This window comes from Streptomyces atroolivaceus, assembly GCF_000717025.1.
Lineage (GTDB): Bacteria > Actinomycetota > Actinomycetes > Streptomycetales > Streptomycetaceae > Streptomyces > Streptomyces atroolivaceus.
Genome location: NZ_JNXG01000015.1, coordinates 230687 through 287656 on the forward strand (window position 1 = coordinate 230687; position 56970 = coordinate 287656).

The 56970-nt window shown below is 70.9% G+C and carries 51 protein-coding genes and 3 pseudogenes (2 of these 54 only partly in view); 19 read left to right on the forward strand and 35 right to left on the reverse strand.

Features of this window, described 5'->3' with window-relative positions; all coding sequences use genetic code 11:
- The 3 genes and pseudogenes from OO67_RS25915 to OO67_RS25925 form a co-directional block, all read left to right on the forward strand.
- A pseudogene (locus OO67_RS25915) lies at positions 1-423 on the forward strand (ammonium transporter); its annotated part reaches 191 nt to the left of the window's first position; the annotation flags it as partial.
- A gap of 31 nt (positions 424-454) precedes the next feature.
- Positions 455-793, forward strand: a complete 339-nt coding sequence (locus OO67_RS25920) for a P-II family nitrogen regulator (RefSeq protein WP_033303875.1) — start codon at positions 455-457, stop codon at positions 791-793.
- A gap of 203 nt (positions 794-996) precedes the next feature.
- The gene (locus OO67_RS25925) at positions 997-1692 is read left to right on the forward strand and encodes a Type 1 glutamine amidotransferase-like domain-containing protein (RefSeq protein ID WP_033303970.1); all 696 of its coding nucleotides are present in this window, start codon (positions 997-999) and stop codon (positions 1690-1692) included.
- 151 nt (positions 1693-1843) lie between these two features.
- Here the strand turns inward: OO67_RS25925 and OO67_RS25930 are convergent, their stop codons facing one another.
- Positions 1844-3259, reverse strand: a complete 1416-nt coding sequence (locus tag OO67_RS25930; protein ID WP_033303876.1) for a phytoene desaturase family protein — start codon at positions 3257-3259, stop codon at positions 1844-1846.
- An 86-nt stretch (positions 3260-3345) separates the two neighbouring features.
- On the opposite strand from OO67_RS25930, the gene OO67_RS25935 reads away from it, so the two are divergent.
- Positions 3346-4182, forward strand: a complete 837-nt coding sequence (locus OO67_RS25935; protein WP_033303877.1) for a nucleotidyltransferase domain-containing protein — start codon at positions 3346-3348, stop codon at positions 4180-4182.
- Positions 4183-4227: 45 nt separating this feature from the next.
- Here OO67_RS25935 and OO67_RS25940 read toward each other — a convergent pair whose 3' ends face one another.
- The 7 genes from OO67_RS25940 to OO67_RS25970 all read right to left on the reverse strand — a co-directional run bounded on the left by OO67_RS25940 (position 4228) and on the right by OO67_RS25970 (position 12612).
- A complete protein-coding gene (locus OO67_RS25940) occupies positions 4228-5070 on the reverse strand; it encodes an inositol monophosphatase family protein (protein ID WP_033303878.1) in 843 nt (280 codons plus the stop codon).
- A gap of 45 nt (positions 5071-5115) precedes the next feature.
- Positions 5116-6981, reverse strand: coding sequence for a gamma-glutamyltransferase family protein (locus OO67_RS25945; RefSeq protein WP_033303881.1), 1866 nt, complete (start codon positions 6979-6981; stop codon positions 5116-5118).
- A 94-nt stretch (positions 6982-7075) separates the two neighbouring features.
- Positions 7076-8032, reverse strand: coding sequence for an ABC transporter ATP-binding protein (locus OO67_RS25950; protein WP_051709875.1), 957 nt, complete (start codon positions 8030-8032; stop codon positions 7076-7078).
- A 77-nt stretch (positions 8033-8109) separates the two neighbouring features.
- Positions 8110-9276, reverse strand: coding sequence for an ABC transporter ATP-binding protein (locus OO67_RS25955; protein ID WP_078598287.1), 1167 nt, complete (start codon positions 9274-9276; stop codon positions 8110-8112).
- Positions 9273-10160, reverse strand: a complete 888-nt coding sequence (locus tag OO67_RS25960) for an ABC transporter permease (RefSeq protein WP_033303882.1) — start codon at positions 10158-10160, stop codon at positions 9273-9275. The genes OO67_RS25955 and OO67_RS25960 overlap by 4 nt, the downstream gene beginning before the upstream one ends.
- A complete protein-coding gene (locus tag OO67_RS25965) occupies positions 10157-11110 on the reverse strand; it encodes an ABC transporter permease (RefSeq protein ID WP_033303883.1) in 954 nt (317 codons plus the stop codon). The genes OO67_RS25960 and OO67_RS25965 overlap by 4 nt, the downstream gene beginning before the upstream one ends.
- Complete coding sequence (locus OO67_RS25970) at positions 11107-12612, reverse strand: ABC transporter substrate-binding protein (RefSeq protein ID WP_106972827.1); 1506 nt, start codon at positions 12610-12612, stop codon at positions 11107-11109. The genes OO67_RS25965 and OO67_RS25970 overlap by 4 nt, the downstream gene beginning before the upstream one ends.
- A gap of 628 nt (positions 12613-13240) precedes the next feature.
- Here OO67_RS25970 and lplAB point away from each other — a divergent pair.
- Complete coding sequence (gene lplAB / locus OO67_RS25975) at positions 13241-14305, forward strand: lipoate-protein ligase LplAB (protein ID WP_033303887.1); 1065 nt, start codon at positions 13241-13243, stop codon at positions 14303-14305.
- 154 nt (positions 14306-14459) lie between these two features.
- Here lplAB and OO67_RS25980 read toward each other — a convergent pair whose 3' ends face one another.
- The 3 genes from OO67_RS25980 to OO67_RS25990 form a co-directional block, all read right to left on the reverse strand.
- The gene (locus OO67_RS25980; protein WP_033303888.1) at positions 14460-16682 is read right to left on the reverse strand and encodes an NADP-dependent isocitrate dehydrogenase; all 2223 of its coding nucleotides are present in this window, start codon (positions 16680-16682) and stop codon (positions 14460-14462) included.
- Positions 16683-16781: 99 nt separating this feature from the next.
- Positions 16782-17474 carry a response regulator transcription factor gene (locus OO67_RS25985; protein ID WP_033303890.1) on the reverse strand — a complete coding sequence of 231 codons (693 nt, stop codon included), beginning with the start codon at positions 17472-17474 and terminating at the stop codon, positions 16782-16784.
- A complete protein-coding gene (locus tag OO67_RS25990; protein WP_033303973.1) occupies positions 17471-18607 on the reverse strand; it encodes a sensor histidine kinase in 1137 nt (378 codons plus the stop codon). The genes OO67_RS25985 and OO67_RS25990 overlap by 4 nt, the downstream gene beginning before the upstream one ends.
- 168 nt (positions 18608-18775) lie before the next feature.
- Between OO67_RS25990 and OO67_RS25995 the strand changes: the two genes are divergently transcribed.
- Together OO67_RS25995 and OO67_RS26000 are read left to right on the forward strand one after the other, a co-directional pair.
- Positions 18776-19756, forward strand: coding sequence for a carboxymuconolactone decarboxylase family protein (locus OO67_RS25995; protein ID WP_033303892.1), 981 nt, complete (start codon positions 18776-18778; stop codon positions 19754-19756).
- The gene (locus OO67_RS26000) at positions 19753-20622 is read left to right on the forward strand and encodes a class I SAM-dependent methyltransferase (RefSeq protein ID WP_033303893.1); all 870 of its coding nucleotides are present in this window, start codon (positions 19753-19755) and stop codon (positions 20620-20622) included. Before OO67_RS25995 ends, OO67_RS26000 begins: the two co-directional genes overlap by 4 nt.
- Here OO67_RS26000 and OO67_RS26005 read toward each other — a convergent pair.
- Positions 20537-22018 (reverse strand): amidase, encoded by a 1482-nt coding sequence (locus OO67_RS26005; RefSeq protein ID WP_033303894.1) that lies wholly within the window; start codon positions 22016-22018, stop codon positions 20537-20539. The genes OO67_RS26000 and OO67_RS26005 overlap by 86 nt on opposite strands.
- Positions 22019-22199: 181 nt before the next feature.
- On the reverse strand, positions 22200-22559 hold the full coding sequence (locus tag OO67_RS26010; RefSeq protein WP_033303896.1) for a hypothetical protein: 360 nt from the start codon (positions 22557-22559) through the stop codon (positions 22200-22202).
- Between the two features lie 199 nt (positions 22560-22758).
- Here OO67_RS26010 and OO67_RS26015 point away from each other — a divergent pair, with 199 nt between their 5' ends.
- Complete coding sequence (locus tag OO67_RS26015) at positions 22759-23517, forward strand: hypothetical protein (protein WP_033303897.1); 759 nt, start codon at positions 22759-22761, stop codon at positions 23515-23517.
- Between the two features lie 113 nt (positions 23518-23630).
- Here OO67_RS26015 and OO67_RS26020 read toward each other — a convergent pair whose 3' ends face one another.
- Positions 23631-24632, reverse strand: a complete 1002-nt coding sequence (locus OO67_RS26020; RefSeq protein ID WP_033303898.1) for a TIGR03842 family LLM class F420-dependent oxidoreductase — start codon at positions 24630-24632, stop codon at positions 23631-23633.
- 747 nt (positions 24633-25379) lie between these two features.
- On the opposite strand from OO67_RS26020, the gene OO67_RS26025 reads away from it, so the two are divergent.
- Positions 25380-26210, forward strand: coding sequence for an alpha/beta fold hydrolase (locus OO67_RS26025; RefSeq protein ID WP_033303899.1), 831 nt, complete (start codon positions 25380-25382; stop codon positions 26208-26210).
- A gap of 109 nt (positions 26211-26319) precedes the next feature.
- Positions 26320-26706, forward strand: coding sequence for a hypothetical protein (locus tag OO67_RS26030; RefSeq protein ID WP_033303900.1), 387 nt, complete (start codon positions 26320-26322; stop codon positions 26704-26706).
- A gap of 74 nt (positions 26707-26780) precedes the next feature.
- Here OO67_RS26030 and OO67_RS26035 read toward each other — a convergent pair whose 3' ends face one another.
- On the reverse strand, positions 26781-27053 hold the full coding sequence (locus OO67_RS26035) for a DUF4873 domain-containing protein (RefSeq protein ID WP_157841734.1): 273 nt from the start codon (positions 27051-27053) through the stop codon (positions 26781-26783).
- Positions 27054-27255: 202 nt separating this feature from the next.
- On the opposite strand from OO67_RS26035, the gene OO67_RS26040 reads away from it, so the two are divergent.
- Both OO67_RS26040 and OO67_RS26045 read left to right on the forward strand, forming a co-directional pair.
- Positions 27256-27669, forward strand: a complete 414-nt coding sequence (locus OO67_RS26040) for an SRPBCC family protein (protein ID WP_033303902.1) — start codon at positions 27256-27258, stop codon at positions 27667-27669.
- A gap of 225 nt (positions 27670-27894) precedes the next feature.
- Complete coding sequence (locus OO67_RS26045; RefSeq protein WP_051709877.1) at positions 27895-28755, forward strand: Rieske (2Fe-2S) protein; 861 nt, start codon at positions 27895-27897, stop codon at positions 28753-28755.
- Positions 28756-29248: 493 nt separating this feature from the next.
- Here the strand turns inward: OO67_RS26045 and OO67_RS26050 are convergent.
- Positions 29249-29685, reverse strand: a pseudogene (locus OO67_RS26050) (Hsp20/alpha crystallin family protein).
- 126 nt (positions 29686-29811) lie between these two features.
- Here OO67_RS26050 and OO67_RS26055 point away from each other — a divergent pair.
- Positions 29812-30501, forward strand: coding sequence for a type III effector protein (locus OO67_RS26055; RefSeq protein ID WP_051709863.1), 690 nt, complete (start codon positions 29812-29814; stop codon positions 30499-30501).
- A 75-nt stretch (positions 30502-30576) separates the two neighbouring features.
- On the opposite strand, the gene OO67_RS26060 is transcribed toward OO67_RS26055, so the two are convergent.
- Positions 30577-31143: a hypothetical protein gene (locus OO67_RS26060; RefSeq protein WP_033303903.1), complete on the reverse strand. Its 567-nt coding sequence runs from the start codon at positions 31141-31143 to the stop codon at positions 30577-30579.
- Positions 31144-31537: 394 nt separating this feature from the next.
- Here OO67_RS26060 and OO67_RS26065 point away from each other — a divergent pair, with 394 nt between their 5' ends.
- From OO67_RS26065 to OO67_RS26075, 3 genes are all read left to right on the forward strand, one after another.
- A complete protein-coding gene (locus OO67_RS26065) occupies positions 31538-32830 on the forward strand; it encodes an APC family permease (protein WP_244300325.1) in 1293 nt (430 codons plus the stop codon).
- 265 nt (positions 32831-33095) lie between these two features.
- Entirely contained in the window at positions 33096-34397 is a 1302-nt protein-coding gene (locus OO67_RS26070) for a PP2C family protein-serine/threonine phosphatase (protein ID WP_078598290.1), read from the forward strand.
- 452 nt (positions 34398-34849) lie between these two features.
- Positions 34850-37168, forward strand: coding sequence for a rhamnogalacturonan lyase family protein (locus tag OO67_RS26075; RefSeq protein WP_157841735.1), 2319 nt, complete (start codon positions 34850-34852; stop codon positions 37166-37168).
- Between the two features lie 245 nt (positions 37169-37413).
- Here OO67_RS26075 and OO67_RS26080 read toward each other — a convergent pair whose 3' ends face one another.
- The 10 genes from OO67_RS26080 to OO67_RS26125 form a co-directional block, all read right to left on the reverse strand.
- A complete protein-coding gene (locus tag OO67_RS26080) occupies positions 37414-38598 on the reverse strand; it encodes an alcohol dehydrogenase catalytic domain-containing protein (RefSeq protein WP_033303905.1) in 1185 nt (394 codons plus the stop codon).
- A 254-nt stretch (positions 38599-38852) separates the two neighbouring features.
- A complete protein-coding gene (gene hydA / locus OO67_RS26085; protein ID WP_033303906.1) occupies positions 38853-40241 on the reverse strand; it encodes a dihydropyrimidinase in 1389 nt (462 codons plus the stop codon).
- A 249-nt stretch (positions 40242-40490) separates the two neighbouring features.
- Complete coding sequence (locus OO67_RS26090) at positions 40491-41774, reverse strand: aspartate aminotransferase family protein (RefSeq protein WP_033303907.1); 1284 nt, start codon at positions 41772-41774, stop codon at positions 40491-40493.
- On the reverse strand, positions 41771-42613 hold the full coding sequence (locus OO67_RS26095; protein ID WP_033303910.1) for a nitrilase-related carbon-nitrogen hydrolase: 843 nt from the start codon (positions 42611-42613) through the stop codon (positions 41771-41773). The genes OO67_RS26090 and OO67_RS26095 overlap by 4 nt, the downstream gene beginning before the upstream one ends.
- Before the next feature lie 137 nt (positions 42614-42750).
- The gene (locus tag OO67_RS26100) at positions 42751-43779 is read right to left on the reverse strand and encodes a serine hydrolase domain-containing protein (protein WP_033303978.1); all 1029 of its coding nucleotides are present in this window, start codon (positions 43777-43779) and stop codon (positions 42751-42753) included.
- Between the two features lie 4 nt (positions 43780-43783).
- A complete protein-coding gene (locus OO67_RS26105) occupies positions 43784-44704 on the reverse strand; it encodes a DUF6895 family protein (RefSeq protein WP_033303911.1) in 921 nt (306 codons plus the stop codon).
- Complete coding sequence (locus OO67_RS26110; RefSeq protein ID WP_033303913.1) at positions 44701-45429, reverse strand: hypothetical protein; 729 nt, start codon at positions 45427-45429, stop codon at positions 44701-44703. Before OO67_RS26110 ends, OO67_RS26105 begins: the two co-directional genes overlap by 4 nt.
- Positions 45426-45608, reverse strand: a complete 183-nt coding sequence (locus OO67_RS26115) for a hypothetical protein (protein ID WP_033303915.1) — start codon at positions 45606-45608, stop codon at positions 45426-45428. The genes OO67_RS26110 and OO67_RS26115 overlap by 4 nt, the downstream gene beginning before the upstream one ends.
- Positions 45609-46094: 486 nt before the next feature.
- Positions 46095-47492 (reverse strand): hypothetical protein, encoded by a 1398-nt coding sequence (locus OO67_RS26120; RefSeq protein WP_208861086.1) that lies wholly within the window; start codon positions 47490-47492, stop codon positions 46095-46097.
- 136 nt (positions 47493-47628) lie between these two features.
- Positions 47629-48009, reverse strand: a complete 381-nt coding sequence (locus OO67_RS26125; protein WP_033303918.1) for a PPOX class F420-dependent oxidoreductase — start codon at positions 48007-48009, stop codon at positions 47629-47631.
- Positions 48010-48269: 260 nt separating this feature from the next.
- On the opposite strand from OO67_RS26125, the pseudogene OO67_RS40915 reads away from it, so the two are divergent.
- Positions 48270-48398, forward strand: a pseudogene (locus OO67_RS40915) (type I methionyl aminopeptidase); the annotation flags it as partial.
- Positions 48399-48410: 12 nt separating this feature from the next.
- Here OO67_RS40915 and OO67_RS26130 read toward each other — a convergent pair.
- Both OO67_RS26130 and ggt read right to left on the reverse strand, forming a co-directional pair.
- Entirely contained in the window at positions 48411-49085 is a 675-nt protein-coding gene (locus OO67_RS26130; RefSeq protein WP_244300326.1) for a glycoside hydrolase family 75 protein, read from the reverse strand.
- Positions 49086-49245: 160 nt separating this feature from the next.
- Positions 49246-51051, reverse strand: coding sequence for a gamma-glutamyltransferase (gene ggt, locus OO67_RS26135; protein ID WP_033303922.1), 1806 nt, complete (start codon positions 51049-51051; stop codon positions 49246-49248).
- A gap of 105 nt (positions 51052-51156) precedes the next feature.
- Here ggt and OO67_RS26140 point away from each other — a divergent pair, with 105 nt between their 5' ends.
- Positions 51157-51903, forward strand: a complete 747-nt coding sequence (locus OO67_RS26140) for a hypothetical protein (protein ID WP_033303924.1) — start codon at positions 51157-51159, stop codon at positions 51901-51903.
- A gap of 42 nt (positions 51904-51945) precedes the next feature.
- Here the strand turns inward: OO67_RS26140 and OO67_RS38740 are convergent, their stop codons facing one another.
- The 6 genes from OO67_RS38740 to OO67_RS26165 all read right to left on the reverse strand — a co-directional run bounded on the left by OO67_RS38740 (position 51946) and on the right by OO67_RS26165 (position 56344).
- On the reverse strand, positions 51946-52278 hold the full coding sequence (locus OO67_RS38740) for a hypothetical protein (protein ID WP_157841736.1): 333 nt from the start codon (positions 52276-52278) through the stop codon (positions 51946-51948).
- A 305-nt stretch (positions 52279-52583) separates the two neighbouring features.
- Positions 52584-53456, reverse strand: coding sequence for an amino acid ABC transporter permease (locus tag OO67_RS26145; RefSeq protein WP_033303926.1), 873 nt, complete (start codon positions 53454-53456; stop codon positions 52584-52586).
- Positions 53453-54097: an amino acid ABC transporter permease gene (locus OO67_RS26150; RefSeq protein WP_033303928.1), complete on the reverse strand. Its 645-nt coding sequence runs from the start codon at positions 54095-54097 to the stop codon at positions 53453-53455. Before OO67_RS26150 ends, OO67_RS26145 begins: the two co-directional genes overlap by 4 nt.
- A gap of 16 nt (positions 54098-54113) precedes the next feature.
- A complete protein-coding gene (locus tag OO67_RS26155; protein ID WP_078598294.1) occupies positions 54114-55025 on the reverse strand; it encodes a glutamate ABC transporter substrate-binding protein in 912 nt (303 codons plus the stop codon).
- Between the two features lie 11 nt (positions 55026-55036).
- Positions 55037-55780, reverse strand: coding sequence for an amino acid ABC transporter ATP-binding protein (locus OO67_RS26160; protein ID WP_033303931.1), 744 nt, complete (start codon positions 55778-55780; stop codon positions 55037-55039).
- Between the two features lie 102 nt (positions 55781-55882).
- Positions 55883-56344: a DUF6278 family protein gene (locus OO67_RS26165; protein WP_033303932.1), complete on the reverse strand. Its 462-nt coding sequence runs from the start codon at positions 56342-56344 to the stop codon at positions 55883-55885.
- 107 nt (positions 56345-56451) lie between these two features.
- On the opposite strand from OO67_RS26165, the gene OO67_RS26170 reads away from it, so the two are divergent.
- Positions 56452-56970 carry the 5' portion of an SDR family NAD(P)-dependent oxidoreductase gene (locus OO67_RS26170; RefSeq protein WP_033303933.1) on the forward strand. 261 nt of this gene lie beyond the right edge of the window, so only the first 519 of its 780 coding nucleotides appear in the window; the start codon lies at positions 56452-56454; its stop codon lies beyond the right edge, outside the window.

A 56970-nucleotide genomic window follows, 5' to 3' on the forward strand; every position in this document is an offset into this window, starting at 1 on the left:
CGGTGTCCTGGGCGCCTCCGTCGTCGGACTCGTGGCCGGTGTCGTCTGCTCGTACGCGGTCGCGTGGAAGTTCAGGTTCGACTACGACGACTCCCTGGACGTGGTGGGCGTGTACTTCGTCGGTGGTGTCGTGGGCACGCTGCTCATAGGGCTGTTCGCGACGGCCACGATGACCGGTGGCGCGGAGGGTCTCCTCTACGGCGGCGGAGTGGACCAGCTCGTCCGGCAGGCCGTCGCCGTGCTCGCCGTGGCCGGCTACACCTTCCTGGTGACGTACCAAATCGGCAAGGCGATCGACCGGCTGATGGCGTGCGGGCCTCCGAGGAGGAGGAACTCGCGGGCCTGGACCAGACGGTGCACGCGGAGAGCGCCTACGATCACGGCGGCCTGGGTCATGCCGCCGCGCAGACCCCGGGCCGCTGAGCACCTCGATCCAGGACAGGAGCACCGCCCCATGAAGCTCATCACCGCGGTCGTGAAGCCGCACCGCCTCGACGAGGTGAAGACCGCCCTGCAGGACCTCGGCGTGAACGGCATGACGGTCACGGAGGCCAGCGGATACGGACGTCAGCACGGCCACACCGAGGTCTACCGGGGCGCCGAGTACCGAGTGGACCTGGTGCCCAAGATCCGGATGGAGGTCCTCGTCGAGGACGCGGACGCGGAGCCGGTCCTCGAAGCGGTGGTCCGCGCCGCCCGCACCGGCAAGATCGGCGACGGCAAGGTGTGGGCGGTGCCCGTGGAGACCGCCGTGCGGGTCCGCACGGGCGAGCGGGGACCGGAGGCCCTCTGAAGTCGCCCGGTCGCGGCCCGTGCGCGGGGTGCGGGCCAGGTCCGGTCCCGCTCGTGCATCCGGTGCGAGCCGGGCCGTACCTCTGCTCGGCGCGATCAATTCCCTTGCGGACGGACCCGTGGCCCGTCAGGGTTCGGAGCACCGTTTCCTGCCCGCCCGCCTGCTGAGGAGACACTCCTGTGGTCCTCGTTCCGGTTCCCCGTCTGGCACTCCTCGGGGGAGGGTTCTCCATGGACGACGACGGGCTGCTGGACGACTGGCTGCTGTCGCACGCGCGCGCCGCGCGGCCCAAGGTGTGCTTCGTCCCCACTGCGAGCGGGGACGCACCGGCGTACGTCGAGCGGTTCCGGGGCGCCTTCGGGTCACGCCGCTGTGACGCCTCCGTCCTGCCCTTGTTCCGGAGAGAGCTCGACGACGATGCCCTGCGGACGTTCCTGCTCTCCCAGGACGTGGTGTACGTCGGCGGCGGCAACACCGCGAACATGCTCGCGGTCTGGCGCGTACACGGGGTGGACCGTCTGCTGCGCGAGGCCGCAGGCCGGGGGACGCTGCTGTGCGGTGTCAGTGCCGGCGCCAACTGCTGGGCCGAGGGCTCACACACCGACTCCTTCGGTCCGCTGACCTTCCTGCGGGACGGTCTCGGCCTTCTGCCGGGGTCGGTGTGCCCCCACTACGACAGCGAACCCGGCCGCCGGCCCTCCTACCAGGACGCCGTGGCCGGGGGCATGCTCCCTGCGGGGTGGGCGTTGGACGACGGGGTGGGCGTCCTCTTCACGGACGGGCGCCACCAGGAGGCGGTGACCCGGGCCCCTGCTGCCCGTCTCTACCGCGTGGAGCGCGGCGAGGACGGCCGGGCGGGCGAGCGGGCGTTGCCGTGCCGCCTGCTCGGCCGCGCGTAGTCGAGGGCGGGGACGGCGCGCCGCCCAGGCCTCCGGGTGGGGGGCCGGGGCGTATTGACGCGGCTGGTCGGATCCGCCGCCACGAGCCCCGAGCGTCGTCGCGGCACACCGTACCCGGCGGCCATGGGGCACGGGCCGCCCCGCCCGCCCCTCAGGCTGCCCTCAGGCGCCGCCACACCGCCTTCGCCGCGTGGTGCCCCGACATGCCGTGCACACCGGGGCCGGGCGGGGTGGCCGACGAGCAGAGGAAGACCGCCGGGTGCGCGGTGGCGTACGGCACGCGGGCGAGCTTGGGCCGGAGCACCGTCTGCAGCCCGGTGAACGCCCCGGTGGCGATGTCGCCGCCGACGTAGTTGGCGTTCCGCACGGCGAGTCGGGGAGGTCCGGCGACCGCGCGGGCCAGGACCAGGTCGCGGAACCCGGGGGCGAACCGCTCCAGCTGGCGCTCGACGACCTCGGTGGCGTCGCCCTCCCAGCCTGCCGGGACATGCCCGTACGCCCAGAAGACATGGCGGCCTTCGGGGGCCCGGCTCGGGTCGACGAGGCTCGGCTGCGCGGTGATCAGGAACGGGACGCTCGGGGCGCGGCCCGCCACGGCGGCTCGCAGCGCGGCGTCGATCTCGGCGGCGGAGGGGCCGACGTGGACCGTGCCGGCGCGCCGGGCGTCCTCGGCCGTCCAGGGAACGGGCCCCGACATCGCGTAATCGATCTTGAAGCAGGACGGGCCGTAGCGATAGCGGTCGTAGGCACCGCCCAGCCCGGCGATCCGGGCGAGCGCGGTCGGTGAGGTGTCGAAGACGTACGCGCGGGCGGGCGGGAGTTCGTCCAGACGTTTGACTTCGAACCCCGTGCGGATGGTGCCCCCCTGTTCGCGCAGGAAGGAGGCGAGGGCGTCGGAGATGGCCTGCGAACCCCCGCGAGGCACCGGCCAGCCGTTCTCGTGCGCGGCCAGCGCGAAGAGCAGCGCGATTCCGCCGGTCGCGAGGCCGCGGGCGGGCGCGATGGCGTGTCCGGCGAGGCCCGCGATCAGGCCGCGCGCCTTCTCGCCCTGGAAGCGCCGGGACAGCAGCGTGGCCGGCTGGACCGCGTCCACTCCGAAGCGCGCCCAGCGGTAGGGATCCCGGGGCAGGCCGTCCCACGGGGTGCGCAGGAAGTCCTGGGCGAGGGTGTCCCAGTGGCCTGTGAAGGGTGCGACCAGCCTGCGGTAGGCACCGGCGTCCTCCGGGCCCAGTGACATGGCGGTCTGCCCGACGGACCCGGTGAGCACGGCGGCGGAACCGTCCGGGAACGGGTGGGCGAGCGACAGCGGCGCCTGCAGCCATTCGAGGCCGTGCCGTGCGAGCGGCATCGCCTTGAACGCCGGGGATCCGATGCCCAGGGGGTGCACGGCGGAACACGGGTCGTGGCGGAAGCCGGGAAGGGTCAGCTCCTCGGTGCGGGCGCCGCCGCCGACGGTCTCCCCCGCCTCGAACACCTGCACGGAAAAGCCGCGGCGGGCCAGCTCGACCGCGGCCGTCAGCCCGTTCGGGCCCGCGCCCACGACGACGGCATCCAGCATCGATGGCACCTTCGGACTCCTTTGTCAGCCGGCGGCCAGGGCACCCAGGATATTCGGGCGCACCGACAACGGGTCTCCGGGTAACGTCCCGCCCGATGAACAACGCGTGCGCACCTTCCCCGGCCGTCACCACGATGGCCTCCCGGCTCGCCCGGCTGTCCGGTATCGAGGCGGTCGTTCTGGGCGGGAGCCGGGCCCGCGGCACCCACCGCCCCGATTCCGACTGGGATCTGGGCGTCTACTACCGGGGCGCCCCTGACCTGGCCGCCCTCACCGCGGTGGCGTCCGAGATCCAGGGGACACCGGCCGACGTGGCGGGACCGGGCGGGTGGGGCCCCTGGGTGAACGGCGGAGCGTGGCTCACGGTGGACGGCGTCGCCGTCGACTGGATCCTGCGCGATCTCGACCGGGTCGAGACGGTGTGGTCGGACTGCCGGGCGGGACACTTCGAGGTTGGGGTCCAGCCCGGCCATCCGCTGGGTTTCTGGTCCCCCTGCTACGTCGGAGAGGTCGCCCTCGGCCGGGTGCTCGAGGACCCGGGCGGTGAGCTGACACGCCTCCAGCAGTCCATGCGCGCCTATCCGGAGCCGCTGCGCCGTGCGCTGACCGACGCGGCCTGGGAAGCGGACTTCTCCGTGGCCGCCGCCCGCAAGTCGGCCCCGGCCGGGGACACCCTCCACGTCGCCCTCTGCCTCTCGAGGGCCTTCGGGATCCTCGCCCAGGCCCTGCACGCCCACCACCGCGTCTGGTGCCTCAACGAGAAGGGAGCGCTCGCCTCCGCCGCCGCACTGCCCGATACCCCGGCGGACTTCACGCACCGGGTGTCCGCGGCCCTGCGCGGACTGGACACGGCAGCGGTCGAGACGGCGGCCGACGTCGTCCGTGACGTGCGGGCGGTGCTGGACGGCGGACCGCCGGCCGGCGGTGCCTGAGGTGTTCGGTGCGACGCCTGCGGGACGAAGTCCCACCTAGGCGGTCTAGCCCTGCCGGCCGGCGCGCAGCGCCTGAAGGACCCGCTCCGCCGTCGCCCTGTCCCTCGCCGCGGTGAACGGCAGGTCGTTCCCGCCGGTGATGCGGTACGGGGCGCCCGACAGCGTCGACTCGGCGCCTCCCGCCTCGGTGACCAGGAGCAGGCCCGCCGCGTGGTCCCACGCGAACTCCCAGTTGAAGGCGACCGCGTCCTGCGCTCCGCAGGCGACGGCGAGGTATTCCAGGCCCGCCGACCCGCACGCGCGGGCGTCGATGCCGTCGGTGCGCAGGCCGAGCAGGGCGCGCTTCTGGGCGTCGGAGGTGTAGTCGGGGTGGGACATGGCCACCTTGAGTACCGCGCCGGGCACGGGCGAACCGCTGTGCAGAGCGGTGCCGTTGAGCGTGGCACCCCTGCCCCGCACGGCGACGGCCATCTCGTCGAGCACCGGGGCGTACGTCCATGAGGCGTACACCTCTCCGTGCAGGGCCAGGGCCACCAGCGTGCAGAAGCCGGGCTCGCCGTGCACGAACTGGCGGGTGCCGTCGACGGGGTCGACGATCCACACGGGCGCGTCGCCGCCGAGCGCGTCGTTGACCGAGGGATCGGCGTGTACGGCCTCCTCGCCGACCACGACCGAACCGGGAAGCAGCCGGGTCAGGGCCGCGGTGAGGTGTTCCTCGGCGAGCCGGTCAGCGGCGGTGACCAGGTCGTGCGGGCCGCTCTTCTCGACGATCTCGTGCGCGGCCAGCTGTCGGTAGCGGGGCAGGATCTCGGCGGCGGCCGCCGCCCGGACAGCCGCCTCCACCTCGGCCGTCGGCCCGGCGGTCCCGTACAGGAAGTCATCGATCATGACTCCAGCTAAGCACGGCCCGCCGGGCGCACCCCGGGCAGGTGGTCAGCGGCCGACCGCGTATCCCTGCATCCCACGGGGATTGGCGGCGGCGGACAGGACGCCGGTCTCCGGATCCCTGGCGACGGCGCACATCCGGCCCTCGGACCACGGGTCGCCCACCGTGACGTCGTGGCCCCGCCGGCGCAGCTCCGCGACGACCTCCGGGTGCATGCCCTCCTCGACGGTGACGCTGCCGGGGCGCATCCCGCGCGGGAAGAACGAGCCCGGGAAGCTGTCGTTGTGCCAGTTCGGGGCGTCGATGGCGCCCTGGAGGTCGAGGCCGCCCCGGACCTCGGCGCGCAGCGCCACGGCGAGGAAGAAGTGCAGCTGCCACTGGTCCTGCTGGTCGCCGCCGGGGGTTCCGAAGGCCATGACGGGGACTCCGCCGCGCAGGGCGAGCGACGGGGTCAGCGTGGTGCGCGGACGGCGGCCGGGGGTCAGTGTGTTCGGCAGGCCCTCGTCGAGCCAGGCCATCTGCAGCCGGGTCCCGAGCGGGAAGCCCAGCTCGGGCACGACCGGGTTGGACTGGAGCCAGCCGCCGCTGGGCGTGGCGGCGACCATGTTCCCCCAGCGGTCCACGATGTCGAGGTGGCAGGTGTCGCCGCGGGTCGCGCCGTCCCTGGCCACCGTCGGCTCGCCGGCACGGTCCGCGGTGGCCGTCGGCTCGCCCGCGCCCTCCTTCGCGACCGTCGGCTCGCCCGCTCCGGCGACCGGGATGCCCATGGCGTCGAAGCCCGCCTCGCCGGAGGCGACGGCGTCGGCGTGCGCGCTGAGGACCGGGGTGCGGCCCCCGGGGCTGCCGGGGCGCAGTTCGAGGGACGCGGTGTCCTTGATCAGGGCGCGGCGTTCGTCGTTGTACGGCCCCGAGAGCAGCGTGTCGAGCGGGACGTCCGTGGCGTCGCCGTACCAGGCCTCGCGGTCGGCCATGGCGAGCTTGCAGCCCTCGATGAGGAGGTGGACGTAGTCGGCCGAACCGTACGCCGGGAGCTCGGCGGGGAGGAGGGCGAGCTGCTGGAGGAACGCGGGGCCCTGGCTCCAGCCGGCTGCCTTGGCCAGCGTCCAGCCGTTCCACTCGTAGGTGGCGGGCGCCTCGTACGTCGCGGACCAGCCCGCCAGGTCGGCGGCGGTGAGGGTGCCGGTGTGGCGGGCACCGCTGGTGTCCATGGTGGGGACGGCGGCCTGGCGGACCAGTGCCTCGGCGATGAATCCCGTGCGCCAGACGGCACGGGCGGCGTCGATCTGCGCGACGCGGTCCTCGCCGCCCTCCTCCTCGGCCTCCTCCACGAGGCGGCGCCAGGTGGCGGCCAGGGCCGGGTTGCGGAACAGCTTGCCGGGCTCGGGCGCCCTTCCGCCGGGGAGGTACACCTCGGCGGAGGACGGCCACTCGGTCTCGAACAGCTCGCGGACGGTCTCCACCGTCTGGCCGACGCGCTCGACGGGGGCGTGCCCGTCCTCGGCGTATCCGATCGCGTACCGCAGGACCTCGGCGAGGGTCTTGGTCCCGTGGTCACGCAGCAGCATCATCCAGGCGTCGAAGGCGCCCGGTACGGCTGCGGCGAGCGGACCCGTGCCGGGGACCAGGTCGAGTCCCAGCGAACGGTAGTGCGCGGCGGTGGCGCCCGCGGGGGCGGGGCCCTGGCCGCACAGGACCCGCACCTCGCCGTCCTTCGGCGCGAGGATCATCGGGACCTCGCCGGCCGGGCCGTTGAGGTGCGGTTCGACGACGTGGAGGACGAATCCGGCGGCGACGGCCGCGTCGTAGGCGTTGCCGCCGTCCTCCAGGACGGCCATCGCCGACTGCGAGGCGAGCCAGTGGGTGGAGGACACCATGCCGAAGGTGCCCTGGAGGGTGGGGCGGGTGGTGAACACGGGTGCGGCTCCTTGCTGCGGCGTGCTGATTTCTCTGGTTCCGTGGTGCGTTGCGGATCGTACGTACGGGAGACCTGTCCCGGACAGGGACGGGTCAGGCGGCCGCGTCCGGTGCGGTGCCGTCGTCGGTCACGAGGTGGCAGGAGACCTGGCGCCCGCCGGGGATGTCGCGCAGGGCGGGGACCTCCGTGCGGCACCGGTCGACGGCGAGCGGGCAGCGGGTGTGGAAGCGGCAACCGGCGGGCGGGTCGAGCGGGCTCGGCAGTTCGCCGTGCAGCACGATGCGTTCCCGGGAGCGCTGGACGACCGGGTCGGGAACCGGCGCGGCGGAGAGCAGGGCCTGGGTGTAGGGGTGCTTGGGGGCGGCGAACAGCTCGGCGGTCGGCGCCTGTTCGACGATCTGCCCGAGGTACATCACGGCGATCCGGTCGGCGAGGAACTCGACGGCCGCCAGGTCATGGGTGATGAAGAGGCAGCCGAAGCCGCGGTCGCGCTGGAGGTCGGCCAGGAGGTTGAGCACGGACGCCTGGACCGAGACGTCGAGCGCCGAGGTCGGTTCGTCGGCCACGACCAGATCGGGGTCGCAGGACAGGGCCCGCGCGATCGAGATGCGCTGGCGCTGCCCGCCCGACAGCTCATGAGGGTGCCGGTCGGCGTGCTCGGGGCGCAGACCGACCTGGCCCAGCAGCTGCTCGACCCGTTCGCGTACGGCCGCTCCGCGGGCACGGCGGTGCAGCCGGATGGGCTCGGCGATGATCTGGCCGACGGTCATCCGCGGGTCGAGCGAGGACGAGGGGTCCTGGAAGACCAGGTGGAAGTCCTTGCGCAGGGGGCGCAGCGCCCGGCGGGAGAGGTGGCTGACGTCGGTGCCGTTGATGTGGACGGTGCCGGCGGTGGGTTCGTCGAGGCGTACGGCGCACCGGCCGACGGTCGACTTGCCGCTGCCGGACTCGCCGACGAGGCCGACGACCTCACCACGGCCGATGGTGATCGAGACGCCGTCGACGGCCCGTACGGTGCCGCCGCCGGAGGCACCGAAGTGCCGTTCCATGCCGTTGATCTCGAGCACCGGCGGCTGCGGGGCGTCGGTGTCGTCCTCGCGCGGTGCGGGGACGGCCTGTGCGGTGGTCACTTTCCGGCCTCCTGGTCGGGTCGCGTTCCGGGGTCATCGGCCCGCGCGGGGGTTCGGGGGGCCTCGCGGCCGGCGGCGACCGGTGTCGGCTCACCGCTCACGGCCGCCTCGCCGTCCGCGTACGGGTCGGCCGTCTCGCCGTCCGCGTACGGGTGCCAGCAGGCGGCCCGGTGCGGGGCGTCCGCTCCGGCCTCCCGGTCGACGGCGCGGAACCCGGGCCGGCTGCCCGTGCACGTGTCGTCGGCGCGGGAGCAGCGGGGCGCGAACGTGCAGGCGTCGGGCTGGCTGTCCAGGCTCGGGACCAGGCCGGGGATCTCGGGAAGCCGCCGCTTGCCCTCGCCGCCGGGACGCAGCACGGCGCCGAGCAGTCCGCGGGTGTAGGGGTGGCGGCCGGAGGCGAACAGGTCGTACACCGGGGCCTGTTCGACGGCGCGGCCCGCGTACATCACCAGCACCCGGTCGGCGGCGTCGGCGACGACACCCAGGTCGTGCGTGACGAGGACGATGGCGGTGCCGAGGCGTTCGCGCAGGGACTGGAGGACCTCGAGGATGCCCGCCTGCACGGTGACGTCCAGTGCGGTCGTCGGCTCGTCGGCGATGAGGACGGCAGGGTCGCAGGCCACCGCGATGGCGATCATGACGCGCTGCCGCATTCCGCCGGAGAGCTGGTGCGGGTACTCGTCGACGCGGCGTGCCGGCGCCGGGATCCCGACGAGTTCGAGGAGCTCCACGGCGCGCGCCCTGGCCTCCTTACGGCTCAGTCCCTGGTGTCGTCGCAGCACCTCGCCGATCTGCCGGCCGATGGTGAGGACCGGGTTCAGGGAGGTCATGGGCTCCTGGAAGATCATCGCGATGTCCTTGCCGCGGACCTTCTGGAGCTCCTTCTCCGACGCGCCGACCAGCTCGCGTCCGGCGAGCCTGATCGAGCCGCCGATCCGGGCGGTCGGCGGCAGCAGCCCCATGGTGGCCATCGAGGTGACGGACTTGCCGCACCCCGACTCCCCCACCACGGCGAGGACCTCGCCGGGCGCCAGGTCGTAGGAGACCCCGTCGACCGCGTGCACGGTGCGGGTGTCGGAGCGGAAGGAGACCGACAGGTCGCGCACGCTGAGCACGGGTCCGGCCGGCGTCTTCCGCGCGGGTTCGGGAACGGTCTCGGTCATCGGGTTGCTCCTCGGGGGTCCAGGACGTCACGCAGCCCGTCGCCGAGCAGGTTGAAGGCGAGCGTCGCCGCGACGATCGCGAGGCCGGGGAAGACGGCGAGCCAGGGTGCGGGCGCCAGGAAGGACTGGGCGCCGGAGAGCATCACGCCGAGCGAGGGGTCCGGGGGCTGGACGCCGAGGCCGAGGAAGCTCAGCAGCGCCTCGCCGATGATCGCGGCGGGGATGCCCACGGTCGCCTGGACGATCAGGGCGGAGGTGGCGTTGGGCAGGATGTGCCGGAAGAGGACGGTGCCGTCCCCGCCGCCGTTGGCGACGGCCGCGGCGACGTAGTCGACGTGCTTGAGCCTCAGGGTCTCGGCCCGTGTGATCCGGATGACGGCGGGGATCTGCGAGATGCCGATGGCGATGGTCGCGTTGGTGAGCGACGGGCCGAGGATCGCGGCGAGTCCGACGGCGAGCACCAGGAACGGGAACGCCAGCATGGTGTCGGTGAGGCGGGACACCGCCGTGTCCGCGAACCGTCCGTAGTACCCGGCGAGCAGCCCCAGCGGTACGCCGACGAGGAAGGCCAGTACGACGGCGACGAGGCCGACCTGCATGGACGCGCGGGCGCCGTGGACGATGCGGGAGAGCTGGTCGCGGCCGAGGTCGTCCGTCCCGAGCCAGTGCGCGGCGCCGGGTTCGGCCAGTACGTTCCCGAAGTCCGGCTGCGACGGGTCGTACGGGGCGACGAGCGGGGCGAACAGGGCGGCCAGGACGAAGACCGCGGCGATGATCCCGCCGGTGAGCGCGAGCCGGTTCCTGCGCAGGGCGCGCAGCTTGCCGCCTGACTTCCGGATGCTCGCCTTGCGTGGGGTGGTGGGCACTGTGGTCGCGGTGGTCACCGGGCACCTCCGAGCCGGATGCGCGGGTCGATGACCGAATAGACCACGTCGACCAGCAGGTTGATGAGGATGTACGCGGCGGAGGTGCAGAGCACCACGGCCTGGAGTGTGGCGTAGTCGCGGGTGAAGACGGCGTCGATGGTGAGCTTGCCGAAGCCGGGGAGGACGAAGATCTGCTCCGTGACGACGGCGCCGGATATCAGGTGTCCGAGCTGGAGGCCGAGCACGGTCACCACCGTGACCAGCGAGTTGCGGAGCGCGTGCCCGCCGACGACGGAGCCCCGGGACAGTCCCTTGGCACGGGCGGTCCGCACGTAGTCGGCGGAGAGCGAGTCGAGCATCGCGGCCCGGGTCTGCCGCATCACGACGGCGGCGAGACCGGAGCCCAGCACGATCGCGGGCAGGACCATGCGGCGCAGGTTGTCGACGGGGTCGGTGCCGAAGGGTACGTAACCGCTGGCGGCGAACACCGGGACGGCGATGGCGAATCCGAGAACGAGCACGATGCCGAGCCAGAAGGTCGGGATGGAGAGGCCGATCAGCGCGATGGCGTTGGCGAGCCACTCCTCCGGCTTCCCGCGCCGCACCGCGGCGACCACGCCGGCGCCGATGCCGAGGACGATCGCCAGGAGCAGGGAGAGCGCGGCCAGTTCCAGCGTGACGGGCAGGGCCTGCGCGATCGCGTCGGCGACGGGGAGTCCGGTACGGGACGAGGTGCCGAGGTCACCGGTCAGGGCGTGCCCGATGAACCGCCCGTACTGGATGACGACGTTGTCGTCGAGGCCGTAGCTCTCCCGGACGGCGGCGAGCGCCTCGGGGCTCCGCTCCTCGCCGGCCAGTGCGAGCGCCGGGTCGCCGGGCAGCGCCCGGATGCCGGCGAAGACGACGACGCTGACGAGGAAGAGGGTGATGAGGGACTGACGCAGGCGCGTCAGCAGGTACTTCGTCATCGGGTGTACCCCGCATTCTTGACCCGGACCAGTCCGTCGCCGTAGACGCGGATGCCCGCGACGTCCTTGCCGGCGACGACGTAGTTCTTCTGCCGGTAGAGGTAGACCAGCGCGTGTGCGTCCTGGACGCGCCGGGTGAGTTCGTCGTAGATCCTGGTGCGCCGTGCGGGGTCGGCGACGCTGCGGCCCTCGGCGATCAGCTTGTCGATCTCCGGGTCCCCGAGACCGTAGGCGTTCATGGCGCCGGCGGTCTTGAGGAAGTTGGAGACGTTGCCGTCCGGGTCGAGCCGGCCGGACCAGCCGCTGGTGAAGACGTCGTAGTCACCGGCGTCGGTCTCCGCGAGCATGGTGGCGTACTCGGTGGGACGCAGCGACAGCTCGAAGCCCGCCTCCTTGACCATGGCCTGGAGCACCTGTCCGACACGCCCCTGCTCAGGGGTGGTGGAGGTCTTCAGCTCGATCTTCACCGGGGTCTTCACCCCGGCCTCCTCCAGCAGCTCCTTCGCCCGGTCGACGTCGCGCCGGGGGCAGTCCTCCGGCTTCACCCCGGGGGCGATGGCGGACTGCGGGGAGATGGGGCCGCAGGCGGGCTCGTACATGCCCTGGAAGACGACCTTGTTGAGCAGGTCGCGGTCGATGGCGAGCTCGAAGGCCTCCCGGACGCGGACGTCCCGGGCGATCGGGGTGTCGATCTTCCCGGGCTTCTGCCCGAGTCCCTTCACGTTGCCGACGTTGAGGCCGATGCCCTGGTATCCGAGCGAGGGTGAGTTGAACAGCTGGAGTTCCGGCTCGGTCAGGGCGCTCCGTACGTCGACGGGGGCCATCTGGTCGCCGACCTGGAGGTCACCGGACCGCAGGTTGGCGAGCCTGACGTTGCCGTCGGGTATGGGCTTGTAGACCACGCCGTCCAGGTGCACCTGGTCGGCGTCGTAGTAGTTCGGGTCCTTCCTGAGCACGATCCGGTCGCCGCCGACGCGCTCGACGTAGCGGAAGGGGCCGACGCAGGAGGGGTGGTTGGTGAAGTTCTTCCCGTACTTCTCCAGCGCTGTCGGTGACATCACCATCCCGGCCCGGTCGGCGAGCACGCCGGTGAGCGGGACGTAGGCGTGGTCGAGGGTCAGGCGGACCGTGAGCGGTCCGGTGGCCTCGGCCTCGCTGACCGGGGCCAGTTCGGTCCCGCGCGCGGATCCGGGGAGATCGCGGTGGCGAAGCAGTGAGGTGACGACCGCGTCGGCGTCCAGCGGGGTCCCGTCACTGAACTTCACCCCGGGCCGCACCTGGACGGTGACCGTACGGCCGTCCGCCGAGGTGGTGGGGAGCGACGCGGCGAGCTGCGGCACCACTGTGCCGTCCTCGTCGATGTCGTAGAGCTTCTCGCACATGCTCGCGAAGACCGTGCGGCCTACGAGGGTCTGCGCGAGGGTGGGGTCCAGTTTGTCCGGATCGGAGTTGAGAGCGACGGTGAGTGTCCCGCCGTCGCGTACGGACCGGTCATCGGTCATGCGCACACCACCGACTTCGGTCGCCGAGGACTGCAAGGACGCGCAGCCCGAGGTGAGGGACACCAACGCAACCGCCACCAGGGCAACCACTTTTCGGCGCACGGGGGCCTACCTCCCGCCAGGGGTGATCAAGGAATATCGCAGACCGTATTTCGCATACAGTCCGCAAGGCAAGGCCTCGGCCCACATAGCGGACAGGATTTACCTGACGATCGGATAACGGAGCACGCCCGGCCCGGCGCCCCGCCCGGGACGGCCGCCCTCCCGCCGGACACACGGCGGCCGCAGGGGTCCGTCGCGTCCCGCCTCTCACGGGCCCGCTGTCGTACACGAAAGCGGACCCGGCCACTCCGCCACCTCGGACCGGGCGCTCCGGAGCCGTGCCGGTCATCCTCGGCCGCGGGCAGGAGGTCCACCCGTCCGCTCCCGGCGGCCTCTGCTGCGAACGGAGCCGCTCCCGGTGGACGGCGGCCGGACGGGGCCGTCACCAGACAGCACCGGAAAGTGCTCGCGTTGATTTCACCGTTCCCCGAAATACTTTCTTCCGGCAGCCCGCCACGCCCCGGGAAGAGAACCCGGATCCCGCGCGCTAACGTTGAGGCGATTCACACCCAGCGGAGGCCAGACAATGCACGGCGAATACAAGGTTCCTGGCGGCAAACTCGTCGTGGTCGACCTGGAGAATCAGGGAGGCGTCCTGCGCGATGTGCGGGTGGCGGGCGATTTCTTCCTGGAACCCGACGAGGCGATCACCGCGATCGACGAGGCCCTGGAGGGCGCCCCCGCCGACACGGACGCCGCCGGGCTGACCGCCCGCATCGAAGCGATGCTGCCCGAGGGCACCGTGATGTACGGGATCACCGCCGAAGGAGTCGCGGTGGCGGTCCGGCGCGCGCTCGCGCAGGCCACCGACTGGACCGACTACGACTGGCAGTTCATCCACGAGGGTCCGCAGTCCCCCGCACTGCACATGGCGCTCGACGAGGTGCTCACCGCCGAGGTCGCCGCCGGACGCCGGCCCCCGACGCTCCGCGTGTGGGAGTGGGGCGCCCCCGCCGTCATCATCGGCAGCTTCCAGTCGCTCCGCAACGAGGTGGACGCCGAGGGGGCCGCCCGCCACGGTGTCACGGTCGTACGCCGCATCTCAGGCGGAGGAGCCATGTTCGTGGAGGCCGGCAACACCATTACGTATTCCCTTTCGGTCCCCTCGTCCCTCGTCTCCGGGCTTTCTTTCGCCGACTCCTACGCATATCTCGACGCATGGGTCCTGGACGCCCTCGGCGACATGGGAATCAAGGCGTGGTATCAGCCGCTCAACGACATCGCGACGGACGTCGGGAAAATCGCCGGAGCCGCCCAGAAGCGCATGATCGGCCCGGGCGGTGGGCCGGGCGCGATCCTCCATCACGTCACGATGTCCTACGACATCGACGCCGGGAAGATGCTGGAGGTCCTCCGCATCGGCAAGGAGAAGATGTCCGACAAGGGCACCGCGTCCGCCAAGAAGCGCGTCGATCCGCTGCGCCGTCAGACCGGCCTGCCCCGGGAGGCGGTCATCGACCGCATGGTGCGGTCCTTCCACGACCGCTACGGACTCGCTTCCGGCAGCGTGTCCGGCGAGGAGCTGGCGCGTGCCGAGGAGCTGGCCGCCACGAAGTTCAGCAGTGCGGAGTGGACGGCGCGGGTGCCGTAGGGCCGGGCCGGGGAGATTGACGCGTCGGACCGGGGAGACCGACGCGTCGGACCGGGAGAGGCAGGTGGGCTGCCGAGCACAGGCCCCGCGCACGACCGCCCCGGCGGGCGAAGTGCCTGCCGGGGCGGTCGTACGTGCGGTGTGCGGCCGGGGATCAGCCCAGGGTCGCGATGGCCTTGTTGAAGGTGGCCGACGGACGCATCACGGCCTCCGCCTTCGCGGGGTCGGGCTGGTAGTAGCCACCGATGTCGGCCGGCTTGCCCTGGACGGCGGCCAGCTCGTCGATGATGGTCTGCTCCTGCTCGGACAGCGTCCTGGCGAGCGGTCCGAACGCCTCGGCGAGCGCGGCGTCGTCGGTCTGCTGCGCCAGCTCCTGTGCCCAGTAGAGCGCCAGGTAGAAGTGGCTGCCGCGGTTGTCGATACCGCCGAGCTTGCGGCTCGGGGACTTGTCCTCGTTGAGGAAGGTACCCGTCGCCCGGTCCAGGGTGTCGGCGAGCACCTTGGCGCGCGCGTTGTCCGTGGTGGTGGCCAGGTGCTCGAAGCTGACCGCGAGGGCGAGGAACTCACCCAGGCTGTCCCAGCGCAGGTAGTCCTCCTTGACCAGCTGCTGGACGTGCTTGGGCGCGGAGCCGCCGGCGCCCGTCTCGAACAGTCCGCCGCCGTTCATGAGCGGGACGACGGAGAGCATCTTCGCGCTGGTACCCAGCTCGAGGATGGGGAACAGGTCGGTGAGGTAGTCACGCAGCACGTTGCCGGTGACCGAGATGGTGTCCTCGCCGCGGCGGATGCGCTCCAGGGAGAAGGCCGTGGCCTCCTCCGGCGTCCGGATGGAGATGTCCAGGCCGTCGGTGTCGTGCTCGGCCAGGTAGGTGTTGACCTTGGCGATGAGGTTGGCGTCGTGCGCGCGGCCCTCGTCCAGCCAGAACACGGCCGGGTTGCCGGTCGCACGGGCACGGGTGACGGCGAGCTTGACCCAGTCCTGGATCGGGAGGTCCTTGGTCTGGCACATCCGGAAGATGTCACCGGCGCCCACGGCCTGCTCCAGCACGACGTCGCCGTTGCCGTCGAGGACCCGCACCGTGCCGGTGGTGGGCACCTCGAAGGTCTTGTCGTGGCTGCCGTACTCCTCCGCCTTCTGCGCCATCAGACCGACGTTGGGTACGGAGCCCATGGTCGACGGGTCGAAGGCGCCGTTGGCGCGGCAGTCGTCGATGACGACCTGGTAGACGCCCGCGTAGCTGCTGTCGGGCAGGACCGCGATGGTGTCGGCCTCGTTGCCGTCCGGGCCCCACATGTGGCCGGACGTACGGATCATGGCCGGCATGGACGCGTCCACGATGACATCGCTGGGCACGTGGAGGTTGGTGATGCCCTTGTCGGAGTCGACCATCGCCAGGGCGGGGCCCTCGGCGAGCTCGGCCTCGAAGGACGCCTTGATCTCGGCGCCGACGTCCGGCAGGGAGTCGAGGCCCTTGAGGATGCCGCCGAGGCCGTCGTTCGGGGTCAGGCCGGCCGCCGCGAGCGCGTCACCGTACTTGGCGAAGGTGTTCGGGAAGAAGGCGCGGACCACGTGGCCGAAGATGATCGGGTCGGAGACCTTCATCATCGTGGCCTTGAGGTGCACGGAGAACAGCACGTCCTCGGCCTTGGCACGCGCGACCTGGGCGGTGAAGAACTCGCGCAGCGCGGCGACACGCATGACGGCCGCGTCCACGACCTCGCCCGCGAGGACGGGGACGGACTCGCGCAGCACGGTGGTGGTGCCGTCGTCGCCCGCGAGCTCGATGCGCAGGGAGCCGGCCTCGCCGATGACGACGGACTTCTCCGTCGAACGGAAGTCGTCGACGCCCATGGTGGCGACGTTCGTCTTCGAGTCGGCGCTCCAGGCGCCCATGCGGTGCGGGTGCGCCTTGGCGTAGTTCTTGACCGACGCGGGGGCGCGGCGGTCGGAGTTGCCCTCACGCAGGACGGGGTTCACCGCACTGCCCTTGACCTTGTCGTACCGCGCGCGGACGTCCTTGTCCTCGTCGGTCCGCGGGTCGTCCGGGTAGTCCGGGAGGTCGTAGCCCTGTTCCTGGAGCTCTGCGATCGCGGCCTTCAGCTGCGGGATCGAGGCCGAGATGTTGGGCAGCTTGATGATGTTCGCGCCGGGAGTCCTGGCCAGCTCGCCGAGCTCGGCGAGCGCGTCATCGATACGCTGATCGGCCTTGAGACGCTCCGGGAAGCCGGCGATGATGCGCCCCGCCAGGGAGATGTCGCGGCGCTCCACCGTGACACCCGCGGTCGAGGCGTAGGCCTCGACGACAGGCAGGAACGAGTACGTCGCCAGGGCAGGGGCCTCGTCGGTGTGCGTATAGATGATGGTCGAGTCAGTCACCGGGTGCTCCGCTCCACGTCTGCAACATTGCTTGACATCAAGATATCTCGTGACCGGCCCCCTCTCCACAGTGGCCCGCGCCGATCCCCCCGGAACCGGTCACTCCTGTGCGGCGGGGGGCCGGGCGCCGGGGAGTCTGCGTGCTTCGACCAGCCCGGACTCGTAGGCGAAGACGACCAGCTGGGCCCGGTCCCGGGCGCCCAGCTTGGTCATGGCCCGGCTGATGTGGGTCTTGGCCGTGAAGGGGCTGACCACCATGTGGACGGCGATCTCCTCGTTGGTCAGCCCCCGGGCCGCCAGGGCGGTCACCTGGCGTTCACGGCGGGTGAGCGTCTCCAGTCCCGGAGCGGTGGCACGGTCGGGGGGTCTGGAGACGAATTCACCGATCAGCCGGCGCGTGACGGCGGGCGAGAGCAGGGCTTCACCGCTCGCCGCGACCTCGATGGCCCGCAGGAGTTCCGCCGGTTCGGTGTCCTTGAGCAGGAAACCGGCGGCGCCGGCACGCAGGGCGTCGAAGACGTACTCGTCGAGCCCGTAGTTGGTGAGGATGACCACGTGCACCCCTCCGAGCGCCGGGTCGGAGGCGATCTCGCGCGTGGCCTCGATGCCGGTCATGAGGGGCATCTGAACGTCCATGAGCACCACGTCCGGCGTGTGCTCGCGGACCAGCTCCACGCCCGCGCGTCCGTCGGCGGCCTCCCCGATGACCTCGATGCCTTCCTCGGCGTCCAGCAGAGCACGGAAGCCGGCGCGCACCAGCGCCTGGTCGTCGACGATCACGACGCGGATCATGCTGTCGTCCTCCGGGGCGCCAGGGGGAGCTCGGCGCGGACCGAGAAGCCCCCTCGTGCTCGGGGCGCGGTCTCGAGGGTGCCGCCGAGCGCGGTGACACGCTCCCGCATGCCGGTCAGCCCGGTGCCGGGCGTGACACGGTCGCCGGGCAGGCAGGGGCCCTCGTCGTCGACGGACACGACGAGCGCCGTGTCCTCGTACGAGAGCCGCACGGAGGTGTCCGCCCGGTCCGCGTGCCGGGCGACATTGGTGAGGGCCTCCTGCACGATGCGGTAAGCCGCGCCGTCGACGTCGGCGGGGAGGGCCCTCACGTCCCCCTCCACGGCGACGGCCAGCGCCATGCCCGCGGCCCGGGCCCGCCCGGCGAGCTCGGCCATCCGGTCGAGGCCGGTGCCGGGGTCCACCACGTCCGTGCGGAGCACCTCCAGCGTCGAGCGGAGTTCCCGCATCGCTTCGCCGCTCGCCTCCTGGATGGCGAGGAGCGCGGGCTCCACCTCGGTGCCGCGCTTGCGCGCGAGATGGACGGCCACCCCTGCCTGGAGCTTCACGATCGAGATGGAGTGGGTGAGCGAGTCGTGCAGTTCACGGGCGATGCGCAGCCGTTCCTCGCCGGCCCGGCGCAGGGCCGTCTCCTCCCGGGTGCGTTCGGCGTCGAGCGCACGCTGCTCGGTCTGACGCAGATAGGCCTGCCAGTTCTTGTCGATGAGACCCGTGACCCCGGCGCACAGGAACCAGCCCAGCAGGAGCAGCATGCGCTCGACGGTGTCCTGGACGCCCGGCACGGAGACGAGCATCACCGCGGTGTAGCCGAGGAGGAACGCCGCCCCGGTACCGACCGCCTGCGCCCGGTGCCCGTTGCGCGCCACCGCGTGGACGGCCACCACCACGGGCAGCGCCACCCAGCTCCCCGGTCGCGCGTGGACGGCGTATCCGAACATGCAGAGCGTGGTCACGACGAGCACGGCGCGCGGTGCCCTGCGGTGCGCGGCGAGCGCGAGCGAGCCTGCCGCGACGAGCAGGACGTCGAGGACTCCCGGCGAGGAGGCGAGGTACGCCGCCGTGACGACGACGGCCCCGATGGCCGCCGCGGCCGCCGTGTCCAGCAGTGTCCGCCCGACGATGTACCCCCGCATGAGCGGCACACTAACTCCCGTACCCCGACGGGCGCGTCGTCCCGGAGGACGGGGTCTCCACTGCTCCCGGGGTAGTAGTGCGGATGTTTTCCCGTCGCCCCGGGGCAGCCACAACTGTCTTCCGCCGTACGACGACCCGGGCGGGCGGCGCGGGCGAGCATCGTCGCCATGACCGGACCTTTCCGATACACCTCGCCCGAACCTCCGAAGTCCGCCACCGGTGAGGTGGCGGACGTGTACGCGCAACTGGCCACCGACTTCGGCATCAAGGACGCCACGACCTTCGTCGTCCTGTCCGCCTCCCCCACCCTGCTCACGGCGACCTGGGCACTGATGCGGGAGTCCCTTCTCGCGGGGCGTGCGTCGCGCACAGGGAAGGAGCTGGTGGCGGCCGGGGTCTCCCTGGCCAACCGGTGTCCGTTCTGTGCGACCGCGCACGCGGTGCTGCTGCACGCCACCGGCGAACACCGGCTCGCCGAGACGGTCCTGCGGGGTGACGTGCCCGAGGACCCCGGCGACCGCCGCCTGCTCGCCTGGGGCAAGGACATGAGCGCGCCGCAGCCGTTCCCGGCTCACGAGGCCGACGAGTACGTGGGGACCGCGCTCGCCTTCCACTTCATCAACCGGGTGGTCTCCTCTCTGCTGTCCGAACAGATGCTGCCCGGCGGGGCGGAGAGGTACCGGCTCGTGCGGAGCACGGCGGGCCGTTCGCTGGCGGCCACCGTGCGCCGGGACCTGCGGCCCGGCGCCTCTCTGCCACTGCTCGGCACCACCGGTGAGGCACCACCGTGGGCGGCGGCCAGCCCGGTCGGTACGGCGTACGGCGCGCTGCGTACGGCCGCGTACCAGGGGGCGGGACTGCTGAGCGACGAGGACGCCGCGTCGGTGCGGGAGTCGGTGGCGGGGTGGGACGGTGTCACGCCGCTGCCCCTGGACGCACGGCTGCCGGACCGGGCGGACCGCCCGGGAGCCAGGCTCGCGTTGCTCGCCGCGCGGGCCCCGTACAGGATCACCGACGAGGACGTGGCTGCGTGGCGCGTTCCGCCGTTCACGGATCACTGCCTGGTCCATCTGATCGCCTTCGGCGCGATCTGCGCGGTCGAGCGCGTCGAAGCCGTCGTGCGGGCGACTGACGGGGAGCGCGCGTGAAGGCCTGGGAGGCATGGAACGGCCCGCTCGGCCGGCACTGGGCCGATCATCACGAGCGGTACGACGCGATGCTGGCGCCGTTCGACACGGCTCTCTTCGAGGCCGCGGCCATCGGCGTGGCCGACCGGGTCCTGGACATCGGGTGCGGCAGCGGCGGGACGAGCCGGGAGGCGGCGCGGCTCGCGCGGCGGGGCCGCGTCACCGGCGTCGACGTCTCGGGGCCCCTCGTCGAGCGGGCCCGGGCCCTGACCGGTCCCGCGCACGGCCACGTGACCTTCGAACTGGGCGACGCCCAGGTCCATCCGTTCACACCGGGCGGCTACGACGTGGCGATCAGCCGGGGCGGGGTGATGTTCTTCTCCGACCACGTCGCCGCCTTCACCCACATCGGTGAGGCCCTGCGGCCGGGCGGCCGTCTCGTCTTCGTCTGTCCCCGGCCCGCGTCTTCCGGCGGGGAGGAACGCGAGGCACTGATGCTGCTGGCCTCCCTGGCGGGCGGGGACCACGCGGTGGACACCTCGGTGGCGAGATCCATGGCGTCCCTGTCGGATCCGGAGCGGACCAGGTCGCTGCTGGACGCGGCGGGATTCGAGGACGTCAGCGCCGTACCGGTGTCCGCCGCGACCCGCTGGGGTGAGGACGCGGCGGACGCGGTGGACTTCTTCGTCTCCCGCACCCAGGGGCCCCCGGTCACGGACCGCACGCGCGCCGCCATGACGGACGTGTTCCGGCCCTACGAGACGCCGGAGGGTGTCCTGCTCCGGGCGGGGGTGTGGGTGGTCAGCGCCGGTCGGCCGCACCGAGCGGCGGCGGCCAGCGCTCGTACCAGCGGCGGTCGGCCTCCAGCTGGGTGGCGAGCGAGATGAGCCGGGCCTCACTGCGGGAGGGGCCGAGGAGCTGTGCGCCGAGGGGCAGGCCGTCGCGGGTGAAGCCGGCCGGGACGTTGACGCCCGGCCAGCCGAGGACGTTCCAGGGCCAGGCGTAGGGGCAGGCCGAGGTCATGGCGAGGTCGGTGCGCCAGGCGCTGAGGTGATCGAACGCCCCGGCCCGTGGCGGCGGAGCGGCCGTGGTCGGGGTGAGCAGCACGTCGTAGGCGTCTCCGCCGCGGGCCGTGTCGAAGAAGGCGCCGATCCTGGCGTGCTGGCGCACCTCCCGCGCGCGGGCGGCCCGCACGATCCGGCCGCCGAGGCGGGTGCCCGTGCGCAGGGCGCTGCGGGTGCGCGGGTCCAGGAGCCCCGGTTCGGGGTGCCGCGCGGCGAGCTCGGCGATGCCGGCGGTGGCCCGGGGGACGAAGGAGAGGCCGATCAGTCCGTAGCGGGGGCGGGCCTCCTCGACGTGGTGGCCGAGCCGGGCGAGGACTTCGGCGAGCGCGTCGACGGCGCGCACGACCTCCGGGTGGGGAGCGTTGCGGGTGAGGGTGAGCGGAGGCCGCAGCGAGACCCCGATGCGCAGCCTGCCCGGCTCGCGGAGGGCCGCGGCGGACGCGTCGACCGCGGGCGGGCGGTGCGGGTCCCCGGGGTGCGGTCCGGCCGCGGCGTCCAGGAGGAGAGCGGCGTCGGCGACGGTACGGGCGAGGGGGCCGTTGACCGTGAGTCCCTGGAAGGCGTCGCTGTGGGGGTGGACGGAGATCCGGCCGCGCTGCGGTTTGATGCCGACGAGATGGGTCCAGGCGGCGGGGATACGGATGGAACCCGCACCGTCCGAACCCAGGGCGGCGGGGACGAGCCCTGCGGCGACGGCCGCCGCGGAGCCGCCGGACGAACCGCCAGGCGTGTGCGCGGTGCTCCAGGGATTGCGGGTGACGCCGAAGGCGGGGCCTTCGGTGAAGGCCCACTGCCCCAGCTCGCAGGAGTTGGTCTTGCCCACGACGACGGCCCCGGCCGCCCGGAGCCGACGTACGGCCTCGCTGTCGGAGGTGGCGGGCGGCAGTGCGCCGTCGCAGCCGAAGTAGGTGGGCATTCCGGCGACGTCGGTGTCGTCCTTGACGGCGACCGGCACCCCCAGCAGCGGCAGCCGCTCCCCTGCCCCGAGCCGCCGGTCGGCCTCGGCGGCCTCGGCGAGCGCCTCTTCGGTGCGCAGCTGGCGGAAGGCGTTGAGGGTGGTGCGGCTCGCCTCGATACGTGCGAGTGCGGCGGCGACCAGCGCCGACGAGGTCGTCCGGCCCTCGGCCAGTTCCCGGGCGCAGTCCACGAGACCGGGCAGTACGGGCGGCTCCGGCGGCCTGACCGGTCCGGTCCGCTCCGTGGGGTCTGCTGAGGACATCACCACCGCCTCCTCGCGTCCGCCGGAGCACCGGCCCCGGGTTCCGCCCGGAGTCCGCCCGAGCGGGTCTACTGGAGAGTAACGAGGCGTGGAGACCCGCTCAAGCACGCCGCACGCGGATCGGAACCCGTCTCCCCCGCCCTGCGGCGGGCCCTGCGGGAGACGTGGTCCGACGACGGGACTACGGCCGTACGTGGATCTCGCCGATCCCCGAACCCAGGCCGGCGCAGTGGGCGGTCGACTGCCCGGAGTCGCCCGGCCTCAACGTGACGTGCTCACCGTCCACGTCCGGGGACCAGCCGCATACGAGGTGCACCCAGAAGGTCTGCGTGGTCGAACCGCTGTTCCTGCAGAGCGCGTACCCGGTGTGGTCGTCGATGGCGTGCTTGCCGGTGTCGCAGGACAGTCCGGGCGGAGCGGCGGCGACGGGTGCGACGGACACCGCGGCGGTGGCCGGGACCGCGAGCGCGACCGTCAGACCGGTGGCCGCCGCGCCCCTGACCAGCGTGCGGACGGCGCTCCCCTTGAACAGCTTCGTCATGTCTCCCCTTGACTCCGGTCGAGTACCGGTGATCTTCAGGGCAGCTCTCCCCCACCCTCCGTAGCCGAAAACAGCGCCGAACCTCACCCTCCGTACACCCGGCCCGGCGGGCAGGCAACCGTGCGTGGGCGTACGCTCGCCAATAGGGGTGAACCCCGCTCGAGAAGGCCCTGAACAGGGACGTTTCCGAGGAGGCGCGGTGACAGGACAGCGCATCGCCACACGTGTTGCCGCCTGCGCGGCAGTGGTCGCACTCGGCGTCACCGGCGGCACGGCGGCGCAGGCGGACGACATCGAGTCGCTCCCCGCCGCGCAGATCGCGGACCGCTCGCGTGAGGCCCTGCTCGATGCCCGGTCCGTACATCTGCGCGCGCAGGGAGACCTTGGCAAGGACCGGGCCGCGATGACGGTCGACCTCAGCCTGGACCGCGACGGCAACTGTGTCGGCGGCGTCGACCTGGGCAAGGACGAGGGGTCGGTCGAGATCGTCAAACGGGGCCAGGACGTCTGGGTGAAACCCGACGCGGACTTCTGGGAGAACCAGGTCCCGATCGGCGGCCAGACCTTCGAGGAGATCCTCGACGGGCGCTACATGAAGGGCTCCGCGACGGACTCCAGGCTGCGCCCCGTGGTGGAGGCGTGCGATCTGGACACCTTCCGCGAACTGGTCACCGACAACACCGGCACGACCGGCACGACGTTCACGAAGGGCGGCGTGACGACGGTCGACGGCATCCGGACCGTGCCGGTCACCACGGTCGGCCACGGCCAGAGAATCACGGCGTACGTGGACACCGGGGGCGAACACCACCCGGTGCGGATCACCGTCAGGGGCGACGGGGCGGACGCGGCTGTCGACCTCTCCCGCTTCGACGAGCCGGTACCCACGGCCACGCCGCCCCCTGAGCAGACGGTGGACGTCAGCGCCGTGCTCGGCCGCGGCCCGGCGCAGTCCTGACGCCCCGGCTGAACGCGGTGGCCACGGCCTACTTGAGCCTCCCCGAGGCCAACTGCCGTGCGGGGCCCGGACGCGCGGTGCCCGGAAAAGCCACTCCGGGCAGGTGGAAGCAGTCAGGGGGACAGTGCGGGAATGACCGTGGAACCGTAGGCGTCGATGGTCGCCTCCCGCGCGTCGTGCATGTTGTAGACCGCGAACTGGTCGACGCCCAGGTCGCGCAGGGCCTGGAGCTTCTCGATGTGGGCCTCGGCGGGCCCCAGCAGACAGAACCTGTCCACGATCTCGTCGGGCACGAAGGCCGTGTCCGGGTTCCCGGTGCGGCCGTGGTGGCTGTAGTCGTAGCCGGTGCGTGCGGCGATGTACGCGGTGAGGGCCTCGGGCACCAGGCCGGAGTGCTCCCCGTACCGTGCGACGAGGTCGGCCACGTGGTTGCCGACCATGCCGCCGAACCAGCGGCACTGTTCGCGGGCGTGGTCCAGGTCCTCACTCACATAGGCGGGGGCGGCGACGCAGATGGTGACGGCATCCGGGTCGCGCCCGGCTGCCGAAGCCGCGTCGCGTACCGCCTTGATCATCCATTCGGCGAGGTAGGGGTCGGCCAGCTGGAGGATGAAACCGTCGGCCTTCTGTCCGGCGAGTGCGAGGGCCTTGGGCCCGTATGCCGCCATCCAGACCGGCAGGCTGCCGCTCTTCACCCACGGGATCTGCACCGGCTGCCCGTCGACGGTGGCTTCGCGCCCCTCGGCGAGGTCCCGGATCACCTCGATGGCCTCACCCAGTCTGGCCAGTGTGTTGGGCTTGCGGCCCGCCACCCGCATCGCGCTGTCCCCGCGCCCGATGCCGCAGACGGTGCGGTTGCCGTACATCTCGTTGAGCGTGGCGAAGGTCGACGCGGTGACCTCCCAGGTACGGGTCCCCGGGTTCGTCACCATCGGCCCGACGACCATCCGCTCCGTGTGCTCCAGGATCCGGCTGTAGATGACGAAGGGCTCCTGCCACAGCACGGCCGAGTCGAAGGTCCAGCCGTAGCGGAAGCCGTTCCGCTCCGCGCGGCGCATGAGGCCGACGACGGCCGAGGCGGGCGGGTCGGTCTGGAGGACGAGTCCGAATTCCATGACAGATGCTCCTAGTCGAAGTACTGACACATGGCGCGCGGGTACGGCTGCCGTCACCGGACCGGCGGGTTCGCTGCCTGCCCCCTCACACCGAACTGTCGGCGTGCCCGGACAGGAGGACTGCGGGCGGTGCCCTCGGCGACGTGCGCCGGGCAGAGCCTTCCACATCGGCCGGCGCCCGGCCTGCTGCCACGGCCCCTCCGGCCGCGAGTCGCGGGGGGACAATCCTGGACCGCTTCCCCCGCTTTGGGAAGGGGCTGTCTACGCGCGAAGCTTTCGGCCGGTGTCCGCCTGGACGCCGATCCAGTCCTCCTCGGCGGTCCAGAGCCCTCCGCGGCTGGACCTCGCCCGATCCGGAACCCCGCGCCATCCCTGCCGGGCCTACCGGACCCGCCCATGACCGAGGGCGTGAAGGGCCGACGACGTGAGCTTCCCGCGACTGCCTCGCCCGCCGTCAGTCACGGCGGCCGCGTGGAACGGCCGCGCGTCCCGCCCGACGACCACCGCGTCCGGGTCGCCCACCATGCGCGCCTCCGGCAGAGGCGCGGGCTCAGCCACGTCGCCCCGACGGGGAGGCCCTGGGCCGAGGAGAGCCCTTGCCGCAAGGAGGATGGGACCACTTGACGGTATCGTTTGTGGCGTTTGGTCCCGGTACAAGCCACTTCGGCGCGGGCATCCCTGCCCCCGTCGCACCGGCGCTTTCCCGCACGTCTCACCGCACACGCGCTCCGAGCGGAAGGATCGACCATGGGCACGGTCACCACGATCGACGGCACCGACATCTACTACAAGGACTGGGGCCCGCGCGACGCCCAGGCGATCGTGTTCCATCACGGCTGGCCGCTCAGCGCCGACGACTGGGACGCCCAGATGCTGTTCTTCCTCGCCCATGGCTATCGCGTGATCGCGCACGACCGGCGGGGCCACGGCCGGTCCTCCCAGAGCGCGACCGGGCACGACATGGACACCTACGCCGCCGACGTGTCGGTGCTGGCCGAAGCGCTCGACCTGCGGGGAGCCGTGCACATCGGCCACTCCACCGGCGGCGGCGAGGTCGCGCGGTACGTCGCCCGGGCCGAGCCCGGGCGGGTGGCGAAGGCCGTACTCGTCAGCGCGGTGCCACCGGTCATGGTGAAGTCCGCTTCGAATCCGGGCGGCCTGCCGATCGAGGTCTTCGACGGATTCCGCGCCGCCCTCGCCGCCAATCGCGCGCAGTTCTACGTCGAGGTGCCGTCCGGTCCGTTCTACGGGTTCAACCGTCCTGGTGCCGAGGTGTCGCAAGGCCTGATCGACAACTGGTGGAGGCAGGGCATGCGGGGCGCCGCCAATGCCCACTACGAGTGCATCAAGGCCTTCTCGGAGACAGACTTCACCGAGGACCTCAAGAAGATCGAGGTACCGGTCCTGGTCGCCCACGGCACGGACGACCAGATCGTCCCCTACGAGGACGCGGGCCCCCTGTCGGCGAAGCTCCTGCCGAACGGCAGGCTGAAGAGCTACGAGGGCTACCCCCACGGCATGCTCTCGACGCACCCGGAGGTCATCAACCCGGACCTGCTGGCCTTCGTGAAGGAGTAGGACTGCCGGGGGCCGCGCTGCCCCGGCCCGAGCCGGCACAGGACGACCCAGCGGGTCCGGTCCTATACGGAATCGTCTGCTCCCCCGGAGCCCGGGGTACGCGACCCCCATGACCCTGGCACGCGCCTTTCCCGACAGCACGGCCGAGTGGTGGATCTATCTCGGCGTGCTGGTCCTCTACCTGCTCACCCGCTGGTTCCTTGCCTGGCGTCAGGCAAGGAAGGAGGGCGCCGAGCACCCCGTGCGGACCGCCTTCGAGGACGAGGACGCCGAGGAGACGAACACGGGAACACCCTCGACGGGGTCGTTCAGTTCCTACCGGCAGCTCATGGGGTTCGTCGGTGGTGCGATCGTGATCGTCCTGGTCGCCGCCCTGACCGAGGGAGGGCTGCAACTGACCCTCATGTGCACCCTGGTCCCCGTGATCGTCGTGCTGCTGGCCTACCTCGACTTCCGGCGCGCACGGACGCAGAGGCTCACACACCGGCACACCTGACGTGGGCCGCCGGACTGCCCGGGGGAGTGGAACCGCGGCCCGGTGGCCCGTGATTCCGGCCGAACGCCGGAGATTCAGAAGGGCGCTGGGCCGCTGCCCAGCACGGCCACCGCTCCTTGGCCGGGCGTCAGCCTGCCCTGCAGGACAAAGCGGCCTTCGTGTCCGTCCGGGAGACGCATGACTGCGGTGTCCGCGGTCAGGACCTCGAACATGTCCGCGTCCTCGTAGCCGGACAGGCTGCCACCCCAGGACATCGTCCCGTCCTGCCGGGTGCTGGAGAGGTCGGCTCGCATCGTCGCTTCGACGTCACCGGCCACTACGGTCACTGGTCCCTGGTAGGTCGTCATCCTCTCAGTGTGACCCGTGGGACGACGGCAGCGGAGTCACACGCCGGGTGTGGCGCTTCGTGGTTCTGCTCCGGCCTGACGGTGCGTGCGGTGGCGCCGACGACGGGGCCCTCTCGGCCGGGCGGCACCGGCTGCGCCCACCCGGGCGACGCGGACCCGGACCGCGTTTCGCCAGGAGGCCGGGGCGGGCAGTGCGAGAACCATGGGTGACTACGAAAAATCGATCACTGTGGCGGTGGCTCCGGCGCGTCTCTTCTCCTACCTTGCCGACGTGCAGCACCTGCCCCTCTACATGCCGCGGTTGACCTCTGTACGCCCCCACGGCGGTGACCAGGTCACCGTCACCGCCCACATCGATCCGCCCGACGCCCCCGAGCAGGACGTCACCAGCGAAGCCTGGATCCGCGTCGTGGAAGACGGCAAGAGCCTCGAATGGGGCGCACCCGGCCCCCACGACTACCACGGCCGACTGCATGTGACACCTGGTGAAGGCGCGGACACGTCGCAGCTCGACGTGCGGCTCCACACCGAGAGCGCCGAAGGACGACAGATCGACGAAGGTCTGTTGGAAGCCCTGCGCGGAATCAGGAACGCCGTCGAATCCGCCGAACGCTGACCCACGCCGGGTGGCTCCCCCGGCCCGCAGGTGTGGCCTTCCCACACCCCCTCCCATCGGGGGGTTGTTGCCGCCGGGCCGTTACGGGCACAGCCGAACGGTTACCCGGCTTGTATGGATGAAATGCCTGAACTCAAGAGTCGCGGCCATGCCGTCGGCAAGGCGCTCCGGGGGGTGAGGAGCCTGCTGCCGTCGACGCTGGGACCCGGTCGGATCCTTCGCGGCATGGACCGACTCGAGCACGCCACCGTGCTCGACCCACTGGCCCGGCTGGTGAGTGGCCGTGTACGGGCCCTTCCTCTGGGTTCCTTGCGGGATGTGCTGCACGGACACTGGCTGGGTCACCCTGCCCACCCGGTGCTGGTGGAGGTTCCGATCGGCACCTGGCTCTCCGCGGCCGTACTCGACTGCCTCCCCGGGCAGCACAGGGCCGCGTCCGCCCTGATCGGCGTGGGGATCGGTGCCGCTGCGCCGGCTGCCCTGACGGGCTGGGTCGACTGGGCGGAGCAGGGGCCTCGGCAGAAGCGCGTAGGGCTCGTGCACGCCGTAGTGAACGGCACAGCCGTGGTCTTGTACAGCGGGTCGCTGGTCGCTCGTATCCGTGGACGTTCCGGCTTGGGGAAGTCACTGGGGTTCGCGGGGCTGTCCTTGGTCGGGCTCGGCAGTGCACTGGGCGGCCACTTGGCCTACCGGCAGGCGTCGGGGGCCAATCACGCGGAATCCGTCCCGTCCTTGGTACGGGCGGGGTGGCATGACATCGGCGCCGTCACCGACTTCGAGGCCGGCCGGCCGTTCCGGCGCCACGTCGACGAAGTTCCCGTGGTGGTCGTACGTGAAGCCGACGACGTGCATGTCCTCGCTGATGCGTGCAGTCACAGGGGAGGCCCGCTGTCCGGAGGCACTGTGCGCGACGGCTGCGTGCGTTGCCCGTGGCATGACAGTGTCTTCCGTCTCGCGGACGGATGGAACGTACACGGGCCCGCCACCGCACCTCAGCCGGCCTTCGACGCGCGAGTTGTGGGCGCCCGCGTGGAGGTGAGACTGCGCGATCCGGAGCCCGGCCTTTCCGCCGAAGTGCCGGAATGACACCGGCACGCCCTCGGCCGGCCTGCCGGAAGCACTGGCTCGCGGGGAGTCCGCGCGGGTGTGAATCGGTAGTGGCCGCGCACAAGCGCGGGCCGTTCAGCAACCAGGTCCCTGGACGAGGCGTAGCGGACCGTTCTGGACCACCTCGCAGGAGCGTGGCCGCGGCTGGGTCCGTTGCACTCGGTACGAAGCGCTACCGCAGGGCTTCGGCGTGGCCGGCGAAGCTGTGCAGCGGCCCCGTTCGCCTCTCGGGGGCTCCGCCCCAGGCGCTCACTGCTTGTGCGGTCGTTCATGCGGCTTGGACTGTTTCGTCGTGCCGACGGCGCGGACCGCTCCGGGGACCGGTCCGCGCCGTCGGCGAGCAGGTGACTGAGCAACTGTCCGGGGCCAGCGGTGAGCGGGGACCATCCTGCACACGCAAGCCGAGCGCGGAGAAAGCTTGAACAAGTGCGCTCCTGCGCCCAGTTCCCTCAGCGGGTGAGCCGAGCGGAGTTCAGGTACCGAGCTGCTTGTGCGCGGCCGCTCCGCCGAGGGCGATCTTGCGGGGCTTGGCTCGCTCGGCGATCGGGATCCGCAGGGTCAGAGCACCCCTGCGTCGTAGTCGGCCCTGATGCGCTCCGTGTCCAGGGTGTCAGCCAGGGCGAGTTGGCGGGAGAACACGCCCACCGGCCGCTCGGAGAGCTCCACCCGCACGTCCTCGCCCACCGACACCGGCCGGCGCTCCGCCTTGACGGTGAGCATGTTCCGTTCGACGTCGATGTCGATCGCGTCCTTCGCGACACCGGGCAGGTCGAGGGCGACGACGTACTCCTCGCCCTCCCTGTAGGCGTCCGTCGGCATCACCGACGGCTTGGACCAGGTGCCGGACGCGCCCATGAACTGCTGGGCGAGACGGTCGAGTTCGCGGAACGGGTCAGTGCGCCTCAACATCGCGAAAACACCTCCACCGGTCAGGCAGAAACCGCCAATGCGCTTCGTCCGAAACCGTTGTAGCATGTCATCGAAACGATGACAACTCCATTGTCGTCGGAAGGGTGACATCGTGAAGGAGCCTCCATGAACCCATCCCCGTCAGCGGGTGAGCGCACGTCGTTCTCTGCGGTCGTAACCGCGCTGAGCGCCATCGATGAGGCCGTTCGGGCTGCTGCCCGGACACCGGCACCGGGATCGAGAGCGGACGACGAGCCGGCCAGTGCCGAGCAGGCACTGGCCTCTCTGCTCCTGCTGCGCGAGCTGCGCGACCAGCTGGCCTCGTGGGAGCCCGGGCTGATCGAGACGGCCCGCGCGGCAGGCTCCAGCTGGGCCGACCTCGCCCACCCCCTCGGCGTCGCCAGCCGACAGGCAGCTGAACGCCGCTACCTGCGCGTACGCCCCGGAGCTCCAGGCGCCACCGGCGAACAGCGCGTGCAAGCCACCCGCAGCCACCGCGCCGCCGACCGTACCGTCACCACCTGGGCCCGGGACAATTCCGCTGATCTGCGCCAGCTGGCCGGCCAGATCACCGCCCTGACCGACCTCCCCGAGTCCCCCGTCACCCGGCTGACCGACGCCCTCGCCGACAACGACGCGGCCAAGCTCATCGGCCCACTGACAGACACCCACGAGCACCTGACAACCGACCACCCGGACCTGGCGGCCCGCATCGACCGTGTCACCCGCCGCACCGACCGGCTGCGGCAGGACAGCGACGAGCAGCGGGCCACAACCGATCAGCGGCGACCAGCCTCCGGCGCCGGGGGCCGATGACGACGGCCGCGTCCGGCCGGCCCGGGACCCGACGGCTGGTCCCCGCAGAGCAGGCGACCGCACGTGCCCGGCGCCCTACACGTGCAGGTCGCGATGGGCTACGCGGAACACGATGCCCTTCGCCTGCTGCGAGGGGCGCTGCTGCTCTCCGTGGAGCGCGTTCAGAACCACGATCCCAGCGGTCAGCGCGGGAATGGCCCACTGCACCAGAGCCAGATGCTTCTGCGCCTGTTTCACGTCGACGGGGTGCTTGGCAGCCTTCTCCATGTCCTCGGGGTTGGGAGAACTGGCGAGATCGACTTTCTTCCCCAGGACACCGGCGTAAGCGGTGGCGGCCAGAGCGGCACCAGTCAGTACCGTCTTCGCCACCGTCGCACCCGCGACACCCTTCTGATTCTGGACACGGGCGCGATTGGCTGCGAGCAGCCCCGTCCCCCCGATCAGATGAGCACCGATGGCCAGGGCGTTGACGGGCGCCCACTTGGCCCAGCCGGCACTGGCGATCCGCGCGGTGGCGGCTTCGGTCGCGCCCTCCTGCTCGGCGGCGCCGTTCAGGCCGACGGCGCCCATGAGGGAGCCACCGAACCAGGCCCCCAGGCCCAGGTCGTGCATACTGCGCAAAACGGTATTACGTTCCGACATGCTGAATCCTCGTTCCGGCGGACTGCGAACTGCGGACAGCGCTGAACGCGCACCCTGTGAGGCTCCGTCACTGAGCACGGGGATGCGACACGGGTGACCCACACGAGCGAAACAAGGCCCGCATCTCCGGGTTTCGCCGGCCGGCGAGTCGTACGACGGCGTACCGTCCGCCCCGTCGAACCGAAGGCGGTCGACAACGCACCTTCGCCCCCGTCCTCCCGCGCCGGTCAGCAGAGCGCAGTGACGCGGCCCCAAGGGGCCGAAGCCCGATCAGCGCGTTGGCCGGGCGCGAGCGGCCGCCAGGTGTGACTGGCCGCAGCCAGGTTCCGGCCGCCCGCTTGAGGACGCCGCAACGTGGAACCAGGTGAGCATGAACAGCAGCGCAGAAGATGACATGGGACTCCCCGAATCGCCGCTCAAACGCACGCTGACCACGCCGCTTCTCTACTTCTTCATCCTCGGTGACGTACTGGGCGCCGGCGTATACGTGCTCGTGGGACAGGTGGCGGCGGAGTCCGGGGGCGCGGTGTGGGTCCCTCTGGCCGTGGCCCTCGGCCTGGCTCTGCTGACGGCCTCCTCGTACGCGGAACTCGCCACGAAGTACCCGCGGGCCGGTGGCGCCTCGCACTACACCACGTTGGCCTACGGTCCGTTCGTCGGGTTCTTCGCGGGATTCTGCATGCTGGCCGCCGGCGTCGTGTCCGTGGCCGCCCTCGCCCGTGGGTTCGGCGGTGACTACCTCAGTGTCTTCGTCTCGTTGCCCGTGGCACTGGTAGCACTGCTGTTCCTCGGCGCCCTGGCCCTTCTCAACGCCCGAGGCATCAGCGAATCGACGCGGGCCAACGTGGTCGCGACCGTCATCGAAGTCGGCGGCCTCGTGCTGGTCATCGGCCTCGGTGCATGGGTGGTGCTGCGCGGTGACGGGGACGTGGGCCGTCTGACACAGCTCGGCACGGCCGAGCACTCTCCGGCTGCCGCTGTGCTGAGCGGATCCGTCCTGGCCTTCTACTCCTTCGTCGGCTTCGAGACCTCCGTCAACGTGGCCGAGGAGACCCGCGATCCTCGGCGGTCGTACCCCCGCGCCCTGTTCGGCGCACTGGCCACCGCCGGCGTGGTCTACGCGCTGGTCGGCGCCGCGGCCAGTTCCGCAGTACGCACGAGCGCGCTCGTGCAGTCCAGTGGGCCGCTGCTCAGCGTCGTCGAGGTCGCAGGCGGCGTACCGACACGGCTCTTCAGCGTGATCGCCCTGATCGCCGTGGCCAACGGCGCGTTGCTGACCGGCATCATGTCTTCCCGGCTGGCGTACGGCATGGCCCGCGACGGGCTGCTGCCACGGTTCCTGACGAAGGTTCTGCCCGGCCGGCGCACTCCCTGGGCCGCCATCGCGACGACCACCCTGCTCTCACTGCTGCTCGCTGTGACCGGCGACGTAGCCGCACTCGCCTCGACGCTGGTGCTGCTGCTCCTCGTCGTCTTCTTCCTGGTCAACACAGCGGTGCTACGACTCCGCGGCGATGCTGTGCCCCATGACCACTTCACGACCCCGACGACAGTTGCCCTGCTCGGCGCGGCGTCGTGTGTGCTGCTCGCCACACAGATCGAAGGCGAGGTGTGGATCCGGGGGCTGATCGTGCTGGCCGTCGGCGTGCTCCTGGCGTGGGTCGCGTCCCGACGCCGCCGGAAGTGACGGAACGGCTGTCAGCCCGCTGTTCCGTTGCCGGCATCCGGGCGCCCGGATCAACAGGAGTCCTGAGCCCGGCGCCCCCAGCAGGCCGCACATGCGGGCCCACCCCTGCCGAAGCGCCCGCCGCTTGCGACGGTCGCCACAAGGAACCCCTGGCGGGCGCCGGGTAGCACTTCTGCCGCATTCGGTGTCGTGACGTCGGCGCCCCGGCCGTTTGTGGTGTCGTTGGCAGCACGGTTTCCTCAGCCGTCGTGAAAGGTGTCCGTCGATGAACAGCGTGGAAGCGGCACGTGCACAGGTGCTGGGGGACCTGATCGCTGCGAGTCATCTGATGACTTTGGAGCAGCTGCCCGGCACGGTGGCGTCGCATGCTGCCGGGGTGGGCTGGCCTCGGGTGCTCATCTACGTGGCTGATCTGCAACAGGAACGGCTCTACCTGCTGGCGGGAAATGTCGACGTCGGCGCCGACGTTCCGGCTGAGTTGTCCGTCGACGGGACCGTGGCGGGCCGGGCCTTCCAATGGGGAAAGGTCTTTCCGGCCTCGGCTTCCACGACGGGGCAGTGGTGGGTCCCTCTGCTGGACGGCGCCGAGCGTCTGGGCGTGCTACGGGTCGGCGTGCCAGGAGCGCAGGTCGAGGCGGATGAGGATCTCAACAGGCTCGCGGGACTCGTCGCCCTTCTCCTGGAGAGCAAGCGTGGAACGAGCGACTCGTACTCCCGGCTGGTCCGCCGTCGGAAGATGAGGGTCGCTGCCGAGATGGAATGGCAGCTGATGCCGCCCCGGACCTTCGCCACCGACCGTGTCCTGATCAGTGCGGTGATGGAGCCGGCCTACCAAGTCAGCGGAGATGCCTTCGACTACGCCCTGACCGGGGAGACCGTACATCTGTCCGTCTTCGACGCCATGGGACACGACACCGCCGCCGGCTTGACCGCGAACCTCGCCCTGGCGGCGGCCCGTAACCACCGCCGTCAAGGCGCCGACCTCCTCGAAACGGCCGAAGGCGTCGCCGAGATCCTCGGCGAGCAATTCGCGGGCAGCCGCTACGCCACGAGCGTCTTGGCCGACCTCCACCTGGCCACAGGCGTGCTGACCTGGACGAACTACGGCCACCACCCCCCGGTCGTCATCCGTGGCAACCGGACCGTCGTACACCTGTCCTGCCCGCCCGCTCCCCCGATGGGCACCGGCCTGAATCTGCCCGGCGCCCTACGCCGCGACCAACTGGAACCCGGAGACCGTCTGCTGCTCTATACCGACGGCATCACTGAGGCACGCAACCTGGAGGGACAGGAATTCGGCCTGGACGGTCTGACCGACTTCCTCATCCGCCACCACGCCGACGGCCTCCCCGTCCCCGAAACCCTGCGTCGGCTGATCGGACACCACCTGGCGTACCATCTCGGCCGCCTCAACGACGACGCCACCGTGATGCTCCTGGAGTGGCACGGCCCGACCCCGTACCAGCCCACCCAACTGCAGGCGCTGACAGGCCTGCCCCCCTCCGCCACCCCGGAGACGATCGCCTCCGCCTGGGCCCAACAGCGCGCTGTCGACGACGGCATCTGACAGACGCTGCCAGCAAGATGCCATCTCATTTGGCTCTGTAGGACGTGGCCGTGACAGGAATCGTTGAGCGACTGGTGCCGGACGAGTCGACTCCTGAACAAGGCGAAGGTCGGCCGTATCGCCTCGGGGCGGGCAGGTCCCGACACACGGTCAGGTCGAGCGTGATCGACCTCCCGGCTGCGCACGGGCCCCCATCGGCAGAAATGCCCGGGGCCCAGAGCCAGCTGCTGCTGACGGCCGCCGGCGGCGACACCTGCGTGGGGGAGGCCCCGCGCGAACGAGTTCGACGCGAAGGCTTGTAGGGGTCGGTTGCCGCCTCTATCGTGAGGGATCGCTCCCAAGTGGGAGCGCTCCCACTCCGGCATGCGCAACATGCTCTATTGCGTACGCCACTGATGAATCGTTTCATCCCCCCGCTTCGTGGAGTCCTCTGGAGAAGGAGTATCAGGACCGTGAAAGAGATCAGACCTCGCCGGTTCCGCGCGGTGTCATGGGCAGGGATCGTGACACTGCTCACCGCGCTCTTCGTCGGTCTGCCGGCGACCGGCGCCGGCGCCGCTGAGATCGATACTGCGGCGCACTATCAGTTGGTCTCCCGGCACAGCGGGAAGGCCATGGAGATCGATGGCGGATCCACGGCCAACGGGGCCGCGCTGGTTCAGCGCACCCCTGGCTCGGTTACTCACCAGCAGTTCCAGTTCGTCGACGTCGGCGGTGGCTTCTACCAGCTCCGGGCCCGGCACAGCGGCAAGGTCCTGGACATCGAGGCGAAGTCCACCGCGGACGGCGCGAACGTCCAGCAGTACGCCGCCAACGACGGATCCAATCAGCAGTTCAGCGTGGTCGACACCGACGGTGGCTTCGTCCAGTTGATCAACCGCAACAGCGGAAAAGCACTGGATGTCTGGGAGCGGTCCACCGCGGACGGCGCCCGGATCTCCCAGTACGCCGACAACGACGGCATCAATCAGCAGTGGCAGTTGGTGAAGGTCGGGGGCGGATCAGACCCTGGCCCCGACCCGGACCCGCCCGGTGACGGGCTGCAGATGGAGGATCTGAACCGGGGCCTGGTCTCGGTGCGGTCCGGCTCGGGGAACCTGGTGTCCTGGCGACTGCTGGGCACCGAGGGCTACGACACGGCGTTCAACGTGTACCGCAACGGCAGCAAGGTGAACGCCTCACCGATCACCAGCTCCACCAACTACCTGGACGGCGGCGCTCCAGCCGACGCCACGTACACGGTTCGAGCCGTGGTCGGCGGCGCTGAGCAGCCCGCCTCGGAGTCCTCGCTGCGTTTCACGGGCGGCAACTACCTCGATGTCCAGCTGCAGAATCCTGGTTCCGGCTACACCCCGGTGGAAGCCAGCCCGGGTGATGTGGACGGCGACGGGCAGTACGAGCTGATCGTGAAGTGGGACCCGTCCAACGCCAAGGACAATTCCCAGGCCGGAGTCACCGGGAACGTCTACCTGGATGCCTACCGGCTCAACGGCCAGCGGCTGTGGCGTATCGACCTGGGCCGCAACATCCGCGCCGGCGCCCACTACACCCAGTTCCAGGTCTTCGACTACGACGGCGACGGCCGGGCGGAGGTCGCCGCGAAAACCGCTGACGGTACGCGCGACGGACAGGGCACGGTGATCGGTAACGCGAACGCGGACCACCGCAACGGTGACGGCTACGTCCTGGCCGGCCCGGAGTACCTGACCATGTTCAACGGGCTGAACGGGGCCGCGATGGACACGGCGAACTACGACCCGCCGCGCGGCAACGTCTCCTCCTGGGGCGACTCCTACGGCAACCGGGTGGACCGCTTCCTGGCCGGTACCGCCTACCTCGACGGGCAACGGCCCTCGCTGATCATGGCGCGCGGCTACTACACCCGTGCTGTCGTCGCGGCCTGGGACTTCCGCGACGGCCGGCTCACCCGCCGGTGGACGTTCGACTCCAACGCCTCGGGGAACTCCCGCGCGGCCGGACAGGGCAACCACCAGCTGTCCATCGCCGACGTCGATGCCGACGGCCGCCAGGAGGTCATCTACGGCTCCGCGACCATCAACGACAACGGCACCCTGATGTACGCCACCGGCTACGGACATGGTGACGCTCTGCACGTCGGCGACTTCGTGCCCTCCCGCGCCGGCCTGGAGGTGTTCACCATCCATGAATCGGGCAACCAGCCCGGCTCCGACCTCCACGACGCCGCCACCGGATCGGTCATCCACCGCACCCCCACCAGCGGCGAAGAAGGCCCGGGCCGCGGGGTGGCCGCCGACATCCACGCCGGTAACCCGGGCGCCGAATTCTGGGGCGCGGGACCGAACATGACCCAGCTGCGCAACTCCTCCGGCGGCAATGTCGGCCGCAACCCCTCCTCGGCGAACTTCCTCGCCTGGTGGGACGCCGACCCCGTGCGCGAACTGCTCAACGGCACACAGATCGACAAGTACGGGACCGGCGGTGACACCCGCCTGCTCACCGGTAGCGGCGTGGCCTCCAGCAACGGCACCAAGTCCACCCCGGTCCTGTCCGGGGACCTCTTCGGCGACTGGCGCGAAGAAGTCATCTGGCGCCACTCCAGCAACAACGCCCTGCGCATCTACGCCACCCCGACCCCGACCACCACCAAACTCCACACCCTGGCCCACAACGCCCAGTACCGAGTCGCCCTGGCCTGGCAGAACACCGCCTACAACCAGCCACCCCACCCCAGCTACTTCCTGGGCGCCGACATGACCAGGCCGCCCCAGCCCAACGTCTACGTGCGCTGACCCGCCCCACCAACGCACGCGAAAGTGGAGCGTCTTCGCGGGCAAGCCGCCCCGCAAAGACGCTCCACCCGCAGTTCCGACCAGCAAACGGCGCGGAGTTACGGCCGCTTTCACCCATGCCCCTGGCTGGAGTGAAGGGACAGGGGGCAGGCGACGCGGCCGCGGCCGGGGACCGGCGCGCGCTCAGCCGGTTCCGTGCTTGGGTTCCAGGGGCCGTTGCAACACCGCCTGGTCGTCGGACCGTGTCAGGGGACCAGCAGTGTCTTGATCATGCCGTCCGCCTTCTTCTGGAAGGTCTCGTAGGCCTGGGGGCCTTCTTCGAGCGGTAGGTGGTGCGTCGCGAACGTGTCGACGCCCAGCGGGTCGTCATCGCTGAGCAGTGGCAACAAGTCGTCGGTCCAGCGCTTGACGTTGGCCTGACCCATCCGCAGCTGGATCTGCTTGTCGAACATGGTGAGCATCGGCATCGGGTCGGCGGAGCCGCCGTAGACGCCCACGATGGAGATCGTGCCGCCCCTGCGCACCGCGTCGACCGCCGTGTGGAGGGCCGTGAGCCGGTCGATGCCCGCAGTGTCCATCACGCGCTGCCCGAGGGCATCGGGCAGGAGGCCGACCGCCGTGTGCGCTGCTTTGGCGATGGACGCGCCGTGGGCCTCCATGCCGACCGCGTCGATCACCGCGTCCGTCCCACGCCCGTGCGTGAGGTCCCGGACGGCGTCACCGAGTTTCTTCCCGTGCCGGCGCAGGTCCAGGCAGGTGGCTCCGTAGGAGCTCACCCGGTCGAGACGTTCGGGAACCATGTCCACGCCCACGACGAGCTCCGCGCCGCGGAGAAGAGCGATCTTCGCGGCCATCGCTCCGATGGGGCCGAGACCGAGAACGGTGACGCTGCCGCCCGGCGGGATGGCCGCGTACTCCACAGCCTGCCAAGCCGTGGGCAGTACGTCCGACAGATAGACGAACCGATCGTCCGGCGGGCCGTGCGGGACCTTGATCGGCAGATCGTTCCCGAAGGGGACGCGCAGGTACTCGGCCTGGCCGCCGGGCACCTGCCCGTAGAGCTTGCTGAACCCGAACAGGGAGGCCCCTGTCCCGCGGTCACGCACCTGGGTGGTCTCGCACTGGGAGTGCAGCCCGTGTCCGCACATGTAGCAGTGGCCACAGGACACGTTGAAGGGGATGACCACTCTGTCCCCCGGCGCGAGGAAAGTGACCTCCGGCCCGGCCTCCTCCACCACGCCCATCGGTTCGTGCCCGAGGATGTCGCCTGGATCCAGGTAGGGCCCCAGCACTTCGTAGAGGTGCAGATCGGATCCGCAGATCCCCGTCGAGGTGATCTTGACGATGATGTCCGTAGGAGCCTGGATCTGCGGGTCCGGGACGGTCTCGACTCGGACGTCCCGCTTACCGTGGTAGGTCAATGCGCGCACGATTCCACACCTCTCCACCTCTGCTGCGGCACTCGCCCAGCACGCCGGATCCTATTTGCCCGATGCGCACTCCAGATGAATGAGAGGTACGTTTCGACATTCCGCTCTCTCACGCGTGCATTGCGCCGCCCAATCAGCGTATGCGCAATACGGAATGGATCTGCAGCTTGGTGCCGCGAACTCCTGCGTCGGAACCGATGCCGCCGCTCACGCCTCGGCGTCCGCGGAGAGGGACGGGCCGGGCGCTCTGCCGCTCACAGGTACTGGCACAAGCCCCGCGGCACGTACGCGCCATGCCCCGCGTGCCCGACGTACGCGCCCCCCTCGATGATCGGGACGCCGCGCGAGAGGACCGTCTCGACCCGCCCGGTGATCCGCTTGCCCTCGTACGCCGAATAGTCGACGTTCATGTGATGTGTCTCGGCGGACAGCACCTGCTCGGCTTCCGGGTCATACACAACGATGTCCGCGTCGGCGCCTGGCGCGATCGTCCCCTTCCTGGGGTAGAGACCGAACATCCGGGCCGGCGCGGCGCAGGCGATCTCGATCCAGCGGCGACGGGAGATGTGCCCGTCCACCACCGCCTGGTGCAACAGATCCATCCGATGTTCCACACCGGGCATGCCGTTGGGGATCTTCGAGAAGTCGCCGATACCCATGTCCTTCTGGCCCTTGAAACAGAACGGGCAGTGGTCCGTCGAGACGACCTGCAGGTCATTCGTGCGCAACCCCCGCCACAATGCCGCCTGGTGTTCCTTCGGCCGGAGCGGTGTCGAACAGACGTATTTGGCGCCCTCGAAGTCCGGCTCGGCAAGGTTGTCGGTCGACAGGAACAGGTACTGCGGGCACGTCTCGCCGAACACAGGCAAGCCCTCGTCGCGGGCCCGCGTCAATTCCGCGAGGGCTTCACGGGCGGAGACGTGAACGACGTAGACGGGGGCACCGGCGACCTGACTCAGCCGGATGACGCGGTGTGTCGCCTCGGCTTCCAGGAGAGCCCTGCGGACCTCCCCGTGATGTCGGGGGTCCCGTTCGCCGCGCGCGAGCGCCTGCTCCACCAGGACATCGATGGCGATTCCGTTTTCTGCGTGCATCATGACGAGACCGCCATTGGTGCCTGCTCGCTGCATGGCCCGGAGAATCTGCCCATCGTCCGAATAGAAGACGCCGGGATACGCTGTGAAGAGCTTGAACGAGGTCACCCCGGCCTCGATCAGCTTGTCCATCTGCTTGAGGGTCGCGTCATTCACATCGGACATGATCATGTGAAAGCCGTAGTCGATGGCACATGTGCCGTCGGCCTTCTCGTGCCACTTGTCCAGCCCTTCGCGGAGTGAGCCCCCCTTCGACTGAATGGCGAAGTCGACGATCGTGGTGGTGCCTCCCCAGGCGGCCGCCGTCGTTCCCGTTTCGAAGGTGTCGGAGGACATGGTGCCGCCGAACGGCATCTCCATGTGGGTGTGGCCGTCCACCCCGCCCGGGATGACGTATTTCCCCCTCGCGTCGATGACCCGGTCAGCGGTCCATCCATGACTGCCGGGAGTGGCCAGGGCGACAACCCTGCTCTCCTCGACAAGCACATCCACGTGGAGTTCGTCGGACGCGGTGATGACCAGACCACCAGTGATCAGGGTGCGTGTCACAGCTCAGCTCCATTCACTTCGGATCGAGGGTTCGCGTACACGGGGGCCGGCCACGACACCACTGCGTGTCAGGACCCCCTCGCCCGGAGAACGGGGTGGGAGCCGGCCCGCCCCGAGGTCCTTGTCCGGCCGAGGGCATCTCCACGTACGCGTCGACGCTTCCGGGATGACGTACTTCCCGGTGGCGTCGATTCTCCGGTCGGGCGCTCCGGTCCGCCGCCGCGGCAGGCGGCGGCGGGGCCCGGCCTCTCAACCGGCCGCGTGCAGCGCTTCGGCGAGGATCTCCGCGCCCTCCTCAGCCTCGGCGACGGTGAGTGACAGGGGCGGCGCGATCCGCAGGACGCTGGTGCTGTGACCGCCGCCCTTGCCGATGAGCAGCCCGCCCGCGCGGGCCGCTTCGAGAACGGCCGCCGCGGCCTCCGGGTCGGCCTCGTCACTGCCGGGCTTCACCAGCTCGATACCGATCATGAGCCCTCTGCCGCGCACCTCCCGTACCGCCGGCGAGCCCGCGCCGACTGCCCGGAGCCGCTCGATGAGCAGGCCGCCGACCCGCCGGGCGTTGCCCTGGAGGTCGTGCTCCAGCAGGTAGGAGAGGTTGGCGAGCCCGGCCGCCATGGTGACCGGGGATCCGCCGAACGTCGAAATGGAGTTGGCGTCCAGGCAGTTCATGACATCGGCGCGGGCCACGACCCCGCCGATCGACATACCGTTTCCGATTCCCTTGGCGAAGGTGAGGATGTCCGGCGGCCCTTTCCCGGCGTGCGCCTGCCAACCCCAGAAGTGGTCGCCCGTACGCCCCCAGCCGGTCTGCACCTCGTCGGAGATCCACAGGATGCCGTGCCGGTCGAGGACCTCGCGGAAGGCCGCGTACAGCCCGTCGGGCGGTGCGGTGAAACCGCCGACTCCCTGCACCGGTTCGGCGATCAGCGCCGCGGCGCCCCTGGTGTGCCCGAGCAGGTCCTCCAGATCGGCGACACAGGACCTGATGAACCCTTCGTCGCTCAACTCGGCGTACGGGCCCCTGGTGCGGACCCCGCCGTGGACGTACAGCGTCTGCAGCGGCGACAGACTGGTGGTCGACCAGGCCCTGTTGCCCGTGATGGACACGGCCGAGAACGACCTGCCGTGGTAGCTGTTGCGCATCGCCAGGATCTGGTTCGACCCGCGGTAGGCGGTGGCGAGCAGGAGAGCGGTGTCGTTGGCCTCGGTGCCGGAGGTGGTGAAGAAGACCCGGGCATCGGGGATGCCGGAGAGGGTGGCGATCCGTTCGGCGAGCTCGACCATCGGGCGGTTGAGGTAGAGCGTCGAGGAGTGGATGAGCCGTCCGGCCTGTTCGGAGACGGCCTTGGTCACCTCGGGCAGGGCGTGGGCGGTCATCGTGGTGAGGATGCCACCGAAGAAGTCGAGGTAGCGGTTGCCGTCCGCGTCCCAGACATGGCGGCCCTCGCCGTGGGTGAGCTCCAGGGGGTGCCGGTAGTACAGAGCCAGCCAGTCGGGGCTGACGGCCAGGTGCCGCTCGTGCAGTCCGGTCACGGCTCCACCAGCCCGTCGTACGCGTCCGGCCTGCGGTCCCGGTAGAACGCCCATTGCTGCCGGACCTGCTCGATCAGCCCGAAGTCCAGGTCCCGTACGACGAGTTCCTCTTCCTTGTCGCTCGCGACGTCACCGACGAACTGCCCGCGCGGGTCGACGAAGTAGCTCGTGCCGTAGAAGTCGTTGTCGCCGTACTCCTCCTGGCCGACCCGGTTGATGGCGGCGACGAAGTACTCGTTGGCGACGGCGGACGCGGGCTGTTCCAGCTGCCACAGATGGCCGGAGAGCCCTCGCGAGGTGGCGGACGGGTTGTAGACCAACTGGGCCCCGTTGAGCCCAAGTTGACGCCATCCCTCGGGGAAGTGCCGGTCGTAGCAGATGTAGACGCCGACCTTGCCTACGGCGGTGTCGAAGACCGGCCAGCCGATGTTGCCCGGCTTGAAGTAGTACTTCTCCCAGAAGCCCTTGACCTGCGGGATGTGGTGCTTGCGGTACTTGCCGAGGTACGAGCCGTCGGCGTCGATCACCGCCGCGGTGTTGTAGTAGAAGCCGGACTGTTCGAGCTCGAAGACCGGCACGACGATCACCATGCCCGTCTCGCGTGCCAGTTCCCGCATGCGCCTGACCGTCGGCCCGTCCGGCACGGGCTCGGCCCAGCGGTAGTGCTCGGGCTCCTGGACCTGGCAGAAGTAGGGGGCGTTGAACACCTCCTGGAATCCGATGATCTTCGCGCCCTGCCGGGCGGCCTCGCGCGCGTGTTCCTCATGCTTGGCGATCATGGATTCGGTGTCGCCGGTCCAGGTCGCCTGGACGAGTGCGGCGCGTACGACGTGGGACATGAGCTGCTCCTTCGACGCGGCGTCAGAGAGCCTCTGTGTTCTCTACGCCCGTAGACACGGTGCGTAGGAGGAGAACGTAAGCCCCGCCACACATCGGGGCAAGACCATCGCAGTGAACCGACGGAGTCGATCATGATTCACACCCGAGCGGTCCACACCTTCCCGGAGGGTCCGGCGTCCAGCTCGCGCAGAACCCCGTACGCGGACTGGATGAACGGTGCGAGCGGGGTGGGAGCCGTGTTCGTCAGGGCAACGAGGCCCGTGCCCGAACCGGGGAGGAAGCCGGCGAAGGCGGTGAAGCCGCGGGTCCCCCCGGAGTGGTGGAGCAGCGCGCCGCCCGGGCGCGGGCGGAGGTTCCAGATGAGGCACAGCCGGGAACCGGTCCTCGGCACGCTCAGCCGGGGCCGCTGCACCTCTGCCAGCGCGGTGCGCAGCGCGGGGTTCGGCGCGGTGCCGGGATCCAGGAGTGCGCCCAGGACGCACAGCAGGTCCCGGGCGCTGGACCGCACGGCCCCTGCTGCGGCCAGCCCCGGCATCAGCAGGGCGGGGCGCGGACGCCCGTGCCAATGCCCGGTCGCCTGGGGCCGGTTGGCATCGCAGTCCGTGTCGGCGAGGCCGAGCGGGCCGGTGACGCGCTCGGCCAGCAGGGCCGGGTAGTCGCCTCCGGTGCCGCCGGCCGCCCTGGCGAGCACGTGGCCCAGCAGGCCACCGCCGAAGTTCGAGTACAGGACCCGGCTGCCGGGCCGGTGCCGCAGCCGGGTGCGGCACAGGGAGCCCAGCAGGTCGTCCTCACCGAAGCCGGCGTACGGGTTGCTGTGCCATCCGCTGCGGACCGCCCGGCCGAGCAGCCCCGGGGGCAGCCGGGGCAGGCCGGAGGTGTGGGTGGCGAGGTGGAGCAGCGTGAGGGGCGGGCCGGGAAGCCGGAAGGGGAGGTAGCGGTCGACGCGGTCGCCGTAGCGGACCTCGCCACGGGCGGTCAGCTCGGCGAGCAGGAGCGCCGTGAAGGTCTTCGTCAGCGAGCCCGTCTCGAACCGGGTGCCCTCCCCCACCGGGCCGTGGCAGAGCACCGCACGCTCGGTACCCCGCACCGCCGCGACGGCCGCCCCCGGCCCCCGGGCGGCTGACAGGAGGGGCCGGAGGCGTGAGGCCAGCGGCGCCTCCGTCACGGCCTCACCGCCGCCCCGCCGCACGGGCGAGGGCGATGGAGCCGGCCACGGCGGTGACGACGACCGTGTGCTGATGGTCCGTGAACCGCTGTCGGGGATCGTCCGCCACCGGATCGCTGTCCCGCGGCACGAACCCGTCCTCGTGCTGGAGTCCGGCGATCGCCTCCCAGTCCTCCGGCCGGCAGTACGGGTCCTCGAGCGAGGCGCCGACGATGAGCAGCTCCGTGACGAGGTCCCACTGCCCCACCTCGCGCCAGACCTCGATCCACACCGGGAGCCAGGCGTGCAGGTAGGAGGCGAGTTCGGGCGGCAGCCCGCCCGGGTTCCCGCCCCAGTCGGTGAGGTGGAAGACGGTGTGGGTCATCGCGTAGGCCGTGATCCAGTTGATCGCCCACGGCTCAGGCATCGCACCGAGCCAGGTGGCACCGGCGAGCGCCTTCATGTCCTCGGCGTGTTCCAGACCCACGACCCGTGCCGCGTTGGCGACGGCGAGCCGTCGGTTCGGCAGCACCTCGACACTGTTCACGGACCGCGTGCGGGACCGGTGCGCGAGGAGCCGGTCGAGCCCCTCGTGACGGTAGCCGCAGCGGACGAAGGGGGCGTACATCTCGAGCGGGTCCGTCATCAGCGTATGGCGGAGCTGGCGTTCGTAGATCATGTCGCCGCGCCTGAACTGCTCCCAGGTGAAGTCCATCAGGCTCTGGGCGGCGACCAGGCGGCCCGGCCCGGCGACACCGTCGCGAAGGATGAGGGAGGCGGCGAGCGTCGTCTCACCCAGCGGCTTGTAGACGCTGTCGGGGTCGGCCATCGTCTCGGTGGTGTCGGGCGGCAGGCCGCCGAGTTCGCGGTGGGCGTGCAGCCACGACAGCGCCCGGTCCGCCATGCCGCGGGCTGCCTCGGTGACCGGCTCGGAGATCGTCGTCATGCGTGTGCCGCCTTCACGCCCGTACCGGGCCGTCGTTCGAGGAGGTGGCGGGTGATCGCCAGGTCCAGAGCCGTACGCGGTCCCGCCCCGCCCACCAGGAACACGTGCTCCGCGGCGAGGCCCGGGTCCAGGGGCAGTTCGACGCCCTCGTGGCGCAGCCACGCGAGCCAGCGGACGAGACGCACCGCCGTGGGGAAGTCCCGCCGCAGGATCGAGCGGCTGACGCCCCGGCACAGCGGCAGGACCCCGCCGCGTGCCGCCTCGTGGACCGGCCCGTCGAGGACGAGGGTCGCCAGCGGGGCGAGCTGTGCCATCCTCACGCACCAGCCGCTCCAGTCGGCGGTGTCCGCGAGTCCGGCGTCGTTCGCAGGCGTGGGCGCCACCCCGCGCAGTGTGTCGTCTCCCGAGAGACGGGCGAGCAGTACCGCGGTGGCGTGGTCGCGCCGGGCGACCGATGCCTCTTCCGAGTCCTGCGACGCGGGGAACGCGTCGAAGGACTTGGCCACGACGGCCGCGTCCTGCATCTGGAAGGGGTGCTCCACCAGGAGGTGGGGGCTGAAGATGTCGGCGCCCAGCACCCGGACCGCGGCCAGCGCCGCGAGGGTGTCGGGGGCGTCGTCGACGTACCGGGCCAGCTGCACAGCGCCCCCGGTGCCGCTGAGGGCACCGAGGACACAGGCCGCCAGGGCGTCGGACGCCGCGGCGAATGCGGAGTGGGAACTCACTTGCCCCGGGGCTCCTTCGGCTCCTTGGGAGACAGGAGCAGCAGCGCGAGCAGCAGGCCCGCGGCCTCGGGGGTGTAGAGCGGGGCGTCGCTGACGGTGGCTTCGGGCTCCGCCATCAGGGCGCTCAGCGTGGCGGTCTGGGTCGGCGTCGCGGTGAGAGTGATTTCCTGCGTAAGCATGGTTCCTCCACATCACTGGGGGGGGCATGTACCACTTGTGTGGTTACGCCTCGACCGACGATAAAGGGTGAAATGAGATTTATCTCCCCAAGCCCATCGGGACTGGCGACGTGCATGGGCCACAGCCGTGGGAAAGCGTCGGACCAGGCCCGGACCCGCATGGGCCGTGCACCCCGCCTTCGAGTCCATGCCCCCTCGTGGCCCGCCCGCTGGCGGTCACCGGGAGACCGTGCGTGCGGCGGGCCGGGCCTCCCGCCTCGCCGTACGCGCACACGTCGCAGACTCGCGGGCCGGGGGTGTTTCGCAGCTGCCACGACGCCAGGGCCTCTCGTCCGGATCATGCTGGGCCGGCTCGCGTGCCCTGGCACCGCACCTCGCGGCGTGGTCGTCAGTCGCGAACGCTCCTTCCCCAAGCTCTCGGCTCCGCCTTGCGATGCACGGCACCGGACCCCGCTCCCTGATTTAGCCTGATCCGGACGAAAGACCCTACGGCGCCCCGATGCCCGCCGACCGCAGCGCGTGGACCAGGTCCCTCTCCCTCGCCACGGACACCTCGCGTGCCGCGGCGAGCAGTTGGGGGACGAGGTGGCGTGGTCCGCCCGCGGCGATGCGCGCCGCCTCCTGCGGGGTGCGTACGCGGACGAACGCCCCCAGCAGCGCCCGCGCCTCCGGCGCCAGGCCCGCCCGGTCGAGGGCGGCCACCGCCTCGGCGATCTCGTCGGCGGGCCGGGCCACCCCTTGGCGGAGCAGCTGACGGCAGTCGTCGCCGCGTCCCGCTGCGGCCAGCGCGCCCGCGGCGGCGGCGAGTTCGGCGGGCGGCAGGGAGGAGACCTCCCACAGGAGGGTCGCCCAGTCGGCGTGCAGACCCGCCCCGCTGAGAGCCACCGCGAGCACCGGCAGGTCTTCGGCAGGCCGGCCGGCCGCCTCACAGAGCACGGCGTGCGCCTCACCCGAACGCCCCTCCGCGCGCAGCCGTACGAGCAGTACGACGGTGTCCTCGGCAGCCTGGCACGAGGCGGGGCCGGGTGCGGCGGGGCCGGGCGCCCGCGGCACCCCGGTCTCCTCGGAGGCCCGGGCGGCGCCGAAGCGGGCGCCTCGCGGGACGGTGGGGGTGGGCGAGGGCGCGGGAAGGCCGGCCACGGCCGGCGGGGCAGGGCTCACCTCCGTGTCGTCGTCGAGCTCCAGACCCGCGAAGCGTGCCCCGCGCGGCTTCCCGCGCTTCTTCGCCGGAGCGGGCGCGGTCCCCGCAGCGTGCGCGGTCCCCGCACCCGGATCCAGGTGCGGGGCGTCGGCCGTCGACGCGTCCGCGCGACGCGATCCGGGGACCCTGGAATCGCCGCCCGTCTCCGGTGCGCGTGCGTCCCGCCGCCCCTGGAGCCGGTCGTCGGGCTCCGCCCGCTCCATCGCCGCCAGTCGGCCGCGGAGTTCGGCACAGCGCGCCGTGGCACGGGCGTGGTCGTCCCGGGCCCACGCCAGCGCCTCCGTCCCCCCGTCCGGCGCACGCTCCGCGTCCGCACCCGCCGCCCTCATCCGCCCGGCCGCGTACGACTGTTCGCGGAGCATCACGCCCAGCCGGTCGACGAGTGCCTGCCGTCCTCCCGGACGCCTGTCGTGCGCGGACGCCGACGCGGCGTAGAGCGCGGCGGCCTGTGCGGACTCCCGTGCGGCGAACGCGGTGCCGCGCACCGAGGCAAGGTCGTGCAGCAGCGATTCGACCACGTCCCAGGGCGGGACCTCGGTGCCGTCGAAACACGCGCTCATGCCTTCGGGATCGCGCGCGCGGAAGACTCCGTACCATCCCCGCCCGGGATCGAGCAGAGCAGCCAGTTCTCGTAGGTACCGCGCGAACGCCCGTACTTCCGCCGCATGCTGATGCACTGTCACCGTCGACCTCACCGGTAGCCCGGGACTGGAGCGTTCCAGTCCGCCGGGCATTCGACCGCAGGCGTGTTACGGGAGGACTACGCGCGCTTTTCCGGCACGGTGCGTCCGGAGCGCGGCCGGCGCCGGTGCGCCCCCGTCAGAAGGTGACGGCGATCCCCGTGTGGGGTCGCTTGCCCAGCCGTACGACCATGGCGGGCCAGTCCACGAGCCAGAACTTCCACGTGTACTTGCGGGCGAGCACCTTGCGCACCGCGGCGGTACCGGCGCCGTCGAGCAGACGAGCGGTCCCCTCGGCGCTCGGCGCCCCCTCGGCGATGCGGCCGCGGACGTCGCAGACGGTCACGACGACCCGGCTGTCGTTGCGCAGCCGCTTGACCTTCCAGGAGTCTGACCGGGTCCAGACGTACAGCACGTCACCGTCCGCCGCGGCCCAGACGGGCGTGGCGACGGGGGTGCCGTCCTTCCGGTACGTGGTCAGACTGACGTACTCACTGCGGGCGAAGTCCTGGAGAGTCACGGGCGCGACCCTACTCGGCCTGCGCCGTGAGCGGCACGTCGCCCCGTTCCGGCTACGGACCCGGAGCGGCAGGGGTTCCCGTACGCATCGCGTGAACAGTTCCTCCTTCGGGGGCCGGAGGGCTCCCGCGAACGCCGCCGCCGCGAGAGGGCGCGGGCCGGGGCCCGGCCCGCGCCCTCTCGCGGAGCGTCTCGGCCGAGGTTCCCGCCGCCGCCACAACCACGACCGGGCCGGGTTCCTCCGGCCGCTGCCGGCCGCAAGGAGGCTGCGGCGAGCTCCACACGGACCGCCACGGCCGGCCCCTCCATGGGAGTGACGGCAGCCGGGCCGCGCACGCCGGACACACGGTGGCCGTCACCGACGACGGCCCCCGCGTCCTGACGGCTCTCCGACCGCGTTCCTCAGGCTCCGCCGGCGAACTTCCGGGCGAGTTCCTCGCCGGCGCTGACGGCGGCGGCAGGACTCTCGATCGGTGACGCCTTGGAGTTCTTGAAGAGGATGTAGGTGACCCCGGACGCCGTACCGCCCGTCCTCGGGTCCGGATCGATGCCCAGCGCCTCGGCCAGCGCGTAGGAACCCTCACCGATGATTCCGGTGGGCCCCGTGTCTCCGACGACGGCGTAGCGGACCTTGTCGCCGTGGATGACGGCGGCCACTCCACCGCCCTTGATCCCCGACGTGGCGTAGTTCCAGAGCGAGCCGGGACCGGGGACGACGACGAACGGCACCTCGGCGGAGTCCAGGTACTTGCCGTCCGACCCCTGGAACGCCGTCCGAGGCTGGAAGGAGGGGTCGGTCCTCGTGTTGCAGACGGTGCTGACCTGGCCGTCGCAGTCGATGTCCATGTCGGCCTCCCAGAACACGGCCTCGCCGGTCCCGCACACCGGGATCGTGGCGGCCGTGCTCTGGTCGGTTCGGTAGTTCCCCTGGGAGATCCGGGTGCAGTTCTTCACCTTGGCCAGCAGTTCGGCGGCCCCCACCGGGCTTTCCCCGCCGTCGGCCGCCTCGGCGGGGAGTGCCGCGGCGAGCAGAGCGGCGCCGGAGAGCGCGGAGAGGACGAGCATTCGCGTACGCACCGTCGTGTATGCCCTTTCACTGGACACGAAGAACCCTGGCGGGCTCTTCCTTGCCGATACGGCCGTCGCGGATGCGACCGGCCGCATCAAGACCTCGGGGCCGGAACGGCGCGGTGAACCACGCCCTTCCGGCCCCGAGGCCCCTGCTTGCGCCGATCGGTCACGAACGACCGCTCGGCGCTACCACCATGGCCGAGCCACCACCGCGCCGCACCTTTTCGGCGGCCGCGAGCCAGCGTCCTCCTGGGAGGCGCTGGATGCCCGTGGCCGCACCGATCTCCGGGTTCGCCTTGAACACGTGCCCGAGAGCCTCCAACTCCTCCCGCACAGGGCTGTCCCACAGCCCCGGCTCGATCTCGGTCGTGGCCGAGTTGCGCTGGCTGGCACGCGGCGCGGCGATCGCCTCCACCAGCGGCAGCCCCCGGTCCAGGTGGCCGGTCAGCGACTGCAGGACGGTGGTGATGATCGTGGCGCCGCCCGGCGTTCCCAGGGCCAGTACGGGTTTTCCGTGTTCCAGCACGATGGTCGGCGAGATGGACGAGCGCGGTCGCTTCGCCGGGCCGGGCAGGTTCGGGTCGTGGACCGCCGGATTCGCCGGGGCGAAGGAGAAGTCGGTCAGCTCGTTGTTGAGCAGGAAACCCCGCCCGGGCACGGTGATGCCGCTGCCGCCCGTCGACTCGATCGTCAGGGTGTAGGCGACGACGTTGCCCCACTTGTCGGCGGTGGTCAGATGAGTCGTGTTCTCACCCTCGTACGTCGTCGGGGCCGCCTCGCCCCTGTTGGCGCAGCGTACGGGGTCGCGTGGGTCGCCCGGTGCGAGCGGGCTGGTGAGGACCGCGTCGTCCTTGATGAGGCACTCGCGCGAGTCGGCGAAGCGCTGGCTGAGCAGCTCTCGCGTGGGCACATCCTCGAACGCCGGGTCGCCGACCCAGCGGCCCCTGTCGGCGAAAGCGATCCTGCTGGCCTCGATGAGCCGGTGCAGGTACTGCACCTCGCTCACCTTCGACAGGTCTGTCGACTCGAGGATGTTGAGGGCTTCACCGACGCTCGTACCTCCGGACGAGGACGGCGCGATGCCGTACACGTCGAGGCCTCGGTAGGCGGTCTTCGTCGGGGCCTGACGCAGCGCGCGGTACCCCTTGAGGTCCCCGGTCGTCAGGTCTCCCGGACGCGCCACACGGGTCGCCGCAGGGTCCACGGGCGGCTTCCGCACCGTCGACACGATGTCGCGGGCCAACTCGCCCCGGTAGAGCTCGTCGACGCCCTCACGGCCCAGCGTCCTGTACGTGCGGGCCAGGTCGGGGTTCTTGAACACCGACCCGGTCACCGGCAACCGGCCGCCAGGCAGGAAGAGTTCGGCACTCGCGGGGAAGTCGGCGAACCGTGCCTGATTGGCCGCGGTCTGGGAGCGGAAGGTCTCGTCCACGACGAATCCCTCCCGGGCCAGCCGCTCGGCCGGTTCCAGCAGCCGCTTGAGCGGCTTGCTGCCCCATGCGTCGAGCACCTTCTCCCAGGTGGCGGGAGTGCCGGGGGTGCCGACCCCCAGTCCGCTGGTGACGGCGTCGTTGAAGGGGATCGGTTTCCCGTTCTCCAGGAACAGAGAGGAGTCCGCGCTGCGGGGGGCGGTCTCGCGGCCGTCGACGGTCTGTACGCTGCCCGTCCTCGCGTCGTAGTGGACGAAGTACCCGCCGCCTCCGATGCCCGCCGAGTAGGGCTCCGTGACGCCCAGCGCGGCGGCGGTGGCGACGGCCGCGTCGACGGCGTTGCCTCCCTTGCGGAGCACCTCGATACCGGCCGCCGAAGCGTCCGCGTCGACGCTCGACACCGCCCCTCCGTACCCCACCGCCACGGGCGACTTGGGAGGTGGAACAGGTGGCGCCGAGGCCGCGGGGGCCGCGGCACCGAGCGAGCCGATGACGACGAGCACGACTGGGAACGACACATTCCGGCCTACGGAATGACGCATCCGTACCTCCTGTGAAGGATCGTCCGCGCAGGGTAACGCCGCACCACCCGCATCGTCAGGACCGCCTCGGCCACACGTCCGAACGGGCCGCTACTATGCCCGCTCATGAACGACGACGTACGCAACATCGTGCTCGGCCTCATAGCGGCCGGGATCAGTGCCGCCCTCGGCTGGCTCGCCCGTACGTACCTCTGGCGGCGCAAACTCCGCCGCAAGCAGGCCTTCTTCGGACTGCCGGGCAATTCGGAGTGCCTGCTCGTCGTCAACCGCGACGCCGGGGGCGACGGCGCCGTCCACCGCCACGACGTCTTCGCCCTGCTCGAACTCTCCGCTCTCATCAAGGACTGCGCCGCACACGCCCAGATCGTGTCGCACGACACCGCCCGTCAGGGCTTCGGCGAGCGGACGGAGTTCTGCGTGGGCGGGCCGGTGTCCAACCGGCGGATGGCCGCACATCTGCAGACTCTGCTGCCGGGAGTGAAGATCCACACCGGGCCCGAGCCGGGGCCCGACCGGGCCGCCTTCCAGGTGGGCTCGGAGCGCTACCGGCTGGAGCTGGGCACATCCGAGCACGTACTGCTGGCACGGCTCACCGGCGGCCAGGACGCACGCCCCGTCTTCCTGCTCTGCGGGCAGAGCGCCATCACCAACCAGGCGGCCTCGCGATACCTGATGCGCAACTACGAGAAGCTGCAGCGCAAGCACCGCAACGGCTCCTTCGTACTGCTCCTGAAAGTGGTCAACTCCCAGTCGTACGGGCCCGATGTGGTCGAGCTGATAGGTGATGTGACGCGGGCGGCACAGGCACCGCTTCCCTCGGCGCCCCGCACATCGCACCGGGCCACCGGATGAGGCCCGGGGTGCCGCAGCGCCCCGGTCCGGGAGACGGGGCGCTCAGCCCTGCCGTTCCGCCGCGTCCTTGATGCCCCTGAGGGTGGCGTTCATACCCTTGCCCAGCTCGTCGAAGCGGTAGGCGGTGATCGCCGCTTCGGCCTCGGGCGTCCGCTCGACGTAGGCGTTCAGCCCCGAGCGTCCGGGCCCCGACCGTGACCGACTGACGCAGCACCACCCCGTCGGCGTACGGGGTGAGGGTGAAGGACCAGGTCGCCATCCGGTCTTCCGGCTCCTCGGCCGGCTTGCCGTACCGGCCGTCCATGTCCAGACGCGCGCGGGCCCGGCGGAGATCCGGACCTCCCGGTGCGTACGGGGCCCGCCTGCGTGACGCATGACAACTCGCCCCTTACGTAAGGATGTTCGCCGTACCCACGCCGGGGATTCCACGGTCTCCCTCTCCGTGGCGCGGCAGCGACATCGGCCGCACCGGGCCGTGGGCGTGGAGCCGTACTCCACGCCCACGGCGTCCGGACCGGTCACACGCCGCCCGGTGACCTTCACCGGCCCTCGTCACATCGGCCGCGACCCGGCCGGCACACAGCTGACCTTCTCCCCCACCGGGCACGGATACGGATCGCGTCCCGGGTCCACGGTGGGGAGAGTGATCACCGGCTGCTGCCGGGCGAACTCTCCGAGGGCTATCGCAGGCGGCCCGGCAGCAAGGTTCCCGGCTCGGCGGCGGCCACACCCGTCCCTTCGGTCTTCGGGTTGCGCCGCTCCCGTCTGGCCACCCAGGTGGCGAACCAGGAGAGCAGCATGCACATGCCGATGTAGATGGGCGAGATCACCATGACCACGGGGATGAACGGCAGATCGTAGTCGAGGTTGGACGCGATCAGCTTGCCCGCGTGGAGGAACTCCTCATAGGTGATGAGATAGCCCAGCGAGGTGTCCTTGAGTGCCACCACCAGCTGGCTGATGATGGTGGGCAGCATCGCCCGGACGGCCTGGGGGGCAAGGACGTGCGTGGTGACCTGCGTCTTTCGCATACCCAGCGCGTACGCCGCCTCCCGCTGGCCCCGCTCCACGGAGTTGATCCCGGTGCGGAAGACCTCGGCGAGCACGGACCCGTTGTAGAGGGTCAGTCCCGCGACCAGCGCCGGCAGCGGCTGGACCTTCAGGGCGACGAAGATGAAGAAGATCATCACCAGCACGGGCATGGCCCGGAAGAACTCGACGAGCAGCGTCGAGATCCAGCGCACCGGCTTGTGGTCGGAGAGCCGGCCGACGGCCAGCACCGCGCCGAGCACGAGGGAGAGGACCGCCGCGTAGGCGAACGCCTTGAGTGTGTTGCCGAGGCCGCGCAGCAGCAGTTCCTGGATGCCCTTGTAGGTGAAGGGTGTCCACTTCGCGCTGGTGAACTGATCCGTGTCGAAGAGCAGGTAGAGGAGCCAGCCCAACAGCGCGAGGATCACGGCGGTGGAGAGGACCCCGTAGAGGAAGTGACGTTTGCGGGTCAGGGGCCCCGGGATGTCGTAGAGAGCGGTGGCGGAGACGGTGGAGCGGGTCATCGGGCGACTCCCCAGCGCTTCTCCAACACGTTGAAGAGCGCACTGATGGCGAGGGTGATGATCAGGTATCCGACGGCGATCCAGATGAAGGACCAGATGATGCTGTAGCCGAGTTCGTTGAGGGTCTTGTAGGTACCCAGCAGCTCGGTGACGCTGAACGCACCCGCGATCGCGGAGTTCTTGGCGAGGGCGATGAGCGTCGACCCCACCGGTGGGATCACCGACCGGAAGGCCTGCGGCAGGACCACGTTGTTCAGCGTCTGCCCGAAGGACATCCCCAGACTGCGGGCCGCTTCGCCCTGACCCGTCGGCACGGTGTTGATGCCGGAGCGCAGCGCCTCGCAGATGAAGGCCGAGGTGTAGCAGCCGAGGGCGAGGACCGCGAAGACCTGGAAGGGCAGGATCAGGCCGAAGCGCGGCAGGCCGAGCAGGACTGCGAAGAACAGCAGTGTCAGCGGGGTGTTGCGGAGCACCGCGACCCAGACGGTGCCGATCACCCGGAGCGAGCCGACGGGTGCGACCCGGAAGGACGCCATGACGAACCCGAGCACCAGAGCCAGGACCGAGGCGTAGACGGTGAGTTCGACGGTGCCGAGGAAGCCCTTGCCGTAGAGCGACCAGTTCTCTGTCAGTACATCCATGGTGGTGGCCGGCCCCTCAGTTCGACGGGTAGCGGTCGATGGGCGGGGGTTTCGGCGCGGGCACGCCCGACAGACCGAGGGTCGCCTCGAACGCCTTCTTCCAGTTGCCGTTCTTCTCGTTGGCCTCCAGCGCGTCGTTGAGCGCGGCGCGCAGTGCGTTGTCACTGCGCGGTACCCCGATGCCGTAGGGCTCCTCGGAGAACGGCTTGCCGACCACCTTCATCTCGTCCGGCGCCTTGGCCGCGAAGCCCAGGAGGATGGCGTCGTCGGTGGTGACGGCGTCGACCTGGAAGGTCAGCAGGTTGTCGACGCAGATCGAGTACGTGTCGTAGGCGACCAGGTCCGCCTCGGGGAAGTCGGCGGCGATGCGCTGGTAGGGGGTCGATCCGGCGGCCGAACAGACGGTCTTGCCCGCCAGGTCCTGCGGCCCCTTGATGTCGTTCTCGTCGGTGCGCACCAGCAGCCCCTGGCCGGCCAGATAGTACGGCCCGGCGAAGCCGACGAGTTTCTTGCGCATGTCGTTGATCGTGTAGGTGCCGACGTAGTAGTCGATCTGCCCGTTCTGGAGCGCCGTCTCGCGGTTGGCGGAGGCGATGGTCCGGAAACGGATCGTGTCCGGCTCGAAACCGAGTGAGGCCGCCATCATGCGGGCGATCTCGATGTCGAAGCCGGAGTAGATCCCGGTGGCCGGGTCCTTCTCGCCGAGATAGGGCTGGTCCTCCTTGGCTCCGACGACGAGGTGGCCACGCTTCTTGGCCTTCGTCCAGGTCTTCGACTCCGGCAGCCGGAAAGCGGTGTCGACCGTGTACTGGGGGAGTTCACCCGCCTTCGGGCCCTTGACCGGCGGGCTGCCCTCCCTGCCGCAGCCGGCGAGCACGGCGATCAGGAGGCAGGCCAGCACGGCCGCGATGTTCCTCGTACGCAACACGGTGCCCCCCGTCAGTGCTTGAGAATCTTGGACAGGAAGTCCTTGGCCCGGTCGCTCTCCGGGGCCGTGAAGAAGTCCTCCGGGGTGCGGTCCTCCACGATGCGCCCGTCGGACATGAAGACCACGCGGTTGGCGGCGGAACGGGCGAAGCCCATCTCGTGCGTGACCACCACCATGGTCATGCCCTCACGGGCGAGCTGCTGCATGACCTCGAGGACCTCGTTGATCATCTCCGGGTCGAGCGCGGAGGTGGGCTCGTCGAAGAGCAGCGCCTTGGGGTCCATGGCGAGGGCGCGGGCGATGGCGACGCGCTGCTGCTGTCCGCCGGAGAGCTGGGCGGGAAGCTTGTCCGCCTGCGAGGCGAGTCCGACCCGCTCCAGCAGCTCCCGGGAACGCTGGTCGGCCTCGTCCCTCTTGCGCTTACGGACCTTGAGCTGGGCGAGCGAGACGTTCGCCAGAACGGTCTTGTGTGCGAACAGGTTGAACGACTGGAAGACCATGCCCACTTCGGCCCGGAGCTCCGCGAGCCCCTTCCCCTCCGCGGGGAGTGGCTTCCCGTCGATGGCGATGTGGCCGGACTCGATCGTCTCGAGTCGGTTGATGGTCCGGCAGAGCGTTGATTTGCCCGATCCGGAGGGGCCGATGACCACCACCACCTCCCCGCGGCCGACGGTGAGATTGATGTCCTGCAGTACGTGCAACTTCCCGAAGTACTTGTTGACGTCCCGCAGCTCGATCAACGGATCGACGGCCATACGCTGCCCTACCCACTTATCGCTTGTGTCGAGGTCAGCGCAAACTATCCGGGGCGGACACGCACTTCGGGGCCGACACGCACCAGCGGCGTATAAGGCTGTTTATCGCGTTTTGACCTCCGGGCCGCTCTCCGCGGTCTCCGCGTACATCTCGGAGAGCTCGGGGCTGCCCGACATCGCCCAGTCCAGGCCTGCGGCGACCACGTCGATCTCGCGCCCGGAAGCCAGTCGGACCACAGGCTTTCCACCCGCCAGGATGTCCCAGGCGGCCCCGGGAACGGTACGCACCAGCACGGTGCCGAGGTAGAGGCCGGCGTCGTTGCCCACCCACGGCAGCTCTTCCGGGTCGTCGCGCCAGATGGGCGGCAGCTGGTCGAGCGCGGACAACGAGGCGGGGCTGTCGTCGAGTTCGAGGCCGCACTGCCCTGCCCGGGCCCGCAGCAACTCACATTCCGCGAACAGCTCGGCGACGCCGTCCGGATCGGTCTCGACGGCGGCTGCGAGAGCCACCTCCCGTGTACCGCCCTGGCGCTTACGCCAGTTGTCCAGGAAAGGGATGTTCATGCCACCAGGATCCCACCCCTGAGGCGTTCCGCATCGCAGGGCGCGCGACTGTGCCGGTTCCGGGACCCGCCACGTACATGACCTGGCCATCTCTCTAAGGTACGGGGATGACGTCGCAGAAATACCTTTCCGAACTCTTCTCGCTGGAAGGCCGGGTCGCCGTGGTGACCGGCGGCAGCTCCGGCATCGGCCGTGGCATCACGGAGGCGCTCGCACGCGCCGGTGCGAGCGTGGTGGTCGTGGCACGCAGGGAGGCGGAACTGGCGCGGACCGTCGGTGAACTCGAGGCCGCCGGCTGCCGGGCGGCCTGGGTGAGCGCCGATCTGGGGACCTCCGAGGGCGTGCGCGTGGCCGGCGACGAGGCGGCGGCCGCGTTCGGCGAGCCCGACATCCTCGTCAACTGCGCGGGCGTCAACCTGCGGCCCCCCATGAGCGAACTCGACGAGGACGTCTGGGACACCACGATGACGGTGAACCTCAAGGCGCCCTATCTGCTGGGCCGCCGGTACGGCCCCGGTATGGCCGGACGCGGCTTCGGGCGGATCATCCACATCACTTCCCAGCAGGCGCACCGGGCGTTCGTGCAGAGCGGTGCGTACGGCGTCTCCAAGGGGGCACTGGAATCG

Coding starts and splice junctions, on each gene's coding strand:
- OO67_RS25920 (WP_033303875.1), top strand. CDS start 455: ATGAAGCTCATCACCGCGGTCGTGAAGCCGCACCGCCTCGACGAGGTG.
- OO67_RS25935 (WP_033303877.1), top strand. CDS start 3,346: ATGAACAACGCGTGCGCACCTTCCCCGGCCGTCACCACGATGGCCTCC.
- OO67_RS25940 (WP_033303878.1), bottom strand. CDS start 5,070: ATGATCGATGACTTCCTGTACGGGACCGCCGGGCCGACGGCCGAGGTG.
- OO67_RS25950 (WP_051709875.1), bottom strand. CDS start 8,032: ATGGAACGGCACTTCGGTGCCTCCGGCGGCGGCACCGTACGGGCCGTC.
- OO67_RS25955 (WP_078598287.1), bottom strand. CDS start 9,276: ATGACCGAGACCGTTCCCGAACCCGCGCGGAAGACGCCGGCCGGACCC.
- OO67_RS25965 (WP_033303883.1), bottom strand. CDS start 11,110: ATGACGAAGTACCTGCTGACGCGCCTGCGTCAGTCCCTCATCACCCTC.
- OO67_RS25970 (WP_106972827.1), bottom strand. CDS start 12,612: ATGACCGATGACCGGTCCGTACGCGACGGCGGGACACTCACCGTCGCT.
- lplAB (WP_033303887.1), top strand. CDS start 13,241: ATGCACGGCGAATACAAGGTTCCTGGCGGCAAACTCGTCGTGGTCGAC.
- OO67_RS25985 (WP_033303890.1), bottom strand. CDS start 17,474: ATGATCCGCGTCGTGATCGTCGACGACCAGGCGCTGGTGCGCGCCGGC.
- OO67_RS25990 (WP_033303973.1), bottom strand. CDS start 18,607: ATGCGGGGGTACATCGTCGGGCGGACACTGCTGGACACGGCGGCCGCG.
- OO67_RS25995 (WP_033303892.1), top strand. CDS start 18,776: ATGACCGGACCTTTCCGATACACCTCGCCCGAACCTCCGAAGTCCGCC.
- OO67_RS26005 (WP_033303894.1), bottom strand. CDS start 22,018: ATGTCCTCAGCAGACCCCACGGAGCGGACCGGACCGGTCAGGCCGCCG.
- OO67_RS26010 (WP_033303896.1), bottom strand. CDS start 22,559: ATGACGAAGCTGTTCAAGGGGAGCGCCGTCCGCACGCTGGTCAGGGGC.
- OO67_RS26020 (WP_033303898.1), bottom strand. CDS start 24,632: ATGGAATTCGGACTCGTCCTCCAGACCGACCCGCCCGCCTCGGCCGTC.
- OO67_RS26025 (WP_033303899.1), top strand. CDS start 25,380: ATGGGCACGGTCACCACGATCGACGGCACCGACATCTACTACAAGGAC.
- OO67_RS26030 (WP_033303900.1), top strand. CDS start 26,320: ATGACCCTGGCACGCGCCTTTCCCGACAGCACGGCCGAGTGGTGGATC.
- OO67_RS26035 (WP_157841734.1), bottom strand. CDS start 27,053: ATGACGACCTACCAGGGACCAGTGACCGTAGTGGCCGGTGACGTCGAA.
- OO67_RS26040 (WP_033303902.1), top strand. CDS start 27,256: ATGGGTGACTACGAAAAATCGATCACTGTGGCGGTGGCTCCGGCGCGT.
- OO67_RS26045 (WP_051709877.1), top strand. CDS start 27,895: ATGGACCGACTCGAGCACGCCACCGTGCTCGACCCACTGGCCCGGCTG.
- OO67_RS26055 (WP_051709863.1), top strand. CDS start 29,812: ATGAACCCATCCCCGTCAGCGGGTGAGCGCACGTCGTTCTCTGCGGTC.
- OO67_RS26060 (WP_033303903.1), bottom strand. CDS start 31,143: ATGTCGGAACGTAATACCGTTTTGCGCAGTATGCACGACCTGGGCCTG.
- OO67_RS26065 (WP_244300325.1), top strand. CDS start 31,538: ATGGGACTCCCCGAATCGCCGCTCAAACGCACGCTGACCACGCCGCTT.
- OO67_RS26070 (WP_078598290.1), top strand. CDS start 33,096: ATGAACAGCGTGGAAGCGGCACGTGCACAGGTGCTGGGGGACCTGATC.
- OO67_RS26095 (WP_033303910.1), bottom strand. CDS start 42,613: ATGTCCCACGTCGTACGCGCCGCACTCGTCCAGGCGACCTGGACCGGC.
- OO67_RS26105 (WP_033303911.1), bottom strand. CDS start 44,704: ATGACGACGATCTCCGAGCCGGTCACCGAGGCAGCCCGCGGCATGGCG.
- OO67_RS26115 (WP_033303915.1), bottom strand. CDS start 45,608: ATGCTTACGCAGGAAATCACTCTCACCGCGACGCCGACCCAGACCGCC.
- ggt (WP_033303922.1), bottom strand. CDS start 51,051: ATGCGTCATTCCGTAGGCCGGAATGTGTCGTTCCCAGTCGTGCTCGTC.
- OO67_RS26140 (WP_033303924.1), top strand. CDS start 51,157: ATGAACGACGACGTACGCAACATCGTGCTCGGCCTCATAGCGGCCGGG.
- OO67_RS38740 (WP_157841736.1), bottom strand. CDS start 52,278: ATGCGTCACGCAGGCGGGCCCCGTACGCACCGGGAGGTCCGGATCTCC.
- OO67_RS26145 (WP_033303926.1), bottom strand. CDS start 53,456: ATGACCCGCTCCACCGTCTCCGCCACCGCTCTCTACGACATCCCGGGG.
- OO67_RS26150 (WP_033303928.1), bottom strand. CDS start 54,097: ATGGATGTACTGACAGAGAACTGGTCGCTCTACGGCAAGGGCTTCCTC.
- OO67_RS26160 (WP_033303931.1), bottom strand. CDS start 55,780: ATGGCCGTCGATCCGTTGATCGAGCTGCGGGACGTCAACAAGTACTTC.
- OO67_RS26165 (WP_033303932.1), bottom strand. CDS start 56,344: ATGAACATCCCTTTCCTGGACAACTGGCGTAAGCGCCAGGGCGGTACA.